The following is a 57,671-nucleotide window of genomic DNA, read 5'->3' as shown; positions in this document are numbered from 1 at the left end:
TCAATGGCGTTGAGCTTCTGACGTACCGATTTCTTGCGCGCGGCCTGGCCGGGCATGATGAAGGTACGACCGATGTAGCGGTTCTTGACGAAACCTTCGCGGAATTTCACGCCCAGATGGTTGGCCAGTTCCAGCGCGGCAGTGCGGCTGGTGTCCGGAATCGGGATGACCACGTCGATGTCGTGCTCTGGACGCTCGCGCAGGATCTTCTCCGCCAGCTTCTCACCCATGCGCAGACGGGCCTTGTAGACCGACACGCCGTCGATGATCGAATCCGGGCGCGCCAGGTAGACGTGTTCGAAGATGCACGGGGTCAGGGACGGATTGGTCGCACACTGACGAGTGTGCAGCTTGCCGTCTTCAGTGATGTAGACCGCTTCGCCTGGTGCCAGGTCGCGGATCAGGGTGAAGCCGAGCACATCCAGCGAAACACTTTCGGAGGCGATCATGTACTCGACGCCTTCGTCGGTGTGACGCTGACCGAACACGATCGGGCGGATGCCGTGCGGGTCACGGAAACCGACGATGCCGTAACCGGTCACCATCGCCACGACAGCGTAGCCACCGACGCAACGGTTATGCACGTCGGTCACGGCGGCAAACACGTCTTCTTCGGTCGGTTGCAGCTTGCCGCGCTGGGCCAGCTCGTGAGCGAACACGTTGAGCAGCACTTCCGAGTCGGAGCTGGTGTTGACGTGACGCAGATCGGATTCGTAGATCTCTTTGGCCAACTGTTCAACGTTGGTCAGGTTACCGTTGTGCGCCAGGGTGATGCCGTAAGGCGAGTTGACGTAGAACGGCTGAGCCTCGGCCGACGTCGAGCTGCCGGCAGTCGGGTAACGGACGTGGCCGATACCCATGTGGCCGACCAGGCGCTGCATGTGACGCTGTTGAAACACGTCACGCACCAGGCCATTGTCCTTGCGCAAGAACAACCGGCCATCATGGCTGGTCACGATACCGGCAGCGTCCTGGCCGCGGTGCTGGAGCACGGTTAGCGCGTCATACAGCGCCTGATTGACGTTCGACTTACCGACGATACCGACGATGCCACACATGCGACGCAACCCCTACTTAATGGATCTGAACTGAACAACACTCACTGAGGCGTTTTGGCCGACGGCAAGAGTTGCTCCTTGAACGGAATATCAGCGGGTACGCTGATTCCGCTGGCAAGCCACTGACTGCTCCACCCGAGAATCAGGTTCTTGGACCAGTCTGCGACCAATAGAAACTTTGGCACGAGCTGTGATTCTTTCCACCACCCGTCCTGCTGTACCGGCCCCAGGCTCAACAGCCCGACCGCCACGACCACCAGCAACACGCCACGCGCAGCGCCGAAGGCCATGCCGAGGAATCGATCGGTCCCGGACAACCCGGTGACGCGAACCAACTCGCCGATAAGATAATTGATCATTGCGCCCACGATCAGTGTGGCGACAAACATGATGGCACAGCCCGTGATCACACGAGCCGACGGTGTTTCGATGTATCCGGCGAGGTACTCGGACAGTGAGCCACCGAACATCCAGGCAACAGCTCCTGCGATGATCCAGGTCACCAGCGACAATGCTTCTTTGACGAAGCCGCGGCTCAAACTGATCAAAGCGGAGATGGCGATGATTGCAACGATCGCCCAGTCAACCCAGGTAAATGGCACAGTGCAGCCTACAGACGGATAAGGCGGCGCATTTTAGCAGAGCGCATGGCTGTCGGTAAGCTGCGATTTTCAGTGCATTTCTATCGAAGTGATAGATATCAGCCACGCTCAGGCTGGAAGCGCACCACAAACCCCTTGAGGTTCTGCTGGCGGCTCAACAGATCGCGCAGACGATCGGCTTCGGCGCGCTCAATCAACGGACCGACGAACACCCGGTTCTTGCCATCGGCAGAACGGATGTAAGCGTTGTAGCCCTGACTGCGCAGGGTTTTCTGCAGGCTTTCAGCGCTGGCGCGGCTCGATAGACTGGCCAGTTGCACCGACCAGCTCACCGACAGACCATTGGCATCGACGCGGCTTTGAGTGGTGTCCGGCTTGGCAGACAGCGCAGCGATCGGCTGGGCTGGGGCTGTGGTTGGCTTGACCACAGGAGCGGGAGCGGGAGCCGGCGCAACCGGTTTGGCTACCGGCGCCGGAGCCGGGGCTGGCGCGGCGGAAGCAATAGGTGCCGTTGGCACAGCCTGCTCGGCGACTTCGTCATCGCTTGGCACTGGCTCTTGCGGGAGAACCTGCGGCTCAGGTACGGCCACGGTTTCCATCTGGATCTGCGCCACGGCGGGCGCTTGCGGCGCAGCCGGCGCTTCGACAGTCACCTGACGCTGTTCATCCTGACGGGAAAATAGCATCGGCAGGAAAATCACCGCCAGCGCCACCAGCACCAGGGCACCGACCATGCGCTGCTTGTACGCTTTATCCAGCAAAGCCATTTGCCGCTTCCTCCGTGGAGCGCCGAGACAGCCATTCGAGGGCCTCGGCGACACAATAAAATGATCCGAACAGCAAGATCTCGTCGTCGCTGGTGGCCACTGCACACTGCCCTTCCAGCGCAGCCGCCACACTGTCATAAGACGTGACCGAGGCGCCAAGGTTCTGCAATGCCTGATTCAATTCATCCACCGGACGCGCACGTGGCGAATCCAGCGGCGCCACCGCCCAGTGCTGGACGCTGGCATTCAATTCACCGATGACGCCGTCCAGATCCTTGTCCGCCAGCAGGCCGAACACCGCCAGACGCTTGCCGACCGGCGGACGAGCCGCCAGACGCCGCGCCAGATACTCCGCCGCATGCGGGTTGTGTCCAACGTCCAGCAACAGGTTCAGACGTTTGCCGTTCCATTCGAACGAGCGACGATCGAGACGACCGACCACACGAGTCGCCCGCAACGCCGCAACAATCTGTTCGGCATCCCATGGCAAACCGAGCAGCAGATAAGCCTGCAACGCCAACGCGGCGTTTTCCATCGGCAGATCAAGCAGCGGCAAATCACGCAGTTCGACGACCTGACCGTCAGCATCGGTACCGCGCCACTGCCAGAATTGATCCGTGATACCCAGATCGAAATCACGCCCGCGCAGGAAGAACGGGCAAGCAAGCTCGCGCGCCTTGTCCAGCAGGGGTTGTGGAGGATTCAGATCGCCGCACAGTGCAGGTTTGCCCTGACGGAAAATCCCGGCCTTCTCGAAGGCCACGGATTCGCGGGTATTGCCCAGGTAATCGGCATGATCGACACCAATGCTGGTGACCAGCGCGATATCGGCATCGACCACGTTGACAGTGTCCAGACGCCCGCCCAGCCCGACTTCCAGCACCACCGCATCGAGCCCGGCCTGTTGAAACAGCCAGAACGCCGCCAGGGTGCCCATTTCGAAGTAAGTCAGGGAAGTGTCGCCACGCCCCGCTTCTACCGCCGCGAAGGCTTCGCACAACTGCGCGTCAGTGGCTTCGACGCCATTGAGCTGCACCCGCTCGTTGTAACGCAGCAGGTGCGGAGAATTGTAGACACCGACGTTCAGGCCCTGCGCCCGCAGCAAAGAAGCCACGAAAGCGCAGGTCGAACCCTTGCCGTTGGTGCCGGTGACCGTGATCACCCGTGGCGCCGGCTGGCCCAGTCCCATGCGGGACGCTACCTGTTGCGAACGCTCCAGCCCCATGTCGATGGCCGATGGATGCAACTGCTCAAGGTAGGCGAGCCACTCGCCAAGGGTGCGCTCGGTCATACGTTGGCAGGCACCGGCGGAACGACGATCGGCTCGATCGGCGCAGCAACGAATTTAGGCGTCGGCTTGCCGGTCAGTTGCGCCAGCAGGTTACCCAGACGCGGACGCAGTTCGCGACGGTCGATGATCATGTCGATCGCACCGTGCTCCAGGAGGAACTCGCTGCGCTGGAAGCCTTCCGGCAGCTTTTCGCGCACGGTCTGCTCGATCACGCGCGGGCCGGCGAAGCCGATCAGGGCTTTTGGCTCGCCGACGATCACGTCGCCCAGCATCGCCAGACTGGCGGAAACGCCACCGTAAACCGGGTCGGTCAGCACGGAGATGAACGGAATGCCTTCTTCGCGCAGGCGCGCCAGCACGGCCGAGGTCTTGGCCATCTGCATCAGAGAGATCAGGGCCTCCTGCATGCGCGCGCCACCGGAAGCGGAGAAACACACCATCGGGCAACGGTTTTCCAGCGCGTAGTTGGCGGCGCGTACGAAGCGCTCACCGACGATGGCGCCCATGGAACCGCCCATGAAGCTGAATTCGAACGCCGAAACCACGACCGGCATGCCCAGCAGGGTGCCGCTCATGGAAACCAGTGCGTCTTTCTCGCCGGTCTGCTTCTGGGCAGCGACCAGACGATCCTTGTACTTCTTGCCGTCACGGAATTTCAGACGGTCAACCGGCTCCAGGTCGGCGCCCAGTTCAGTACGGCCTTCGGCGTCCAGGAAGATGTCGATGCGCGCACGTGCGCCGATGCGCATGTGGTGGTTGCACTTGGGGCAAACGTCCAGGGTCTTTTCCAGCTCCGGACGATACAGCACAGCCTCGCAGGACGGGCATTTGTGCCACAGACCTTCAGGGACCGAGCTCTTCTTGACCTCGGAACGCATGATCGAAGGGATCAGCTTGTCTACCAACCAGTTGCTCATGCTTTCTTTCTCCAGTACCGGCGGCCCGAACGCTCTGGTTCGCGGCCCCGCGTATGCCCTTCAGCTAAATTCATGTGTGGCGATGATCGGCCGGACTGCCGGGTCAGCGGAACTGACCTGCGTACACCCCGAAAAGACCCTCAGCCTCTTTTCTACAGAGCTGTGGACGGCGGCAGTCTGCCAGCCGTCACATCAGCGTACGGCGTTGATGAATGCACGAATCTTTGCGTGATCCTTGATGCCCTTGCTCGCCTCTACCCCGCCGCTGACATCCACGGCATACGGCCGCACCCGGGCGACCGCATCGGCGACGTTCTCCGGCGTCAGGCCGCCGGCCAGAATCAACGGCTTGCTCAAACCCTGCGGAATCAGTGACCAGTCGAACGCCTCGCCGGTTCCGCCGGGCACGCCTTCGACATAAGTGTCGAGCAGCACGCCGCTGGCGCTCGGGTAGGCATCGCAGGCAGCGGCAATGTCATCGCCCGCCTTGACCCGCAAGGCCTTGATGTACGGCCGGTGCCAGCCTTCACACTCCGCGGCGGTCTCGTCGCCATGGAACTGCAGCAGATCCAGCGGCACGGCATCGAGGATTTCCCCGAGCTCGCAACGGCTGGCATTGACGAACAGCCCGACCGTGGTCACGAACGGCGGCAATGCGGCGATGATCGCCCGCGCCTGCTGCACGGTCACGGCCCGGGGACTTTTAGCGTAGAACACAAAACCGATGGCATCGGCCCCGGCCTCGACGGCTGCCAACGCATCTTCTATGCGGGTAATCCCGCAAATCTTGCTGCGAACGGCTGACATGTCGATAAAAACCCCAAGGCAAATCCGAGAAAGTCCCGGATGGTAACAAATGCGTTCGAGGGCGTCAGCCGTCAAGTTCCGCGAAACCCGTAAGGAAATGTGGCCCGATGAAACGCTCCGGCAACGGGAACTCGTCGTGGTACTCGACCTGCACCAGATACAGGCCGAACGGATGCGCCGTAACTCCGCCGGAACGCCGCTCGCGGCTCTCCAGCACTTCTTTCATCCACTCTACCGGCCGCTCGCCGGCACCGATGGTCATCAGCACGCCGGCGATGTTGCGCACCATGTGATGCAGAAACGCGTTGGCGCGGATGTCCAGAACGATCATTTTGCCGTGACGGGTCACGCGCAGGTGATGCATCTTCTTGATCGGCGACTTGGCCTGGCACTGGCCGGCACGGAAGGCACTGAAATCATGAGTACCGATCAGGTACTGCGCGGCCTCGGCCATGCGCTCGACGTCCAGCGGACGGTGATTCCAGGTGATTTCTTCGTTGAGATGCGCCGGGCGGATCTGATCGTTGTAGATCACGTAGCGATAGCGCCGGGCAATCGCCTTGAATCGCGCATGGAAATGCGCCGGCATGACCTTCGCCCAACTGACGCTGATGTCGTGGGGCAGATTGATGTTGGCGCCCATGACCCAGGCTTTCAGCGAACGGTCGACCTGGGTATCGAAATGCACCACCTGCCCGCAGGCATGCACACCGGCGTCGGTGCGCCCCGCGCATTGCAGCGAGATCGGCGAGTCGGCGACCTTCGACAGGGCTTTTTCCAGGGTTTCCTGCACGGTGAGTACACCGGTGGACTGGCGCTGCCAGCCGCTGTAGCGCGAGCCCTTGTATTCAACGCCCAGCGCGACGCGGAAAAAGCCTTCGGGTGCCATTTCGGCGGCCGGGTTATCTATGTTTGCCAAGTCGGTACAGCCTGCTGATCTACAAAGGCGGGCATTATAAGGCGGCGGGACGGGGAAACCAGACCCAAACAAAAACGGCAGCCTCATGGGCTGCCGTTTTGTTTACCGCTGAATGCCGACTCAGGCCAGATGCGACAGCATTTCGCTCGCTTCGCTCTTCTGCTTGTCGTTCCCCTCACTGATGACCTCATTGAGGATGTCGCGCGCGCCGTCGTTGTCGCCCATGTCGATGTAGGCCTGAGCCAGATCGAGCTTGGTCGCGGCTTCGTCAGTACCGGACAGGAAGTCGAAGTCATCCTCGCCCAGATCATTGCCCAACGCTGCGTCAGCCTCGGTGAAGCTTGGCTCGTTGATGCTGCTCGACAGGCGATCCAGCTCGGCGTTGACGTCGTCCAGTTCGGCGGCAAATGCATCCGGCTCGGCTGGCGTCGCGTCCATTTCGTCAGCCAGGGACAGGTCGAAATCGGCTGGCAGCTCCAGATCGTCCTGCGGCACGTCGGCCACGGTTGGAGTTTCGACCAGCGGCAGATCCTTCACGCCTTCGTCCAGATCCAGCAGGAAATCATCGTCTGCCAGCTCGACCGGCGCAGGCGCAGGGTCGGCACCGAGATCCATATCCAGGTCGAAATCCGACAGGTCGTCGAGGTTTTCCTTGATGTCGGTCTGCTGTTGCAGCACGGACTCGAAGCTCAGGTCGTCGTCAGTCGGGAACGCATCCAGCTCGACCGGCGCTTCCGGCTCGACAGTCGCCAGAGGCTCTACTGGCGTGATGTTATCCAGATCGTCGAGGCTCAGGTCGAAAGCGCTGTCCAGTTCGGCATCTGCCGCGGCAGGCGCTTCAGGCTCGTCGAGCAGCAGCTCCTTGACGTATTCCGCGTCCAGCTCGGCGGCCATGGCAGCAGCCGCCAGGCCGCTGGCCGCGACGACCGCCATAGCCGGGAAGCGGCTTTTCAGCTCCTCGACCTTGGCGAAGTTGTCGCCATTGGCGACCAGTTGGCGCTCCTGGCCGACGAACGCATCGCGATCACCCTGACGACCGTAGACTTCCATCAGTTTCAGACGCAGATCGCTGCGCTGCGGCTCCAGGCTCACGCCCTCCTCAAGCAACGCGGCGGCTTGATTCAGACGACCGCCGTCGATGTGCGACTGCGCCTTGTCCAGCACGTCGTCGGAACGCTCGGCGGCCGGCGCCACCAACGGCGCGGCGATCGGCTCGGCCATCACGACTGGCGCCACTACAGCAGCAGCAGCGGCTGGGGCTGGGGCTGGGTTCAGCTTGACGCTGGCGGCTGGCACTTCCAGACCTTCGAAGCTGCTTTCCGGCAGATCGAGGTCCTGGGAGAAGGATTGCTCCTCCAGGGCACGGGCCATGCGCAAGTGTTTTTCGGCTTCCTGCTGCGCCTTGCGGCGGCGGGCCAGCAGCAACAGCAGGAGCAGCAGAACCACTGCACCGCCACCGACCAGACCCAGCAGGATTGGATTGGTCAGCAGTTCGTTGAAGGTTTTTTCGTCATTGGCTGCGGGCGTGGTTTCAACCACAGGCTCGACAACCGGCTCGACCGGTGCCGGGGCGGCGGCTTCAGGCGCAGGTGCGCCCGGAGCAGCCTCTGCCGGAGTGGCCGGCGGCGTGGCCGCCAGTTCCGCGGTGATCGCCGGCACCACTGGCGCAGTGGCGGCGGTCGCGGGAGCAGCACCCGAACCTTCGGCCTGCATCTTCGCCAGTTGATTGTTTTTCAGTTCGATCAGGCGTTGCAGCTTGTCCAGCTGGCTTTGCAGATCGGCCATGCGGCTTTTCAGTTCTTCGTTGTCACGACGGGTGGTGTCGAGACTTTCCTGAGTGACCGCCAGTTTGTTGCTCAGGGCCTTGGCATCGCTGGCGGGCCCCTTACCACGCGCCTTGGCGCTTTCGGCGGACACCAGGCTCAGGTTGTCCTTGGCGTTTTGCGCAGCACCGGTATTGGCGCGGCCACGATTGGTCGCATCGAGTTGCTGCTGACCGGTACCCGGTTTGGCCACATAACGACGGCCCTGACGCCAGGCTTCGTTCTGCGCGGCCACTTCGGCAATCGCTTTGGACTGCGGCAGTGCGGTGCTTTGCACCTGATCGGGCAGACGCAGCACCTGACCGGTTTTCAGGCGGTTGATGTTGCCGCCGATGAACGCGTCCGGGTTCAGGGCCTGGATCGCCAGCATGGTCTGCTGCACCGAACCGCCAGTGCGCGCCTTGGCGGCGATTTCCCACAGGGTGTCGCGCGGCGTGGTGGTGTGGGTCGAATGGGTGGCGCCGGTGGTCGGTGCGGTGATGGTTTGCGCTGGCGCGGGTTGAGCGGCGGCATCGGCGGTCTGCGGCGAGAACTTCGACGGATCCAGCAGCACGCTGTAATCACGCAGCAGGCGGCCGTTCGGCCACATTACCTGCACGAGAAATTTCACCATCGGTTCCGACAGCGGTTTGCTCGAGGTAACGCGCAGCACACTTTTGCCGCTGGCGTTGAGCACCGGGGTGAACGTCAGATCATTGAGGAAGGCCTGGCGATCGACGCCGGCCTTGGCGAAATCTTCCGGCGAGGCCAGGCTCGGCACCACTTCGGCAGCGGTCAGATCCTTGACATCGAGCAGCTCGATTTCCGCTACCAGCGGCTGGTTCAGGGTCGACTTCAGGGTCAGCTCCCCGAGCCCGAGGGCATGCGCCATACCGGAGGACAGCGCCGAGGCGGCCGCTATTGCTAACACCAGTTTGCGAACTTGAACCATAGCCTCTTCCTTTGTTTGAACGTTCCTCGGCCAGCGAGAAGATGTTGATAGTCGCTGCCGTAAGGCATTGCGCGCGACGACGACAGCATGCCGCGCGCGATCATTTCTTTGATGCCCCGGAAAGTCCCGGAGGGTGACACGTTGCCAACTGCTCCGGCCAAGCATAGCGCCCGGCTAGAATCAGTCGACAAATTGTTGCCAAGTATCTTTTACAGCAGGTCTTTTATCAACAACTCGGCGACCTGCACGGCGTTGAGGGCCGCACCTTTGCGTACGTTATCTGACGTCAGCCACAGATTAAGTTCCGACGGTTCGTCGACACCGGCACGCACCCGCCCGACGTAGACCACGTCCTGCCCCACCGCGTCACCGACGGCGGTCGGATAATCACCGGCCTCGACCAGCTCGATGCCCTCGGCACCTTCCAGCGCAGCATTGACCTTTTCCAGGTCGACCGCGCTCGCTGACTGCAAGGTCACGCTAAAGCTATCGCCAAAAAACACCGGGGCTTGAACGCAAGTTGCGGAAATCTTTAATAAAGGCTTGGCCAGCACCTGACGCAGCTCGCGCACCAGGCGTTTTTCCAGCAGCGTATGACCTTGCGCATCCGGTGTGCCGACCTGGGCCAGCAGGTTGAAAGCCATCTGCCGGTCGAAGAATGTCGGCTCCAGCGGACGCATGTTCAGCAGCTCGGCGGTCTGGCGCGCCAGCTCGGTCACGGCTTCGCGGCCCTGGGCGGAAACCGCCAGATTGGCGGTGACATGCACGTATTGCAGTTCGATCAGATCGAGCAGCGGCGCCAACACCACGGCCAAAGTAGTGGCCGACGGGCTTGGACTGCTGACCTGGAACGGCACTTTCAAACCGGCCAGCACATCGGCATTGGCTTCCGGCACCACTTGCGGCGCCTGATCCGTCGGCAAGGCGCCGGACAGATCGACCAGCGAGCAACCCGCCGCGTGAGCGCGGGCGGCGTAACTCAGGGTGATGGCCGGGCCGGCGGCGAAGAACGCCAGTTTGACCTTGCTGAAATCGAACTCGTCGACTTCACGCACGCGCACGTTCTTGTTGCGAAACAGCACCGAGCTGCCGGCGGATTCGCTGCTGGCCAACAGGTGCAGCGTGCCGACCGGGAAGTCGCGTTCTTCGAGAATCTGCACAAGGGTTTCGCCGACAGTACCGGTGGCGCCGATCACGGCAATATCAAGGGTCTGGGTCATGTGCTACCTCTGGCGAAACGGGGGGAGCGGCACTTTACCGGGTGAGTCGCACGCAGGCAATTCGCGCCCGCCGCGAAGAGCGGACGCGGAGCGTCCATGGCTGCATTCCCACGCAGAGCATGGGAACGATCAACAGGTACAAAAAAACCCGCGCCTCTTGCAAGGCGCGGGTTCTTTCATTGCATCAAGCGATCAACGCTCAAGCAGGATCCGCAGCATGCGACGCAGCGGTTCGGCCGCGCCCCACAGCAGTTGGTCGCCGACGGTGAAGGCACCGACGAACTGCGAACCCATGTTCAGCTTGCGCAGACGACCGACCGGTACGTTCAGGGTGCCGGTGACTTTCGTCGGGCTCAGCTCCTGCATGCTGATTTCACGGTTGTTCGGCACCAGCTTGACCCAAGGATTGTGCTGGCTGATCAGCCCTTCGATATCGGCGATCGGCACGTCTTTGTTCAGCTTGATGGTCAGCGCCTGGCTGTGGCAACGCATGGCGCCGATGCGCACGCAGATGCCGTCGACCGGGATCGGGCTCTTGAAGCGACCGAGGATCTTGTTGGTCTCGGCCTGGGCCTTCCACTCTTCGCGGCTCTGGCCGTTCGGCAGTTCCTTGTCGATCCACGGGATCAGGCTGCCGGCCAGCGGTACGCCGAAGTTTTCGGTCGGGTATGCGTCGCTGCGCATGGCTTCAGCCACACGACGGTCGATGTCGAGGATCGCGCTGGCAGGATCGGCCAGTTGATCGGCGACAGCGGCGTGGGTCGCGCCCATCTGCTTGATCAGTTCACGCATATTCTGCGCACCGGCACCGGACGCCGCCTGATAGGTCATGGCGCTCATCCACTCGACCAGACCGGCTTCGAACAGACCGCCCAGGCCCATCAGCATCAGGCTGACGGTGCAGTTGCCGCCGATGTAGTTCTTGGTGCCTGCGTCGAGCTGCTGGTCGATGACCTTGCGGTTGACCGGATCAAGGATGATAACGGCGTCGTCGTTCATCCGCAGGCTCGAGGCCGCGTCGATCCAGTAACCCTGCCAGCCGGCTTCGCGCAGCTTCGGGAATACTTCGCTGGTGTAGTCGCCGCCCTGGCAGGTCAGGATCACGTCGAGGGTTTTCAGCTCTTCAATGCTGTAAGCGTCCTTGAGCGGAGCAATGTCCTTGCCCACGGACGGGCCTTGGCCACCGACATTGGAAGTGGTGAAAAACACCGGCTCGATAAGATCGAAATCCTGCTCTTCCAGCATCCGCTGCATGAGCACGGAACCGACCATGCCGCGCCAACCGATCAGACCTACACGTTTCATCGCAACTACACCTTCTTGAAAAGTGGGCCGCTGCTTTGTATTGAATTTCGCAGCGGGCCCGAGAGATTACAGATTCCGCAGCGCGGCGACTACTGCGTCACCCATTTCCTGCGTACCGACTTTAGTGCAACCGGTCGAAAAGATGTCGCCGGTGCGCAGACCCTGATCCAGCACCACGCTGACCGCTTTTTCGATGGCATCGGCCGCTTCGTGCAGATTGAAGCTGTAACGCAGCATCATCGACACCGACAGGATGGTCGCCAGCGGGTTGGCAATGCCTTTGCCGGCGATGTCCGGTGCCGAGCCGTGGCAAGGCTCGTACATGCCCTTGTTGTTGGCATCCAGCGAGGCCGACGGCAGCATGCCGATGGAGCCGGTGAGCATCGACGCTTCGTCGGACAGGATGTCGCCGAACATGTTGTCGGTGACGATCACGTCGAACTGCTTCGGTGCACGCACCAGCTGCATGGCGGCGTTGTCGACGTACATGTGGCTCAGTTCAACGTCCGGGTAATCCTTGGCCACCTGCTCGACCACTTCACGCCACAGTTGGCTGGACGCCAGCACGTTGGCCTTGTCCACCGAGCACAGCTTCTTGCCACGCACGCGGGCCATGTCGAAACCGACACGGGCGATACGGCGGATTTCGCTTTCGCTGTACGGCAGGGTGTCGTAGGACTGGCGCTCGCCGTTTTCCAGGGTGCGGGTGCCGCGCGGTGCGCCGAAGTAGATGCCGCCGGTCAGCTCACGGACGATCAGGATGTCCAGGCCGGCAACGATTTCCGGCTTCAGGCTCGAAGCCTCGGCCAGTTGCGGGTACAGGATCGCCGGACGCAGGTTGCCGAACAGGCCCAGTTGCGCACGGATTTTCAGCAGACCGCGCTCAGGGCGGATGTCACGCTCGATGGTGTCCCATTTCGGGCCGCCGACGGCACCCAGCAGCACGGCGTCGGCGGCACGGGCGCGATCGAGGGTTTCGTCGGCCAGCGGCACGCCGTGCTTGTCGATGGCGGCGCCACCGATCACGTCATGGCTCAGTTCGAAGCCCAGGCTGTACTTGTCGTTGGCCAGCTCCAGCACCTTGACCGCTTCGGCCATGATTTCCGGACCAATACCGTCGCCTGGGAGAATCAGAATCTGCTTGCTCATGCTTTCCTCGTGTCTTCAGTCGGTGCGCCATCGACGGGCGCGCCCGGAAAAATACTTATCGTTTCAGGATTACTTTTCAGCCCAGAGCACCAGTACGTCTGTACTGAACGAACCATCGGCCTCAATCTCAAAATATTCGCGCACTTCGTTGCCCATCGACTGCTGCAACTGGCGGATCGCGGCACGCATCACTTCGGGTGTGCGCATGCGCTCGACCCAGCTGTTGTACTCCAGACGCAGGCGCTGACGCGTGGTGCTGCGGGTGTGCAGACCGGCCTCGCTGACCTGGCGCAACCACTCACCGGCCGAATAATCGCGTACATGGCTGGTATCGCGCAGCACTTCGACGCTCTGCAAATAGGTGTCGAACAGCGGACTGCCCGGCGACAGCACATCGATGAACGCCGCCACGCCACCCGGCTTCAGCACCCGACGCACTTCGCGCAAGGCCACACCGAGATCGCTCCAATGGTGCGCCGAATAACGGCTGAACACGAAGTCGAACTCGCCATCGGCGAACGGCAGACGCTCGGCGGCGCCGTTGACCGTGGACACATTGCTCAAACCGCGATCAACAGCAGCGGCGGCCACCACGTCGAGCATCTGCTGCGACAGGTCGTAGGCCACCACTTCTTTCACCAACGGGGCAACGTGAAAACTCACGTGCCCGGCGCCGCAACCCAGGTCCAGCACCCGCGCCTCGCCCTGCCCCGCCAACTCAGCCTGCAGCAGCGCAAATTCAGTGCCTTGAGCGTGAACGGCGCTGCTCAGGTAGGCGGCGGCCTGTTCACCGAATTGCTTTTGTACAACCTGACTGTGGGCGGTGCTGGTCATGGGTACGTCCTTTTCTGGGTTTCAACCTTTCAGATTCACGCGTCGCGGAACAACCACGGCTGGCTAGCGCGATGTTTGGCTTCGAACGCGGCAATCGCATCGCCGTCCTGCAAGGTCAGGCCGATGTCGTCCAGGCCGTTGAGCAGGCAGTGTTTGCGGAAGGCGTCGATCTCGAAGCGGTAGACCTTGCCGTTCGGGCTGGTGACGGTCTGCTCGTGCAGATCGATCTGCAACTGATAGCCCGGTTCGGCCTCGACCTGCTTGAACAGCTCGTCGACTTCGGCGTCGCTCAGGATGATTGGCAGCAAACCGTTCTTGAAGCTGTTGTTGAAGAAGATGTCGGCATAGCTCGGCGCGATGATGCTGCGGAAACCGTACTCTTCCAGCGCCCATGGCGCGTGTTCACGGCTGGAGCCGCAACCGAAGTTCTCGCGGGCCAACAATACGCTGGCGCCTTGATAACGCTCGGCGTTGAGCACGAATTCCTTGTTCAACGGACGTTTGGAGTTGTCCTGATACGGCTGACCCACATCGAGGTAACGCCACTCGTCGAACAGGTTCGGGCCGAAACCGGTGCGCTTGATCGACTTCAGAAACTGCTTCGGAATGATCTGGTCGGTGTCGACGTTGGCACGATCCAGAGGCGCGACGAGACCAGTGTGCTGGGTAAAAGCTTTCATGCTGCGCTCCTTTAGATCAATTCACGAACGTCGATGAAACGACCGTTCACCGCCGCCGCAGCGGCCATGGCCGGGCTGACGAGGTGGGTACGGCCACCGGCGCCCTGACGGCCTTCGAAGTTACGGTTGGAGGTCGAGGCGCAATGTTCGCCGGACTCCAAACGGTCCGGGTTCATCGCCAGACACATCGAGCAACCCGGCTCGCGCCATTCGAAACCGGCTTCGAGGAAGATCTTGTCCAGACCTTCGGCCTCGGCCTGGGCCTTCACCAGACCCGAGCCCGGCACGACGATGGCCTGCTTGATGGTCGACGCAACCTTGCGACCCTTGGCGATCACCGCCGCAGCGCGCAAGTCTTCGATCCGCGAGTTGGTGCAGGAGCCGATGAATACGCGGTCGAGCTGAATGTCAGTGATCGCCTGATTGGCGGTCAAACCCATGTATTTCAAGGCGCGGACGATCGAGTCGCGTTTGACCAGATCCATCTCTTTAGCCGGGTCCGGCACGTTCTGATCAACGGCCAGCACCATTTCCGGCGAAGTGCCCCAGCTGACTTGCGGCTTGATCTGCGCGGCGTCGAGCTCGACCACGGTGTCGAAATGCGCGTCGGCGTCGGACACCAGGTCTTTCCAGGACTCGACCGCCAGATCCCACTCGGCGCCTTTCGGTGCGAACGGACGACCCTTGACGTAATCCACGGTCTTCTGGTCCGCCGCCACCAGGCCCACACGGGCGCCGGCTTCGATGGACATGTTGCAGATGGTCATGCGGCCTTCGATGGACAGGTCGCGAATCGCGCTGCCGGCGAATTCGATGGCATGGCCGTTACCGCCGGCGGTGCCGATCTTGCCGATCACCGCGAGGACGATGTCCTTGGCGGTCACGCCGAACGGCAATTGGCCTTCGACGCGCACCAGCATGTTCTTCATTTTCTTGGCGACCAGGCACTGGGTGGCGAGCACGTGCTCGACCTCTGAAGTGCCGATCCCGTGAGCCAGGGCGCCGAACGCGCCGTGGGTCGAGGTGTGCGAGTCGCCGCAGACCACGGTCATGCCCGGCAAGGTCGCGCCCTGCTCCGGGCTGATCACATGAACGATGCCCTGGCGCACGTCGTTCATCTTGAATTCGACGATGCCGTATTCATCGCAGTTGTCGTCGAGGGTCTGAACCTGCAAACGCGAGACTTGGTCGGCAATGGCTTCGATGCCGCCCTTGCGCTCCGGGGTGGTCGGTACGTTGTGGTCCGGGGTGGCGATGTTGGCATCGATGCGCCACGGCTTGCGTCCGGCCAGACGCAGGCCTTCAAAGGCTTGCGGCGAGGTCACTTCGTGGATGATGTGACGATCGATATAGATCAGCGCCGAGCCATCGTCGCGCTGCTTGACCAAATGCGAATCCCAGAGCTTGTCGTAGAGCGTTTTGCCGGCCATCAGACGGTTCCTCATCAGCTTGTTTCTATGCCCTGGGCTTATCAATAACCCTTTGGCTTGTGAGGCCGATCCTATGGGGTTAGATTAAATAACTCAAATTCATATTTTTTATGCTTTGGATAACCAACTGGAATACGAACATGGACCTGGCCAACCTCAATGCTTTTATCGCGATTGCCGAGACCGGAAGCTTCTCCGGTGCCGGCGAACGGCTGCACCTGACGCAACCGGCGATCAGCAAACGCATCGCCGGCCTGGAGCAGCAATTGAATGTGCGGCTGTTCGACCGGCTCGGTCGCGAAGTGGGCCTGACTGAGGCCGGCCGGGCCCTGCTGCCACGGGCTTACCAGATTCTCAACGTGCTCGACGACACGCGCCGCGCCCTGACCAACCTGACCGGCGAAGTGACCGGCCGCCTGACCCTGGCCACCAGTCACCACATCGGTCTGCACCGTCTGCCGCCCTTATTGAGGGAATACACCCGCCGCTACCCACAGGTGGCGCTGGATATTCAGTTTCTCGATTCGGAAGTGGCCTACGAGGAAATTCTCCACGGCCGGGCGGAACTGGCGGTCATCACCCTCGCGCCGGAGCCGCATACGCTGGTCAAGGCCACGCCCGTCTGGGACGACCCGCTGGATTTCGTGGTGGCCCCGGAACATTCATTGATCAGCAACGGCGCCGTCACGTTGGCGGACATTGCCGGCCATCCGGCGGTTTTCCCCGGCGGCAACACCTTTACCCACCATATTGTCCAACGGCTGTTCGAGGCTCAGGGCCTGACGCCGAACATCGCCATGAGCACCAACTACCTGGAAACCATCAAGATGATGGTGTCGATCGGCCTGGCCTGGAGCGTTTTGCCGCGCACGATGCTCGATGAACAGGTGGCGCGCATACCTTTGCCGGGCATACAGCTCAGTCGCCAGCTAGGCTATATCCTGCACACTGAAAGGACGCTGTCGAATGCTGCACGGGCGTTTATGGCCCTGCTGGACGCTCAAATCGATCTGCCAGGGACTCTCGGCTAACTTGTGCTACTCCTATAGAGCTGCCGCCCCTGTGCCAAACGCCCAAATCAGCTCAAGGCCCCTTAACAATGCCGAAATCTGTTGACCGTATTCCGCCGATGCCGCGTATTCAGGCCATTGATCCACGGCGATCCGAGCAGAGCTGGGAGAGCGCGCCGCAATTGCTCGCGGCGCTCAACGGTGCCCGGCTCGGCGCCTGGTATTGGGACATCGAGCGCGGGCAGATCAGCTGGTCACGCGGCACTCAGGCCTTGTTCGGCTTTGATCCTCGGCAACCGCTGCCCGAAGACCTGGAATACCTCGATCTGCTGCCGCCGGAAGACCGGGCGAAAACCATCCGCGCCTTTCACGCGGTGATTGCCGGCGCACCGCTGGAGCAGGCAATGCACCACCGCATTCGCTGGCCCGACGGCAGCCTGCACTGGCTGGAAATCAACGGCAGCCTGCTCCCCGACAAACACGGTCGCCCCCGAATGATCGGGGTGATCCGCGAAATCACCCACCAGCGGCAACGGGAACAGGCGCTCAGCAGTTCGGAGAAACGTTTTGCGACACTGTTTCATCTGTGCCCGAACATGGTGCTGCTGACCCGCCAGGAAGACGGCCTGATCAGCGAGGCCAACCAGTATTTCGAAAGTCTGTTCGGCTGGCCGGTACAAAGCGCCATCGGGCGCACCACCCTGGAACTGGGCCTGTGGGTGCATCCCGAGCAACGGGCGGAGCTGGTCAAGAAAACCAAGGCCAAGGGTGAACTGGTCAGCATGGAGGTGCAGTTCCGCGCCAGCAACGGCCAGATCCACGACGGCATCCTCAGCGCGCAAAAGGTCGAACTCGAAGGCCAGCCTTACCTGCTCAGCACCTTTCTCGACACTACCGAACGAAAAGCCGCCGAACATGCCCTGAAAGACAGCCAGGAACGCCTCGACCTGGCGCTGGATTCGGCGCAACTCGGCACCTGGGACTGGCACATTCCCAGCGGCATGCTCTACGGCTCGGCCCGCGCTGCGCAATTACACGGCCTGGAGCCGAAACCGTTCCATGAATCCTTCGAAGAGTTTTTCGAGGGCGTCCCCGGCGAAGAACGCGACAGCATGCGCGACGCCTATCGCAGTCTGCGCGAAGGCCCGGCCGGCAATTATCAACTGACTTACCGCGTGCAACTGCCGGACGGCAGCTCGCGTTATCTGGAAAGCCGCGCCCGCCTCTATCGCGACGACAACGGCGTACCGCTGCGGATGGCCGGCACCCTGCTGGACATCACCGATCAGGTCGAGCGCGAACAACGGTTGGTGGCTTCGGAAGAGAAATTCGCCACGCTGTTCCAGGTCAGCCCCGACCCGATCTGCGTCACGCGCCAGGAAACCGGGGAATTCATCGAGATCAACTCCAGTTTCTCCCAAACCTTCGGCTGGAGCGCCAGCGATGTGATCGGCCACACCGCCGAAGAAATCGGCTTGTGGGACGCCTCGGCGAAAAGCCTGCAACGCATCGAACGGGTGATCCGCGAACAGGGCCTGAGCAATGTTGCGATCATCGTCCAGCACAAGGACGGCCAGTCGCTGACCTGCGTGATTTCCAGCCGTCAGATCAGCGTCGGTAACCAGCCGTGCATCGTCACCACGTTGCGCGACATCACCCAGCAACAGCGCTCGGAAGCGGCGCTCAAGGCCAGCGAAGAGAAATTCGCCAAGGCGTTCCACTCCAGTCCCGACGCCATCACCATCACCGAGCGCGACACCGGACGTTATCTTGAGGTCAACGACGGTTTCTGCCGCCTCACCGGCTACCGCGCCGACGAAGTGGTGGGCAAAACCGTGTATCAGGTCGGCATCTGGGCCGAAGAAAAACAGCGCTCGGCACTGCTCGCCGAGCTACAGATCAAGGGCCGCGTGCACCATCAGGAAATGCTCGGGCGCAACAAGCGTGGCGAGATCCTGACAGTGGAAGTCTCGGTCGAACCGATCACTCTCAACGAAACCGCCTGTCTGCTGTTGACCGCCCGGGACGTCAGCCTGCTGAAGAACGCCGAAGCGCAGATCCGCCATCTGGCCTATCACGATCCGCTGACCAACCTGCCTAACCGCGCACTGCTGATGGATCGCCTGAGCCAGCAGATCGCCCTGCTCAAGCGCCACAACCTGCGCGGGGCGCTGCTGTTTCTCGACCTGGATCACTTCAAGCACATCAACGACTCGCTGGGGCACCCGGTCGGCGACACGGTGCTGAAAATCATCACCGCACGGCTTGAAGCCAGCGTGCGCATGGAAGACACCGTGGCGCGGCTCGGTGGCGATGAATTCGTGGTGCTGCTCAGTGGCCTGGAAGGCACGCGCAACGAAGTCAGCGCTCAGGTGCGCGAGTTGGCCGACACCATTCGCGAGTTGCTGTCGGAGCCGATGTTCCTCGACGGCCAGCGCCTGCAAGTGACGCCGAGCATCGGCGTGGCACTGATTCCCGATCACGGCTCGACCCCGACCGATCTGCTCAAACGCGCCGATATCGCGCTATACCGCGCCAAGGATTCCGGGCGCAACACCACGCAGATGTATCACAACACCATGCAGAAAGCGGCCAGCGAACGGCTGCGCATGGAGACCGACCTGCGTCTGGCGCTGGCCCGGGGGGAATTCGACGTGCATTACCAACCGCAGATCGACGCCCAGGACAACCGCATCATCGGCGCCGAAGCCCTGGTACGCTGGAATCACCCGGAACTCGGCGCGCAATCGCCTACCGAATTCATCAAGGTGCTGGAGGACAGCGGGCTGATTCTAGAGGTCGGCACCTGGATCCTCGACGAGGCGTGCGAAGCCTTCAAACAATTGATCGCCGAAAAACTGATCGACCCTCTGGCCTTCAGCCTGTGCGTGAACATCAGCCCCCGGCAGTTCCGCCAGAACGACTTCGTCGAGCGCATCGAACACAGCATGAGCAGCCACGGTCTGCCCTGCTCGCTGCTGAAACTGGAAATCACCGAAGGCATCGTCATCCAGAACCTGGAAGACACCATCAGCAAAATGCGCCGCCTGAAAAAACTCGGCGTGAGTTTTGCCATGGACGATTTCGGCACCGGCTATTCATCGCTGACGTACCTGAAACGACTGCCGGTGGACACGCTGAAGATCGATCAGTCATTCATCCGCGACGCCACCACCGACCCCAACGACGCCGAAATCATCCGCGCCATCGTCGCCATGGCCCGCAGCCTGGAACTGGAAGTGATCGCCGAAGGCGTGGAAACCCCGGAACAGCTGGCCTTCCTTCAGGGGTTGGGCTGCCATTTGTATCAGGGTTATCTGCACAGTCGGCCGTTGCCGCTGGAGGGATTGAAGGGATTGCTGGAATGACCCGACACCTGCGATTGCTTGTCGCAAGTATTGACCCAGGCCGGTAATTGCCAGGGTTGGCGGCAACCTGTAGGGTCGCGTTTTTTCGCGCTGTTTCGAGACCGATCATGCAGGATGCATCCCTCCCCCGCCCGGCCCTGCTGGGCATTGACCTTGGCACCACCAACAGTTTGATCGCCGTCTGGCAGGACGGTCAGGCCCGATTGATCCCCAACGCCCTCGGCGAGGTGCTGACCCCGTCGGTGGTCAGCCTCGATGAAGACGGGACCATTCTGGTCGGCAAGGCTGCACGCGCACGCCTGACAACCCACCCGGAACGTACAGCCGCCGCGTTCAAGCGCTTCATGGGCAGCGACCGGCAGATCGACCTCGGCACACAAACCTTCAGCCCGGAAGAGTTATCGGCATTGGTACTTGGCTCACTCAAGCAGGACGCCGAGGCTTTTCTCGGCCACCCGGTGGCTGAAGCGGTGATTTCCGTGCCGGCGTATTTCAGTGACGAACAACGCAAACGCACCCTGTTTGCCGCCGAACTGGCAGGCCTGAAGGTTTCCCGACTGATCAACGAGCCGACCGCCGCCGCGATGGCGTATGGGCTGCACGAGCAGAAATTCGAACGCACGCTGATCTTCGATCTGGGCGGCGGGACGTTCGATGTCACGGTGCTGGAATATGCATTGCCGCTGATTGAAGTGCATGCGTCCACCGGTGACAACTTTTTGGGTGGGGAGGACTTTACCGAGGCCTTGCTGCAGGCATGCCTCAAGGCGTGGCAGCTCACCCCGGCGCACATTGAAGCCCAGAATCTCGCCAGCCTTTGCGACAACCTTGAACAGCTCAAGTGCAAGCTCTCCGAAGGTACTCAAAGCCTGAACTGGCGCAATGGGGACAGTTCGTATGAATGGTCGCTGGACGAAAGCGGCGCCGTAAAGATCTGGGAACCACTTCTGGCCCGTTTGCGCGCACCGATCGAGCAAGCCCTGCGTGATGCCCGCCTCAAACCCCGAGACCTCGACAGCCTGGTGTTGGTAGGCGGTGCCACCCGGATGCCAGCGGTGCAGCAAATGGTGGCCACGCTGTTCGGACGCCTGCCTTATCGACACCTCGATCCGGACACGATTGTCGCACTGGGTGCGGCGACGCAAGCGGCGTGCAAGGCGCGGGACGGTGCGGTTGAAGAACTGATCCTGACCGATGTCTGCCCTTACACACTGGGAATTTCGACCAACCGTGGTGAAGGTATCAGCGGCGCTTTTTCACCGATCATCGAGCGTAATACCATTATTCCAACATCCAGGGTGCAACGCTTTTACACCACGCATCCACAGCAGGAGACCATTCGCATCGCGGTCTACCAGGGCGAACGCCCTTGGGTGCGCGATAACATTTTCATTGATGCTTTCGACGTACCGGTAACGGCGAGCGAACAGATCCAGGCTCTGGATGTGCGTTTCAGCTACGACATCAACGGATTGCTCGAGGTTGACGTCAACTTGCTGGACAGCGGTGAACGTCACAGCCACAGCATTGATCGAAGCCCGACCGGGCTCGACGAACAATCGCGACAAAACAGTCACGAGCGACTCGCCACCCTGAAAATCCACCCCCGAGACGCCCTTCCAAACCGGACGCTACTGGCCCGGCTGGAGCGTGCGTGGACGCAAAGCCTGGGGGACGAACGCGAACGCATTGCCGACTGGCTGGACACGTTCACCACCGTGCTCGGCAGCCAGCAATCGGAAGAGATTGCCAGCCACCGGTCACAACTCAACAAGGCTCTGGATCAACTTCGCCTCTAACCGTTCAGCCGTCGCAGCGTGGCCTGCAAACCGCCGGGCAGTGTGTCTTCACCGACGCTGTCCGGTGGCACGCCGTACCGATTGGGCAAAGTGTCACCGGGAAATCCGAACAATATCAGCGGCAAGAAAGGCAGTACCGGCGACAACACTGCGATGATCAGCAAGGTGGGAATCCCTCGCCCCATATCATGCAGACGACGCAAAATCGCGCCGAGCAGGAACGTTGCGCCCAACAACATCACGATGATTCCGGCCAGCGGCGTACCGCTGAGCAACGCCGCCAAAGGTGTGATCAACACAGCGCCAATGACCTGCCAGATGAATGCGCCTCGCCCCAACCGCGAGCCCAAACGCCAGAACGCTGAAGCCGGCGTCGGGCGGGTGTCGCTTTTGGCCTGCAACAAACGCTCACTCCACGACAACAGTGCGCTGAAGGCAAAACGCAGACCGAGGCCATTCTCGGGATTGTCCTTGGCTCGTTGCATGCGCAGCAGCATTTTCTGCCGCGGCACACCGGCACTGCCGTAACGCACCAATCCCTTGAGCACATCCACAGCCAGGCCGAAGGCATCACTGCTGATCCCTTCTTCCTCCAGAAGCGCTGAAGGTGGATGCGGCGGCTCACCCTTGATCAAACCGTGGCGGAAACCATCGAACCAGTCCTGTGGATTGACGACCTCGGTAATCCTGTCGAGCAGGTATTTTCGCTGCTGGGCATCCAGCAGAGGATCGTGATACAGCACGCCCCCCAGCAGCATGCGCCCGAGCAAATCGTCATCGAACGCCTTGATATCGCTGCGCATGCACTCGAACAAGCGGTCGTTGCTCAGCAACCGCGCACTGTCGAGCGCCTCTTGAGCGCTCAACAGCTGACGGGCAAGCATGGCATGCACCGGATCTGCCGCTTGCAACCACCCGAGCAGACCGCTGGCACTGCCCTGTTCGCGATTCAACCGGCAGAGCAACGGTTGCAAACGCGCCAGAGGATGCTCCCGCTCTATATTCATCGAGTCGACGCAATGCGCCGACTGCGCGCCCAGCCAGCGCACCGGCTGGTCGAGCGTCGCCAGCAGATACAGGGCCTGACGATGCCATTCCCACACATCGCAACGACCATCGATAGCGGGAAGCAACATGCCCTGCCCGGCGAGTTGTGCCTGCAACTTCAGTCCGTCGAGCAGCGCCCCTTGCTTGCCGAGGCCGAATGCCTCATCCAGTCGGGCCAACGAACGAGCGTCGTAGGCTCGCAGGCGACGCATCCACAGCAGACAAAGCGCCAGCGGTTCGCCCTTCTGCAACACCGGCTCAAGTACCGGTTGCGCTGAATTGCTCGCCAGAAATGCTTTCAGTGCCAGCGGAATCGGTGCCTGGGTCAACCAGCAGATTTGCTGGTCGGCCTGATACTTGAAGCCTTCCAACACCAGTTGCTCAAGAATGTCCGAAGCCTGCGGCGCCTCCATGATTTGTTGCAGCAATGGAACGTCACCCCGGTGCAGCGCCCAGGCGTACTGGTACAGCGTCTGCAGTCGCGGGTCATCGCTGGCGACGATCAGAGATGCCAGTAACGTTAATTCATCACCACTGATGCGCCATTCGACGAAGGCATCGGCAATGTCATGCAGCTCAAGCTGTCGGGCGCGAAACCAGCGACCCAGTGTTTCCGGACGCTGCGAAGGGCTGCCGTATTCCTGGGTGACATCACCCAGGTCATCGGACCAGTCGCGGAAATTCTCGAGGCGATCAAAGGCCTGAATCAACAACGGCAAACGCTGGGGTTGATGACGCGCGCACAGGGCCAGGAGCCAGTCTGCGGCTTTCGGGTGCTGATGCTCTCGCCAGAGACGCACCCAAGCCTGCAGCGCCAATTCTTCCATGCCCAAGGCGCTGCGCTGGCACGCCAGCAGATAGAGCCAGTCAACATCCATCGGCGCAAGCCGATGCTGCTCGTTGATGATTTCGAGAAAGCCTTTGCTGGCAATGCCGGCCTGACTGAACTGGATGGCCAGACGCTGCAGCAAACCGTCGTCCGGCGGTAGCGGTACGCAGGTGTGAAGGTTGGCGAAATAACGGTAATCATCCAGTGACGCATTACGGTGCAGATGATTCAGCGTACGCAAAAACCATAGCGTTTCCAGTTGCGCGACGACTGGCCATTCGCTCATCAACGATGTATCGAAAGGATCCGCCGCCTCGATACGCTGCAAAAATTCGTCGACATGCCGGGCATTTTTGAAATCCAGATCGAGCATCCGACTCGCCCAGCCCATGCGTTGGGCGAGCAAGCGTGCGCAGACGTGGGAAATAGGCCCTGCATCGAGCAACTCGCGCAGCAAAGGCCAGCAAACCTCATCCAAAACCTCAAGCGGCACTTGATCCAGCTCAAAAATGAAGACCTGCCACGCCGCAGGAGCGAATCGGCGCGCAGAATCATTGAGCAACGCATCAAAGCCGCTCAACAGCTGATCGCCGGCAGTCAGCTCGGCGGCAGCCGGTGCATCTGCCTCGGGCTCATCTTCTCGGGCAAAGCGCAAGGCGATTTCATAGGCCTCGCGCAATGCCTGGAAACCTTCAGGGTCCGTTTCCGGATGGTGCTGTGGCAAACGCGCGCGATAGGCGCCACGAATGGCTTCATTGTCTTTGGTGGGCTCGATACCCAAGCGAATCCAGCAGCTCATGACCAGTCGAACTCCCCTAGAGACTCAGGGCGTTCCGGCAGATGCAGGGGCATGTCCCAAGGCAATTGTGCAAAAAAATCGCGAGCGTCGCGATCCAGCTTCCTGATCACCACCGTCGTGCCGATGTAATCACCCTGCCGGTCGTACTCGTGAGCCAGTTCCTCATCCTTGTTGCCGAGGCAATGCCAAAAGGCTTTGCCGATGACAAAACCGTTCAGATAACTGGTCCAACTGTCGTAGTAATACCGCGCACGCGCCGCCATGCGACCGTGCAACCAGAGGCTTTCGGTCAGGTCGATCCAGCCGTGCAGCACTGCGGAGCGCAGCAGAAACCCCATACGCCCGATATCCCAGGCGCGAATGCCGCCGGAGCCGCACTCTCCGAACGTACGGCTGGCCAATTCGTAAAAAGCCCGTTGCCGACTGTCGAGTGTTTCGATCAGCGCTTGCCACTCGGAAGGCAGGCAGCGTTCCCATTGACGATAGGCTTCGTTCAACTGTGTGGCGTGCCCGTTGTCAGCCGTGCGCAACATGTCCAACAGTTGCGGGCGCGTGGTAATGCCCCACCCGCCTTCGACATCGACGTGCTTGAGGTCGAAGCAATAGGTGGGCGCGGTGTAATCGGCATCGGGATTCAGGGCGACCAAAGGCGCAGAAAGCGCATACAACCAGCGCTGTTCTATTTCGTCCATGAAGAAAGGCTCCGGGGCCGGTGGAAGATAGGAAGTGCCGGCCTTGTCGGCGCGGATTGTAAAGAGCCGGGAAACCAGCGGCAAACCCCGCGACGATTTTCCTGCGCCCACAAAAAAAGGCCCCGACGTATCGGGGCCTTCATTCAGCGGCTTATCGCCCGTTCAGACGATTTGTTTCTGCAAGTGACTCAGTGTTGCAGAGCCGGCTGCGCCCCGTTGATCGGGATGCGCTTGGCTTTCGCCTCTTCCGGAATCACGCGCAACAGGTCGATGCTCAACAGGCCGTTGCTCAGACCGGCAGCCTTGATCTCGATGTGATCGGCCAGGCGGAAGGACAGCTTGAATGCACGCTGGGCAATGCCCTGGTGCAGGAACGTGACGCCTTCGTTGGCATCGCGCTTGCCGCCACTGATGGTCAGCACGCCTTTTTCGACTTGCAGTTCCAAGTCTTCTTCCTGGAAACCGGCCGCCGCCACGACGATGCGGTATTGATCGTCACCGTGTTTTTCCACGTTGTAAGGCGGATAGGTGCTGCCTGGCTCGTTGCGCAGGGCAGTTTCGAACAGGTCGTTGAAACGGTCGAAACCCACCGAGGAACGGAACAGTGGAGCGAGGGAAAATGCAGTACTCATGATTCAAATCTCCTGAAAACAATCAGCAAGTTTTTTTGTCTCCGCGACCCGAATTCGGCATCGCGTAACCCTTAGATAGGGACCTGCGTTTTGTTTTCAAGAGATCGTTTGAAGATTTTTTTCAGGCGGCTTCGGCGACCGGCAAACCCAGTAAACGCGAGACCTGATCCGGCTCGGTCTCCCGGCGCAGCACGGTAAACAGCTCGACGGCCTCGGGGTAATTGCGGGTCAGCATGGCCAGCCACTGTTTCAAACGGCCCGGTGATTGACGAGCGGTCATTTGCGCTTTGGCTTGCAGCCAGAAGTCCTGGATCAGTGGCATCAGTTCGGCCCAGGTCATTTCGACGACTTCCACGCCGGCACGGGCGGCGGCGATCTGACGGGCCAGATCCGGACGCGACACCAGGCCGCGACCGAGCATGATGTCTTCGACGCCGCTGATTTCCCGGCAGCGGCGCCAGTCGTCGACGCTCCAGATATCGCCGTTGGCGAACACCGGCACCTTGACCACGTCCTGCACGCGCGGAATCCACTCCCAATGCGCCGGCGGCTTATAGCCGTCGACCTTGGTGCGGGCGTGAACCACGATGTGCTCGGCGCCGCCCTCGGCCAGCGCCGTGGCGCACACCAGCGAGCCGTCCGGGCTGTCGAACCCCAGGCGCATCTTGGCGGTGACGGGAATGTGTGCGGGCACGGCGCGACGCACGTGTTCGACGATCTGATTGAGCAGCTCCGGCTCCTTGAGCAGTACCGCACCGCCACGGGACTTGTTGACGGTCTTGGCCGGGCAGCCGAAGTTCAGGTCGATCACTTCAGAGCCCAGCTCGCAGGCCAGCGCCGCGTTTTCCGCCAGGCATACCGGATCGGAACCCAGTAACTGCACGCGCAGTGGCACGCCGGAAGCGGTGCGCGCACCGTTGAGCAGTTCAGGGCCGAATTTGTGGAAATAGGCCGGGGTCAGCAACTGGTCGTTGACCCGAATGAACTCGGTCACGCACCAGTCAATACCGCCGACACGGGTCAGGACATCGCGCAGAATGTCGTCGACCAACCCTTCCATCGGCGCCAGAGCAATTTGCATGGGGAACACACACTCAAGGAAAAACGTGCGGCAGTTTACTGGGTTTCGCGAGCTAAACCCATGTCCGCCGTCTGTATGACCGGGCCGTAGCCCTCGATGAACTCGGCAGGCATGCGCTTGGGCCTGCCGGTGGACAGCTCGATGCAGACGAAGGTGGTCTGGGCGCGCAGCAGCGTGGCGTTGTCGCTGGGGCGGATCAGCTGGAAGTGACGGGTCATTTTCAGGCGCTGATCCCAATCGACGATCCAGGTCGCCAGTTGCAGTTCATCGCCTTCGTAGGCAGCGGCCAGGTAATCGATTTCGTGTCGCACCACGGCCATCGCCCGATCCAGCCGCCGGTACTCGACCAGATCCAGACCCAGACGCTGTGAGTGGCGCCAGGCGCAGCGCTCGAGCCAGGTCACATAGACCGCGTTGTTGGCGTGGCCCAACCCGTCGATGTCCTCGGCGCCCACTTGCAGATCAATGGTAAACGGCGTTGCCCGATCCCAGCCCATGCCCTACTCCCGGTCAAATGATTCAACCGGGGCAGTGTAACGGATGACTACGCCGATTGCCGCGCCTGAAGGCTGCGCCCGGCCAGCAGTGATAACACGCCATCAATCACCCGAGGGTCGGCCAGCACGCGTTGATGGCCGCCGGCTTCCAGGCGCAGCAAGCGACTGTCGAACCAGGATTCGTGGATCAGCTGGGATTCCTTAACCGAGACGAAGGTGTCGTCCTCGGCATGCACGATCAGGCCCGGCATATCCAGTTGATAGTGGGCGACATCAAGGGTGGCGGCGCGCATGCCGACGTCCTGCTCGACTTGCCGAATGAACGCCGAGCGAGCTCTGGGTGGCATACCGACGTAACGGGCAAATCCGCGCAAAACACCAAGAATTCGCGCCGGAGCGGCAATGCTCACGAGGGTTTCGGTGCGCAATCCTAATTGCACCGCCAGCATGGCGCTGGCGCCGCCCATGGAGTGACCGATGACAGCCTGCAACGGAGGCAATTCGGCAGCGGCTTCAAGCATCGCCCGAGCGAACAGCACCACGTTGGCTTCACGCCCCGGCGAGCGACCGTGGGCCGGGCCATCCAGCGCGACAACGGTGTAGCCCGCTTCGACCAGCGCCGTGATCAACGCGGCAAACTGGGTGGGCCGCCCTTCCCAGCCGTGCATCAGCAAAACAGTCGGGCCTTGCCCCCAGCGCAGGGCCGAAAGACCGAAACGCAAGGTAATGCGCTCGGATTTCGCCAGCAGCGGCAATTCCCAGTCCCTCGGTTTATTCACGCGCGGCGTCATGAACGCCAACCGCATTTTGCTCGCCACCAGTTTCGGTGCGAACCAGCCCAAGGTGCCATTAACGCCGCGAACCCACTTCAACGTGCTCATCGCTCTCTCCCCGGGCTTGCAGCCTTCAGGTCAACGCACCGCCGACTTGGCGGCGCGCAGCAATCGATCGGATAAATCCCCAGGACCCAACGCCCTCGCGAGCGCCAGGCCACCCACCATCAAGGCCACGTCGGCTAACGCTTTGTCGGTGTCTTCCGGCGCTGCGGCCAACTGCGCAATCATCAATTCCAAGTGTTCGTTCAACGCAATCCGAAAGGCCTCCGGCAGACGGCCCAACTCGCCAATAGAGGCCGGAATCGGGCAGGCCGAATCGCTGGAATCGCGGTGCTTGCGCGACAGGTAAAACGCAGCCACCAGGGCGCGGCGCTCTTCACCGGTCAGCTCGCTGTCCATGTCGGCAATCAGGTCGCGACGGCGACCGAGCAATTGCTTGAACGCCTCAAGCATCATGGCGTCCTTGCTTTCGAAGTGGGCATAGAAGCCGCCGACGGTCAGGCCGGCCGCCCCCATCACTTCGCCCACGCTCGGTTCAGCCGGACCGCGCTGGATCAGTGCAGCACTGGCGGCCTTGAGAATGCGTTCGCGGGTTTGAGCTTTCTTGTCGTTCATCGTCGCCTCCGAATATTACGATAGCAATATTATTCTCATAATAATATTCCGCAAGTCACACGCGTGACCGCTGGTCTGAAGCACAGTGTTAAGGAAAAAGAGGATTTGGCCAAACGCCAGACAAACAAAAGGGCCATTCAATAATTGAATGACCCTTATAAAATCCCGCAGAGCGGGTAATCGTGGCGTCCCCTAGGGGACTCGAACCCCTGTTACCGCCGTGAAAGGGCGGTGTCCTAGGCCACTAGACGAAGGGGACACAAACCTTCTGTACAACTGATCAGCGCTGAGTACTGATCGATTCAAGGCCGGTGTGGCCAGACCTTGAACTGTAAATTGGTGGAGCTAAGCGGGATCGAACCGCTGACCTCCTGCATGCCATGCAGGCGCTCTCCCAGCTGAGCTATAGCCCCGGATTTTTCGCCTCTCGGCGGAGCGACATCTTGCAACATCGCTTCTGTAAAACTGGCGTCCCCTAGGGGACTCGAACCCCTGTTACCGCCGTGAAAGGGCGGTGTCCTAGGCCACTAGACGAAGGGGACGCAAACCCTTCTATACAACTGATCAACGCTGAGTGTTGATCGCTTCGAAGCCGGTGTGGCCAGGCTTCGAAGTGTAAATTGGTGGAGCTAGACGGGATCGAACCGTCGACCTCTTGCATGCCATGCAAGCGCTCTCCCAGCTGAGCTATAGCCCCTCATCGTTGATGTCATCGTTGATGTCATCGCTGAGGACGGGGCGAATCTTAAGGGCGTATCGAAAGGCTGTCAAACTTATTTTTGAAAAATTTCAAAATTTTTTGTCGGCATAACAATCACTTACCGCCCTCCCCCCGTAAATTCGGGGGAAAACACCGAAGGACAGGATCAAAAGATCCTGACCTTCGGCGCGTCCCGCAGAGTCAAACGCAATCAGGCGATGGCGCCCAACAGCTTTTCCCACTCTTTGTTTTCTTTCTTCGACACGCCGCCCAGCAGGTCAATCGCCTGGCGCAGACGGAAACGGGTCAGGTCCGGCCCGAGGATTTCCATTGCATCGAGCACCGACACCGAACTCGCCTGCCCGGTAATCGCGGCAAACATCAGCGGCATCGCGTCACGCAGCTTCAGCTCGAGGGATTCAACCACCGCCTGAATCGTCGCGGTGATGCTGTCCTTCTCCCACTGACGCAGGCTTTCCAGCTTCCACAGGATCAGTTGCATCAGTTGACGCACCTGATCGCCCGACAGCTTTTTCGATTCGAACAGCTTGGCATCCGGGTTCACGCCACCGGCGAAGAAGAACCCGGCCAGCGGTGCAACCTGACTGAAGGTTTCGACGCGGCCCTGAACGTGCGGCGCGATCTTCATCATGTATTCGGAATTGAACGCCCACTTCTGTACGCGAGCGGCGAACTCTTCCACCGGCAGATCACGCAGCCACTGGCCGTTGAGCCACGACAGCTTCTCGATATCGAAAATCGGCCCGCCCAGCGACACACGCTTGAGATCGAAGTTGTCGACCATTTCCTGCAGCGAGAACTTCTCGCGCTCGTCCGGCATCGACCAGCCCATGCGGCCCAGGTAGTTGAGCATCGCCTCAGGCATGAAGCCCATGCGCTCGTAGAACGTCACCGAAGTCGGGTTCTTGCGCTTGGACAACTTGCTCTTGTCCGGGTTACGCAGCAGCGGCATATAGCACAGCTCCGGTTGTTCCCAGCCGAAGTACTCGTAGAGCAGGATCAGTTTCGGCGCCGACGGCAGCCATTCTTCGCCACGCAGCACGTGGGTGATGCCCATCAGGTGGTCGTCGACTACGTTGGCCAGGAAATATGTCGGCAGGCCGTCGGTCTTCATCAGCACTTGCATGTCCATGCGATCCCACGGGATCTCGACATCGCCACGCAGCATGTCCGGGACCACGCAGACGCCTTCGCTCGGCACCTTCATGCGGATCACGTGCGGCTCGCCGGCAGCCAGGCGACGGGCGACTTCTTCCTTGGACAGCAGCAGCGCGCGGCCGTCGTAACGCGGGGTTTCGCCGCGAGCCATTTGCTCGGCGCGCATCTGGTCCAGCTCTTCGGCGGTGCAGAAGCACGGGAAGGCGTGGCCCATGTCGACCAGTTGCTGGCAGTACTTCTGGTAGATGTCGCCGCGCTCGCTCTGACGGTAAGGACCGTGCGGGCCGCCGACGTCCGGGCCTTCGCTCCAGTCGATACCCAGCCAGCGCAGGGCGTCGAAGATCTGCTGTTCGGACTCGCGGGTCGAACGCAATTGATCGGTGTCTTCGATCCGCAGGATGAACTCACCGCCGTGCTGCTTGGCAAAGCAGTAGTTGAACAGTGCGATGTAAGCGGTACCTACGTGGGGATCCCCGGTAGGCGATGGCGCGATGCGAGTGCGGACGGTGGTCATGGCATGTCTCGAAAAGAATGAAAAGCAAAGAACGATCAAGCGGCGAATGGTAACAGGCGACACCCGCCCCGCTCCAGCGGGCAGGGCATTTAAGCCAAGGTTGCGTCTGGAACGCCCGTTGGCCGTGGTGAATGGCCGAATATCAACAGACGGCATTTACCGCTCATCGGCTGTGTGCCAGATTCGCCTGCTGATAACTTTCCTTACAATTCCTCGACTACAGTTTGCCCATGCCTGCCCAACTCAAGCGTCGCCTGTTCATTTTCCTGTTGCTGGTCCTGCTGATTGCCGGGGGCTTTTTCGCCCATTGGTTTTTCAAGGGACGCTTTTATGAAAGCACCGACAACGCCTATGTCCAGGGTGAAATCACCCGGGTATCGAGCCAGTTGAGCGCACGCATCGAGGAAGTGCTGGTGCAGGACAACCAGCATGTGGAAAAAGGCCAGTTGCTGATCCGTCTCGAACCGAATGATTTCCGCCTCGCTGTCGATCGCGCCAATGCCGCCCTCGCCACCCGCGAAGCCGAACGCCTGCAGGCCCAGAGCAAATTGACTCAGCAATCGAGCCTGATCGCCGCCAGCGATGCACAAGTGGCAACCACGCAAGCCACCCTCGGGCGCTCGCAGATGGATTTGTCGCGGGCAGAAACCCTGCGTAAACCCGGCTACGTCTCCGAGGAGCGGGTCACCACCCTTTCCGCCGACGCCCACATCGCTCGCTCGCAAGTGGCCAAGGCCCAGGCCGATGCCCAGAGCCAGCGCCAGCAAGTCAATGCACTTACGGCCGAAATCAAACGCCTCGACGCGCAGATCGCCAACGCCCGCGCCGACCTCGCCCAGGCCGAACTGAACCTGACGCGCAGTGAAATCCACGCACCGATCAGCGGCCTGATCGGCCAGCGCGCGGCGCGCAATGGTCAGGTGGTGCAGGCCGGCGCCTATCTGCTTTCAATCGTTCCGGACGAAGACATTTGGGTGCAGGCCAATTTCAAGGAAACCCAAATCGGTCACATGCAGCCGGGCCAGAAAGCCGAGCTGCTTTTCGATGCCTACGGCGATACGCCGATCGAGGCCCGGGTCGACAGCCTGTTCGCCGCCTCCGGCGCGCAGTTCAGCCTGTTGCCGCCGGACAACGCCACCGGCAACTTCACCAAGGTCGTACAGCGGATTCCGGTCAAGCTGACCTTCAAGGCCGATAACCCGCTGCACGGCAAGATCCGTCCGGGCATGTCCGTCACCGCCACCGTGAACATCAAAGACGCCCCTGACAATGGCCGGTGATTCACTGATCCGCCCGGTCGGCGAACCGACCCGGCGGGACTGGATTGCGGTGATGAGCGTGATGCTCGGCGCCTTCATGGCGGTGCTCGACATCCAGATCACCAACTCCTCGCTCAAGGATATTCAGGGCGCCCTGTCGGCGACGCTTGAAGAAGGCTCGTGGATTTCGACGTCTTATCTGGTGGCGGAAATCATCATGATCCCGCTGACCGCCTGGCTGGTGCAGTTGCTGTCGGCACGGCGGCTGGCAGTGTGGGTGTCGCTGGGGTTTCTGATTTCGTCGCTGCTGTGCTCAATGGCCTGGAGCCTGGAGAGCATGATCGTGTTTCGTGCCATGCAGGGCTTCACCGGTGGCGCGCTGATCCCGCTGGCCTTCACCCTGACCCTGATCAAACTCCCCGAACACCACCGGGCCAAAGGCATGGCGATGTTCGCCATGACCGCTACCTTCGCCCCATCCATCGGACCGACCCTCGGCGGCTGGCTCACGGAGAACTGGGGCTGGGAATACATCTTCTATATCAACATCCCGCCGGGCCTGATCATGATCGCCGGGCTGATGTACGGCCTGGAGAAAAAAGAAGCGCATTGGGAGCTGCTGAAAAGCACCGATTACACCGGCATTCTCACGCTGGGCGTCGGCCTCGGTTGCTTGCAGGTTTTTCTCGAGGAAGGCCATCGCAAGGACTGGCTGGAATCGAGCCTGATCGTGACGCTGGGCAGCATCGCCCTGCTGAGTTTGATCACCTTTGTGATCGTGCAGATTTCCAAGCCCAATCCGCTGATCAACCTCGGGATCCTGCGCAACCGCAATTTCGGCCTGTCGAGCATTTCCAGCCTCGGCATGGGCGTCGGGCTGTACGGTTCGATCTATCTGCTGCCGCTGTATCTGGCGCAGATCCAGAACTACAACGCCTTGCAGATCGGCGAAGTGATCATGTGGATGGGCGTGCCGCAGCTGTTTCTGATTCCGCTGGTGCCGAAACTGATGAAATTCGTCTCGCCGAAATGGCTGTGCACGATCGGTTTCGGCCTGTTCGGGCTGGCGAGTTTTTCCTCCGGGGTGCTCAATCCGGATTTCGCCGGGCCGCAGTTCAACCAGATTCAGATCATCCGGGCGCTGGGCCAGCCGCTGATCATGGTGACCATTTCGCTGATCGCCACGGCATATATCCTGCCGCAGGACGCGGGTTCGGCGTCGAGCCTGTTCAACATCCTGCGCAACCTCGGCGGTGCCATCGGCATCGCCCTGCTCGCCACCCTGCTGGATGCGCGCACCAAGACCTACTTCGATTACCTGCGTGAAGCGGTGGTGCCGACCAATCCGCAGGTTGCCGAACGCCTGGCGTCGATGAGCGATCGCTTTGGCAGTGACACGGCGGCGCTGGGAAAATTGAGCGAAATCGTCCATCAGCAGGCGCTGATCATGGCCTACAACGATGCGTTTCATTTTGTCGGGATTGCGCTGGGGATCAGCATGTTGGCGATTTTGCTGACCAAGAAATTGCCCGCCGGACTGAAGGCCGGCGAGGCACATTAACCTTGAGCGGACGCAGAGCGTCCAGGGCTGCATTCCCACGCGGAGCGTGGGAATGCTCCGTTAAACGGCCAACAAACGCTCACGAAGCTTGGCGATTTCGTCGCGCATCTGCGCGGCCGCTTCGAATTCCAGGTCGCGGGCCAACTGGTACATCTTCTCTTCCAGTTGGCGGATGCGCTTGGTGATCTCGCTCGGCGAGCGCAGTTCGGCTTCGTACTTGGCGTTTTCTTCGGCGGCCTTGGCCATGCCCTTGCGCTTCTTGCTGCGCGAACCGGGCACGGTGGCGCCTTCCATGATGTCGGCGACGTCCTTGAACACGCCCTTCGGCGTGATGCCGTTGGCCAGGTTGAAGGCGATCTGCTTGTCACGACGGCGCTCGGTTTCGCCAATCGCCCGCTCCATCGAACCGGTGATGCGATCCGCGTAGAGAATCGCCCGGCCATTGAGGTTACGCGCCGCCCGGCCGATGGTCTGGATCAGCGACCGCTCGGAACGCAGGAAACCTTCCTTGTCCGCGTCGAGAATCGCCACCAGCGACACTTCCGGCATGTCCAGGCCTTCACGCAGCAGGTTGATCCCCACCAGCACATCAAAGGTGCCGAGGCGCAGGTCGCGGATGATTTCGACCCGCTCGACGGTGTCGATGTCCGAGTGCAGATAACGCACGCGCACGCCGTGATCGGCCAGGTAATCGGTCAGATCTTCGGCCATGCGCTTGGTCAGCGTGGTGACCAGCACTCGCTCCTCTACCGCGACGCGCTTGGTGATTTCCGAGAGCAGATCGTCGACCTGGGTCAGCGCCGGACGCACTTCAACCTGCGGGTCGACCAGACCGGTCGGGCGCACAACCTGTTCGATCACCCGGCCGGCGTGTTCGGCTTCGTAGTTGCCGGGCGTGGCCGAGACGAAAATCGTCTGCGGGCTGACCCCTTCCCACTCGTCGAAGCGCATCGGCCGGTTGTCCAGCGCCGATGGCAGGCGGAAGCCGTATTCCACCAGGGTCTCTTTACGCGAGCGGTCGCCCTTATACATCGCGCCGACCTGCGGCACGCTGACGTGGGATTCGTCGATCACCAGCAAGGCGTCGGCCGGCAGGTAATCGTAAAGCGTCGGCGGCGGTGCCCCGGCCGGACGCCCGGACAGGTAGCGCGAGTAGTTTTCGATGCCGTTGCAATAACCGAGTTCGAGGATCATCTCCAGGTCGAACCGGGTGCGCTGCTCCAGACGCTGGGCTTCCACCAGTTTGTTGTTGTTGCGCAGGTATTCCAGGCGTTCCTGCAACTCGACCTTGATCCCCTCGATGGCATCGAGCAGGGTTTCCCGCGGCGTCACGTAGTGGCTTTTCGGATAGAAGGTGAAGCGCGGCAGCTTGCGGATGACCTCGCCGGTCAGCGGGTCGAACGCGGAAATGCTCTCCACTTCGTCATCGAACAACTCGATGCGGATCGCTTCGAGGTCGGATTCCGCCGGGTAGATGTCGATCACATCGCCGCGCACCCGGAAGGTCGCTCGGGCGAAATCCATGTCGTTGCGGGTGTATTGCAGGTCGGCCAGGCGCCGCACCAGCGCACGCTGGTCGAGCTTGTCGCCGCGATCGACGTGCAAGACCATTTTCAAATAGGTTTCCGGGCTGCCCAGACCGTAGATGCACGACACCGTGGTGACGATGATCGCATCCTTGCGCTCCAGCAACGCCTTGGTCGCTGACAGGCGCATCTGCTCGATGTGGTCGTTGATCGACGCATCCTTCTCGATAAAGGTGTCGGACGATGGCACGTAGGCTTCGGGCTGGTAGTAGTCGTAGTAGGAAACGAAGTACTCGACGGCGTTGTTCGGAAAGAACGACTTGAACTCGCCGTACAACTGCGCGGCCAGGGTCTTGTTCGGCGCCAGCACCAGGGTCGGGCGCTGCACCTGGGCGATCACATTGGCGATGCTGAAGGTCTTGCCCGACCCGGTCACCCCGAGCAGCGTCTGGTGCGACAAACCGGCTTCGATGCCTTCGACCATCAGGCGAATGGCTTCAGGCTGATCGCCGGCAGGGTCGAATCGGGTGACGAGCTGGAATTCAGACATAAACACCTCTGGAATCGCGACGCGGCGGGCAACCGCAGCACCACGAGAAAGACCGCAAACGACCGATGTCGCGCAAGGAAAAACGAAGATTGTGCTGAATGTGGAGCCGATTGCCTCGCCTTTCAAGGCAAACGTCCTACATCCGGTAAAGTCTCCGACAAGTCCATTCGACTAACGGTCGAGAAATAATCGGAAAAACTTACCTTAAAAGCCGAATCGCCTGTCGCCATTGATCGATGATGGCCTCTATACTAGCTCCCCGTTTGTGCACCGCTCTAGTGCATTCGGCTGGAGCGCGACACGTCCCTCCACTCTCCATTCAGAGCTGCCGTAAAAATGAGCCTGTTCTCCGCTGTCGAAATGGCACCCCGCGATCCAATCCTGGGCCTCAACGAAGCATTCAACGCCGATACCCGGACCAATAAGGTCAACCTCGGGGTGGGTGTGTACTGCAACGAAGAGGGGCGAATTCCACTCCTGCGCGCCGTCATCGAAGCCGAAACCCTTCGCGCCGCTCAGCATGCCTCCCGTGGCTACCTGCCGATCGACGGCATCGCGGCCTACGACCAGGCCGTGCAAAAGCTGCTGTTCGGCAATGATTCGCCACTGCTGGCGGCTGGCCGCGTTGTCACTACTCAGGCCGTCGGCGGTACCGGCGCACTGAAAATCGGTGCCGACTTCCTCAAGCAACTGCTGCCCAATGCCGTAGTGGCGATCAGCGACCCGAGCTGGGAAAACCACCGCGCGCTGTTCGAAACCGCCGGTTTCCCGGTGCAGAACTACCGCTACTACGACGCCGCCACCCACGACGTGAACCGTGCCGGCCTGCTCGAAGACCTGAACGCCCTGCCGAACGGCTCGATCGTCGTGCTGCACGCCTGCTGCCACAACCCAACCGGCGTCGACCTGAGCCCGGCGGACTGGAACAACGTGCTGGAAGCGGTCAAGGCCAAAGGGCACGTGCCGTTCCTCGACATGGCTTACCAGGGCTTCGGTGACGGCATCGCCGAAGACGCCGCTGCCGTGCGTCTGTTTGCCGAATCCGGCCTGACCTTCTTCGTATCGAGCTCGTTCTCCAAGTCGTTCTCGCTGTACGGCGAGCGCGTCGGTGCGCTGTCGATCATCAGCGAATCGAAAGAAGAAAGCGCCCGCGTCCTGTCGCAAGTCAAACGCGTGATCCGCACCAACTACTCCAACCCGCCGACCCACGGTGCAAGCATCGTTGCTGCGGTATTGAACAGCCCGGAACTGCGCGCCCAGTGGGAAGCCGAACTGGCTGAAATGCGCCTGCGCATTCGCGGCATGCGCGAGCAGATGGTTGCTCTGCTGGCCAAGAAAGCCCCGCAGCGTGACTTCAGCTTCGTCGGTCGTCAGCGCGGCATGTTCTCCTACTCCGGCCTGACCACCGAACAGGTTCACCGCCTGCGCAACGAGTTCGGCATCTACGCCCTGGACACCGGCCGCATCTGCGTCGCCGCGCTGAACCAGAGCAACATCGAAGCCGTGACGGACGCCATCGTTCAGGTCATCTGATCCGGCGCCGCACTGAAAACGGGAAGTCTTCGGGCTTCCCGTTTTTTATTTGTCTGAAGAAAAACCGCTACACCCTCTAGACTGCACCCAAACGATATTTCAGAGAGACGACATGAAAAACGATGACCTGCGCGCCGACCGCGACGATCTGGATGACTTCATCCCCCGCGCCCCGGCCAAACGCGGCAACAACCTGGTGCTGCAAGTCGCGGCCGGGGTGTTTCTCGGCGGGCTGGCGCTGTGGCTGGTGCAACTGGGTGCGACGATGCTGTACGCCAAACTGATGCTCGGCACCTTCACCTTCGGCGGTTAAGCCAGTTCCGCTGCACGCTGAGTCGCCGCATCGTCATAAACGACGTAGAGCGATTCGGCGATCTGGCTCTTGATGGCCTTGGTGCTTTCCAGGCCGAGGACAAAACCTTCGGCCTTGCCGCCTGCGCGGTTCAGCTCTTCAGCCGTACCGGCCTGAGTGATCGCGTCGTAAAGCTTTTCGGCATGTGGGCCAACGCCTTTGGGCAGGCTGATTTGCGCGGTGCTCATGCGAACACCTCGACAGGACGACGGGTTAGGATGGGACTATTCATGGCGCGTACCTTTTCGGCGAATGGCCGGCAGCGCGTGTGACCACTTCCGGGGCGGCCATGGTAGACCTCTGGTGGAGTTCTGGTAACCGCCAATCGCCGATAAACCGCCGCCCGTCCTGACCTTTCCAACAAATTTACATCTCGCGCTTGACTAGTCTTTTTAAATCAGTAACATACGCACCAATTCCGCAATAGCTCAGTTGGTAGAGCAAGTGACTGTTAATCACTGGGTCCCTGGTTCGAGTCCAGGTTGTGGAGCCAAATACAGAGCCCCTGAATCGAAAGATTCAGGGGCTTTTTTGTGGGCGCTGAAAAAAAGGCGACATAGAAAAAGGGCCGATCAGTTTTCCAGCTGATCGGCCCTTTTCGTTCAACGACAACGGTCAGACGTGCTCGCTGCTCTTGGCATGTGCCTTCGGTACGCCATGACCGTGATCTGCATCCGGATCGATCACCGGTACTTCGTTGCCGTCGCAGTCATGCAGCTTGCCGTCGCTGAAGTAGTCGCCTTCACGCAACGCTGCCAGATCGCGATAACGCAGGGTCCGCTCTTCTGCTGCCGCGAACACCGACTGCTGATCCGAGTTACCCGCCGTGAAGTGGTTGAACGCCAGGTTCAGCAGGATCGCCATGATCGCCGACGAGCTGATGCCCGAATGGAAAATGGTCGCGAACCAGCTCGGGAAGTGATCGTAGAAGTTCGGCGCGGCAATCGGGATCATGCCGAAGCCGATCGAGGTGGCGACGATGATCAGGTTGACGTTGTTGCGGTAATCAACCTTGGACAAGGTGCGGATACCACTCGCCGCCACGGTGCCGAACAGCACGATACCGGCGCCGCCGAGTACCGAGGTCGGCACGGCTGCGATGACCCGGCCCATGAACGGCAGCAGGCCGAGGATCACCAGGAAGATACCGCCGGTCGCCACCACATAGCGGCTCTTGATCCCGGTCACCGCCACCAGCCCGACGTTCTGGGCGAAGGCACTTTGGGTGAACGAGCCGAAGATCGGCGCAAACATGCTCGACAGCATGTCCGCCCGCAGGCCGTTGCCCAGACGCTTGGAGTCGACCTTGGTGCCGATGATTTCACCGACCGCCAGGATGTCCGCCGAGGTTTCCACCAGGGTCACCATGACCACGATGCACATCGACAGGATCGCGGCGAAGTGGAAGGTCGGCATGCCGAAATGGAACGGCGTCGGGAAGCCGAACATCGGGCCCTGGGTGACGCTGGAGAAATCCGCCATGCCGAGGAACACCGCCAGCACCGTGCCGATCACCATGGCCAACAGGATCGACAGACGCGAGATGGTGGAGCTGCCGACCTTGCTCAGCAACAACACCAGTACCAGCGTGACCGCCGCCAGACCGATGTTCTGCATGCTGCCGAAATCAGGCGCATGACTGTTGCCGCCCATGGCCCAGCGTGCGGCCACCGGCATCAGCGTCAGGCCGATGGTGGTGATCACAATGCCGGTTACCAGCGGCGGGAAGAACTTGGTGATTCGCGAGAACACCGGGGTGATCAGCAAGCCAATCAACGACGCGGCTATCACTGCGCCGAGCACCGACTGGAAGCCGCCCTCCCCGCCGCTGCTGACAATCGCCACCATGGTCGCGACACCGGAAAACGACACGCCCTGCACTAGCGGCAACTGACAGCCGAAAAACGGTAAACCCAGGGTTTGCAGCAACGTGGCCAGCCCCCCCGCAAACAATGAAGCAGCAATCAACAGACCGATGTCCGCCGGCGATAGCCCGGCGGCCTGACCGATGATCAGTGGCACCGCGACGATACCGCCATACATGGTCAGAACGTGTTGCAGGCCGTAAGCCATATTCGCGCCGACCCCGAGATTCTCGTCCTCGGGCCGTTGGTGTGAAACATGGGGCGTTTTCATGGTGGGGGAGTTCCCTGGTTTTTGTTATGCGCACACTGTATGCAAGAGTCAGGACAAATGTCCATAGACTTGTATACAACTTATCAGTCACATAATGGTTAGCTAGCCACCCAACCTTCTATCTCGCAGCTTTCATCCCACAAATTCGGCAACACATCCCCAATCGAGTCCACGTTTTATCCGCCTAGGCTGAAGTGTTCATGGCGACCGACGGCGCGGCCGCACTCTTTTATACATATAAAGTATGCATAATGAAGTCATTCAAGATTCAGTTCGACAAAAGCAAGAATGCTGCCAACGCATTCGAGCCCAGCGAACGATGGCAACTTTGCGCAGAGGTGATCAATGAAGGATGAGTACGATTTCAGCCAGGGTAAACGCGGCGCCATCGCGCCGATCAAGGGCAAGACCCGCATCACCATCATGCTCGATGACGCGGTGATCGAAGCCGCGCGCGAGGTCGCTGAAAGCGAGGGGTTTGGCTATCAGACGGTCATCAACAACACCCTGCGCCACGCATTGCTTAACAGCCGTGGCGCAACCGAGGAACTCGAGCATTCCAGCGGGCAATTCAAGCAAGGCATCACCGCCACCGACCTCAAAAGCCTTGAGAAAAAACTGTCGGCGGCCGTGAACGAGATCCGGCGGGTACTGGAACCGGACGTCAAACCGTAGCATTCAACTTGGCTGAATCAAGCGCGCCAGAGCCTCTCGTGCACCGGGCTGGTGCGGCAAGCGCAGGCCAAATTCCCGTTCCAGCAATTCGATCAGTTCATCAACATCTGTCACTTCGCGCCGCTCGCTCTCGGCGCCGATGCGGTGAATGGCGAAACTGCCGTTGTTCAGCGTACGCCGCCAGCCGTCGCCGGTACGCGCCACCATCAGGCGCTGGGCGAATGGTGAGTCCGGGTGGGTCGAGACGTACCAGTTGCCGAGGGTGTAATCGATGTCTTCCTGGCGCTGCAGGTCGAACAGGTACATCGGCCGCCATTCGCCAGCAACCTTGGCCCGCAACATGTAGCCATCGGCCTGCACTTCGATGCGATACGGTTCGTGCGGGGTGGATTGCTCGGCTTCGGTATCCAGCACCAGCGGCGCGGTCGGGACCATGCCGCCGAAGCCGACGTCGGTGATGTAGCGCACGCCATCGATGGTCACCAGGCTCAAGCGGTGGGTGCGCGCCGTCCAACTGCCTTCGGGCTGATTCATGACCACGCGCCCGCTGATGCCCCGCGCATCGAACCCCAGCTCCAGCAACAAGGCCAGAAACAGGTTGTTCAGCTCGTAGCAGTAACCGCCACGGGCGTCGTTCAGGACCTTGCGTTCAATGGAGGGCAGATCGATCAGCACAGGTTCGCCACTCAGCGTCGACAGGTTTTCGAAAGCAAAGGCGCCGGTATGGCGCAGCTGCAGCAGGCGCAAGGTTTCAAGGATCGGTGCCGGGGGCGCATCGAATCCCAGGCGTTGCAGATACTGTTTCAGATTCGTCAGGCGTGGCTCGCTCATGGCTGGGTCCTTTCGCATGGGGGCGCGGATCGTTCCGCCGATGGTCGCCATGTATACGGGATCCGGGCCTCGAATCGACAATTGAATTAACCAATCACCGGCTAGCGTCTTTTACGCGAATCGATACGAATCCACGTTGGCGCGTGATCACTGGCATGCGGTTCATTACGCACCCAGGCATCCACCCCCGCCTCGTGCAAATAAGGCGTCAGCTTCGGATTGAGCAGCAGATGGTCGATCCGCAGCCCGGAGTTCTTCTGCCAGTGTTGGCGGAAATAATCCCAGAAGGTGTACAGCCGATCCTCGGGATACAGATGCCGCAACGAATCCGTCCAGCCCTGATCCAGCAGACGCTGATAGCACTCGCGGCTTTGCGGTTGCAACAGCGCGTCCTTGAGCCAGGAACGGGTGTTGTAGATATCCAGATCGGTAGGCACCACGTTGTAATCGCCAGCCAGCACCACCGGATGATCGCTGCTTTGCAGATCCTTGGCGTATTTGATCAGACGCTCGAACCAGGCCAGTTTGTAGTCGAACTTCGGCCCCGGTTGCGGGTTGCCATTGGGCAGGTACAGGCATCCCACCAACACCCCGTGCACCGCTGCTTCGAGGTAGCGGCTGTGTTTATCGTCGGGATCGCCGGGCAAACCGCGCCGGCTCTCCAGCGGTTGCGCATCGCGGGCAAGAATCGCCACGCCGTTCCATGACGCCTGACCGTGCCAGATGGCGCCGTAACCGGCAGCCTCCAGCTCGGCGGCGGGAAACGCGCTGTCCACCAGTTTCAGCTCCTGCAAACAGGCGATGTCCGGCTGCTCGCGCCTGAGCCATTCCAGCAGGTTTGGCAGTCGGGCCCGCAGGCCGTTGACGTTGAACGTGGCAATGCGCATTTTTTTCATCGTCCGGGTTCCTGCCAATGACCGATAAAAACTCTGACATCCGCCCACCGCGACGGTTGCGTCGGATCCTTCCCGTACGGCGTAATAAGCCCTCGCCCGATCGCCGAGAATCCCCACATGCAAACCACGCTGCAAGGCCAGGGCATCATCCTGCGCCCGCTTCAATACGCCGACGCCGATGCCCTGCTCCGCGCTGCCGCCGACGGTGAACTGTGGAACCTCACGGTCACCGTGGTGCCGTCGGCGACCACCGTCGACGCTTACCTGAAGAAGGCCCTCGACGGCCGTGAGGCGGGAACGGTCATGCCGTTTGTCATCGTACTGAAGGAAACCGGCGAGGTGATCGGCTCGACCCGGTTCTGGAAGATCGACCCGCTCAACCGCAAGCTGGAGATCGGCAGCAGCTGGATTTCGGCACGATTTCAGAAGACCTTCGTCAACACCGAGGCCAAGTACCTGATGCTGCGCCACGCGTTCGAGGTGCTCGATTGCGTGCGGGTGCAGTTCACCACCGACGAAAACAACCAGAAGTCGCGTAACGCGATTCTGCGGCTCGGCGCGCAACAGGAAGGCATCGTCCGCCACGAACGCATCATGCCGGACGGCCGCAAGCGCAACTCGGTGCGCTTCAGCATCATCGATGACGAATGGCCGCAGGTGCGCCTGAACCTGGAACGCAAACTGGCGGATTACGGCCTGCGCTGAACAGTCAGACGCGATTGCGCAGCCATTGCAGGAAACCTTTCTTCGGCAGCGCCACCGGCGTTTCTTCCGTCAGGGATTGCGCCTTGTGCAGGCGGAAATCGAGCAGCGCCTGCATCGCGTCGTTGATGTCGTGACGAGCGTCCAGGCACGGCTTGAGATAAGACTTTTCAATGCGATACAGCGCGCAGAAGGTCTTGGCGGAGAAGTCGGCCGGCAATGACGTATCGGACAGAATCCCCGCCTCGCCGATCACTTCACCCGGCCCCATCCGTCCTGACTCGAACGGCGCGCCATGGCGCTTGAGCGTCACCGAGACCACGCCGGACTCGATGATGAACAGGTGATCGCTGACCTCGCCGCCCGCGAGGATCGTCTCGCCGGCCCGGAAAGTTTGCAGGGTCATGTTCTGGCTGAAGGTTTCTTTCTCCTCCTGACGCAGGGTGGAGAAAATCGGCGAGCTGTCGAGCAACGCCCGAGGGCGCGAGAGATTGCTCGGCACGCCAGGCTCATCGCTCGACAGCAGATTGACCCCGGACGCTTGCAGGTGCCGGTACGCCAGGTCGAACAGCTGATTGCGCACCACGCGCTTTTCGCTCATCGAGGCGACGAACCCGCTGATTTCATATTCGGCACCCGCACTGTTGGAGCTCTTCAGCGCGACACTCGGCGCGGGGCTCTCCAATAACTGGCGGCAGCCCTGCATCGCCCGCTCCAGGGCATCAATCACCGAGCTGGGCCGCGCATGGGGACTGACCTGCACGCTGACGGCCACCCCGAACATATTGCTCGGCCGGCTGAAGTTGATGATCTTCGCCTTGGCCGCCAGCGAGTTGGGAATCACCGCCATGCTGCCCTGACTGGTTTGCAGGCGCGTGGCGCGCCAGTCGATGTCGGTGACCCGGCCTTCGGTGCCGTCGATGGAAATCCAGTCATCCAGTTGATAAGGCTTGGTGGTGTTGAGCACGATCCCGGAAAACACGTCACTCAAGGTGCTCTGCAACGCCAGACCGACGATGATCGCCAGCGCCCCGGAGGTTGCCAGCACGCCCTTGACCGGCAGATCCAGCACATAGGCCAGTGCCGCGATGATTGCGATCAGGAAAATCACCGCACCGAGCAGATCCTGCAACAACCGCCCGGTGTGCCCGACCCGTTGCATCATCACCGCACCGATCAACACCGTCAGAGTGCGCGCGCCGAACAGCCACCAGCCGATCTGCAACCCGGTCGCCGCCAGGTGCAACGGCACATTGTCGGCCCACGGCGCAGGCTCCATCGGGTTGAGCCCTTCGTTGAACAGCAGAATGCTGAACAGGGCAAAAATCAGCACCCGCACCAACAGTTTCCATGCGCTGCCGTGGGCGCTGATCAGGCGCCACAGACCGAGATCGACCAGGATCAGGATCAAGGCGCAAAACAACGGATGATCGGTGAGCAGAGACAGCATCAAACAACTCCGACAGGGGCCAATCGCGAGAAGATCGCACAGATTGGGCTCAGTGTAGGAGTAATTGATTTGGCGGGATGAGCGCTAATGCGCGTGCGCAAAAAAAACCGGCAGGCGCACGTGGCGCCTGCCGGGATTTTCAGCCGTGCATCTGGCCGAAGCGGCCGGACTGGAAGTCGGCGAAAGCCTGATGGATTTCCTGCTCGGTGTTCATCACGAACGGGCCGTGGCCGACAATCGGCTCGTCGATCGGCTCGCCGCTGAGCAGCAGCACCACCGCGTCCGCGCTGGCTTCAAGGGTGATGCGATCGCCATCACGCTCGAACAGCGCCAACTGGCCTTCGCGCATCGACTCCCCACCGTTGATCTGAACCGACCCCTTCAACACCACCAGCGCCGTGTTGCGGCCTTCGTGCAAGTCCAGCGTGAGCAACTTGCCGGTGTTCAGCCGCAGATCCCACACATCGATAGGCGTGAACGTGCGGGATGGACCTTTGTGGCCGTCGAACTCACCGGCGATCAGCCGCAGGCTGCCGGCACCGTCCTTGAGCGCGATTTGCGGAATATCACTGTCCAGAATGGTCTGGTAACCCGGCGCGGCCATTTTGTCCTTCGCCGGCAGGTTGACCCACAGCTGCACCATTTCCAGATTGCCGCCGGTTTTGGCGAAGTTTTCCGAGTGGAACTCTTCATGCAGGATGCCGGAAGCCGCCGTCATCCATTGCACATCCCCCGGACCGATGGTGCCGCCGCTGCCGGTGGAGTCGCGGTGCTGCACTTCGCCTTCGTAAACGATGGTCACGGTTTCGAAGCCACGGTGCGGATGCTGCCCCACGCCGCGGCGTTCAGTAGTCGGGGTGAAATGCGCAGGACCGGCGTGATCCAACAGCAGGAACGGGCTGATGTGCTGGCCCAGGTTGTCGTAGGAAAACAGGGTGCGCACCGGAAACCCATCGCCGACCCAGTGGCCGCGAGGGCTGGTGTAGATACCGATCAGGTTTTTCATGGTGGACTCCGTCATCAGGTTGATCATGGAGCGATCATAAATTCGTCATGTATTTAGTACTAGTCAGCCAAAACCGTCCTCATCGTTCTACTGGTGGAACGATATCGATCGCGGTGATTCTTGACTTTCAGTCAACAGTACTTTGCCCCGACAGCGGTTTTTCCCAAGGAATCAGACGCGGATACTCCTGCCCATTCCCACTGCAACCCTGGAGTCCTGCATGTCTGTTCCCGCTTTCGGTCTTGGTACGTTTCGCCTGCAAGGTCAGGTGGTCATCGATTCGGTGAGCACTGCCCTTGAACTTGGTTACCGAGTCATCGACACCGCACAGATCTACGAAAACGAGGCCGACGTTGGCGCAGCCATCGCTGCCAGCGGCATTGCCCGTGAAGAGCTGTTCATCACCAGCAAGATCTGGATCGCCAACTTCGCCAAGGATCGTCTGATCGAAAGCCTCAAGGAAAGCCTGCAAAAGCTGCAGACCGACTACCTCGACCTGACGCTGATCCACTGGCCATCGCCGGAAGATCAAGTGCCGGTCGAAGAGTTCATGGGCGCGTTGCTGGAAGCCAAACGCCTGGGCCTGACCCGGCAGATCGGCGTGTCCAACTTCACCATCGACCTGATGAAACAGGCGATTGCTGCGGTCGGTGCGCAAAACATCGCCACCAACCAGATCGAGCTGCACCCGTACCTGCAAAACCGTAAGGTCGTGGAATTCGCCCAGAGTCAGGGCATTCAGATCACCTCGTACATGACCCTCGCCTACGGCGAAGTGCTGAAGGATCCGCTGATCGTGCAGATCGCCGAGCGTCTGCAAGCCACCCCGGCGCAGGTCACTCTGGCGTGGGCGATGCAGTCGGGTTACGCGGTGATTCCGTCGTCGACCAAACGCGCCAACCTGCAAGGCAACCTCGGCGCCACGGCGCTGACCCTGAGCGATGCCGACATGGCGCTGATCGCCACACTGGAGCGCGGCCATCGCCTGACCAGCCCCAAAGGCATCGCGCCGCAGTGGGACTGACCGATCAGGCCTGAAGCTGCTGCGCGAGGTCGTGCATGGCCACGCGCAGCGAATCGATGGCAGCCGTCAATGCCGCTTCGGGCTCATCGTCACGACAGGCTTGCTCGAGTAACCGACACGCCGAGACCACGCGCTCGGCACCGATCATGTGCGCCCCGCCCGTGACGTGATGCGCCAGATCACGTAAATCTGCGCGATCACTTTTGCGGCCCGATTCATCCAGACGCTTCAGGTCGACGCGCAGGCTGCTCAAAACCTCCTCACGCAATTGGTCGATCAGCGGGTTGTCCGCGCCCGCCAGTTGCAACAGCGCGCTCAGATCGAACTCGGCCGGTGCCGGATCGTCCGCGCTGTCGGCCTGCGAGCCCCCGGAGACGGCGGCCATCAAGGCCAGGCTCAATTCGCGCAGCAGAACCGGTTTGAACAGGCAATCGTCCATCCCGGCCGCGCGGCATCGCTCCTTTTCTTCCATCTGCGCATTGGCGGTAAATCCGAGGATCAGACAGGGCGTCCTGCCCATGGCAGCCTCTTCCCGACGCACCGCCCCTGTCAGTTCATATCCGTTGAATTCCGGCATGTTGCAGTCGGTGATCAGTGCATCGAAAGATTGCTCGCGCCACAGCGCGAGCCCTTCCTCACCGCCACCGGCGTCAACAGCGCGATGCCCGAGTTCACTCAACTGCCGGCACAACAGCAGGCGATTCACCGGATGGTCATCCACCACCAGCACGTTCAGCGACTTGACCGTCGCCGCCACTGGCGCCGGCACAGCCTCTTGCACAAGCGGCGCCAGCACCGGCAGCTCCAGTCGCAGCATGACCTGAGTGCCGCGGTTCAACTCGCTGTTCATCCACAAATCGCCGCCCATCAACCGGCACAGGTTGCGGCTGATCACCAGCCCCAGGCCGGAGCCACGCTGCGCCGTTGATGAGTGGTTGCCGACCTGCACAAACGGTCTGAATAATCGCTGCTGATCTTCCGCGCTGATCCCCCGGCCACTGTCTTCAATGGCTACGCCCACTTCAATCAGCCCGCCCTGTTCGCCGAACACGCGCAAGCGCAGGCTGACCTCGCCATCGTCGGTGAACTTGATCGCGTTGCTCAACAGATTCGACAATATCTGCTTGAAGCGTAGGGGGTCGAGCATCACCTCAACGTCGCTGCGCTTATCCAGTTCTGCGTTCCACAATAAAGGCTTCTGCCGCGCCAGGCCTTCGAAAATCCGACACACCGACTCCACCACCTCGCGCAAATTGACACGCTCGGGGGCCAGCGACAAATGCCCAGCCTCGATGCGCGCGATGTCGAGAATATCGCCGATCAAAGCCAGCAGTTGCTGCCCGGCGCTGGACGCCACTTCGATCGCCTGGCGATCGGTCACGCCTTCATCGGCACGCTTGAGGGCCAGTTCGAGCATGCCGATCAGGGCATTCATCGGTGTGCGGATTTCATGACTCATGGTTGCAAGAAACGTACTTTTGGCACGATTGGCTTCGTCGGCCGCGTCCTTGGCCTCCTGCAACTGCTGAACCCATCGCTGGCGCTGACGGATCTGCCGACGCTGAAAACCGATCCAGCCCAATGCCAGCAACAGCAAACCCGCGGCAACGGCAAACCCACGCAAAATTTGCTCTCGATGACGCTGCCAATAGCTGTCTTGCAGGACCACATTACGACTCCAGCGCGCGACCAGAGCGTCGATTTCCTGGGGTGCGATGCTCAGCAGTGCCTTGTTCAGAATCGATTGCAACTGCGGGGCATCGAGCGCCGTGGCCATGGCGACCCGGGCCGGCTGATCACCCAGCGTGGAAACAATGCGCAAGCGATCACGGTACTGGTGATCGATCTGGTAGCGCGCCACCAGCAACGAGCTCAATGTCGCGTCAGCCTTGCCGTCGAGCAGCGCCTGCGTGCCGTCGGCCGGGCTTGGCAATTCGATCAGGTTGATCTGCGGCACGTGCTCCAACAGATAATCGCGCAGTGGATTACCGCGGTAGAGCGCCAGGCGCCTACCTGCCATCTCTTCGAGGCTGCGCGGCGCCTGTGACTTCAAATCGGTGATCAAGACAAAGGGGCTATTGGCGTACGAGCGGGTAAGCAGCATTTGCGTTTCGCGCTGGCGGCTCGGTGTCATCACCGGCAGCAGATCCAGTTGCCCGCTCCTGAGTTGCTCGACCTGACGATCCAGCGACTGACCGCGCACCACCTCGAATGTCAGGCCACTGCGCTGACTGATCAGGTTGAGCAGTTGTGCAGTCAGGCCGCTGAACCGGCCATCGGCATCAAAGAATGCCAGCGGCGCAAAATCATCGATGGCGCCGACCCGCACCACCGGATGCTGATCCAGCCATTGTTGCTCGCTGTCGCTCAGGCTGACCCTCGACTGCGCTGCCATGTCGGCGCGACCGGCGCTCCAGCGCAGCTCCATTGCCAGGCGCTGTTCCATGGGAATCGCCAGCAAGGCCTTGTCGACCAGACGTTTCAAGCGTGTGTTGCTGCGGGCCAGGGCGAAGCCGAACGGGTTGGCGTCAAGGCCCGACGGCCCCGCCAGTTGCAGGTCGTTGTGAAAGTGAGTGTTGATCAGATAGCTGGCGCTGATGAAGTCGCCGAGGTACAGATCATCCCGACCGAACGCCACGGCGCCGAGTGCATCGAGAATCGATCGATAGCGTTGCAGGGATGCTTGCGGGTACGCCTCCTCAATGGTCGAGGCTGGCAGGTAGTCGTCCACCATGGCGATCCGCTTGCCGGCCAGATCGCCCGGCAACGCATTGTTAAGCCGGGTCACCCACATCGGCTGATCCTCGGCGTAGGCGCGAGACAGCATCAGTTCGGGATCAGCGATCTCGAAGTTGTTCGACGTGCCCAGCAGGTCTACCTCACCGGCCTTGAGCGCGGCCATGGCGCTTGCGCGGTCGGCATAGCACCAGACTTCGACGTCGATGTTCAAAATCTTCGCAATCGTATCAGCGTAATCGGCCGTAAGGCCTTCCAGCTCATGGCGCTTGCGGGTCAGTTCAAAGGGCGGGTAATCCGGCCAGGAGGCACCGATGCGCAATACCGGGTGCGTGCTCAGCCACTGCCGATCCTGCTTGTCCAGTTGAATCTGTACGCCTTCCAGGCGGGTGCGGGAGACGATTTCGAGCCGCTGCGCCGGCCCGGTCGCGTGCGCTGCGCTTGCAAGCATCAGTATCGACAGAAGTACGGCCCGCAGAGGACATATCATGAGGCTACCGATCAAGACAGGCCGTTGCGTTTGACAAACGCTCCCAACGCCACCAGCGAGCTCACTCCGAGTTTCAGCATCAAACGGCTCTTGTAGGTGCTGACGGTTTTGTGACTGAGGTTCATCGTCAGAGCGATGTGCTTGTTGGACTCACCTCTGGCCAGCTTCAGCATGATTTCCATTTCGCGGGTGGACAGAAGTGCGATCAGCTCTCGCTCATCGCGGTGCGCTTCGGATTGCACGGCATTGACAGGCACTTCAGGAAAGTAGCTATAGCCCAAACGGACGGCCTTGATAGCATTCTGCAAATGCTGCATCGAGGCGGACTTGGAGACAAAAGCCATCGCCCCCGCACGTCGACAGCGCACCACATAGTGTTCAGGTTCGGCCGAGGTGAAAATCACCACCTTGCAGACCAGCCCGATGGCCCTGATGCGCGCCAACACTTCCAGGCCGCCGAAGCCATCGAGTTTCAGGTCGAGCACGACCAGATCCGGCGTGTGCTCACGGAGCATTGGCACCACATCGACGCCTTTGGAAGTTACATAAATCGGTTTGTAGCCCGCAGACTCCAGAACCAGACGCAGGGCTCCAACCACCACCGGATGATCATCAACGATCAATGCTGAACCCATGACCACTCCCGGGGCGAATACCTGACATGACGCCACCGATCCAGCATGAACGGGACTATTGGTAGCTGCGCTACAACTGTTGCACGGTGTGCACGCTGAATCACCTGTCAGATCTGACAGGTGCGCGCCAGACCGATGTGTGATAGTGGACGCGATGATCGCCCAAGCGATGCCTCGACCGAGGTCATCAACTGTTCGATTTCGTCGAATGAAGGCAGCGCTGCAGGGCAGGTGATGATCTTTGCCTCGAAATGCCCGGGAACCCCTGTGGAATCCGCCGGCGTACCATAGACCAGGGCCCGTCGGACTTGTGGGTGATCGAACAGAACACCGGGCAGATCCGCGATCCCGCTCGCCAGTTCGGCATTGACCACCAGGACATCGAACGGCTGACAGCCGTAATCGACCAGGGTCAACAGTTCGGCAAGGTTTTGTACCGGCGCGATGCGGTGGTAATTCAGGCCGTTGAACAGGCGCTCGATCTTCATCCGATGAAAGTGCTGCAAGTCGGCGATCAGGATGCGCAGGGTTTTGTCGGTCAATGTGGAAGTCCGGGTAGTCGCTTCAAGTGGCGGCAAGACTACCCAAGCATCGGGATACACTCTGTAGGACTTTTCCGAAAAACACGGTCACTCATCGGGATTGAAAAAGTTACTCCGTGGTGCTCGGACTCCAGAACGCCTGCACCACCAGCGTCGACGTCGAGATTCGCGCCACCAGCGCATCCAGTTCATCACCGTCCACCGAGGTGGTGGCCAGCGTCGCTTCGATCTCGATTTCATCGGCACCGAAGGCATGTATATCGACATCGCTGGCCGGGTAATTGCTGCGTTCCAGCTCGGCCTCGAGCAAGGCGAACACGGCTTTCTGCTGCGAACGCCGGGCGATGACATAAACAATGTTGGTGACTTCCGCCGAGACCACGTCCAGCGGCTGACGGTTGATGTTGTTGACGATCGGCCGCAACAAGGTATTGGCGGCGAGCACGAACAAGGTGCCCAGGACCGCTTCGGCCAGTAGGTCGGCACCGGCGCAGGCACCAACCGCCGCCGAGGTCCAGAGCGTGGCGGCGGTATTGAGCCCGCGCACGTTGCCCTCTTCGCGCATGATCACCCCGGCACCGAGAAAGCCGATGCCGGAGACCACATACGCGACCACCCGCACCGCGCCTTCGGCCCCGGCGAGACGGTTGGCCATGTCGACGAAAATCGCCGCGCCGACCGCCACCAGCACATTGGTGCGCAAGCCCGCCGTGCGTTGCCGGTACTGGCGTTCGAAGCCGATCAGGCCGCCTAGGATGAACGCCGCGCTGAGGCTGACCAAAGTGTCGAGCAATGAGCTGAGGTTGAGATTGTTGATCGCTTGCATGTCGAACTCCTTGAAACCGCCCCCCCTCGCTCCCACAAGGGGGGAATCTTGCCTGTTACTGCCAGCCGAACCGGCGGATGTAGAAGCCTTTGACGGCCTGGGTCAGCGCCATGTACGCCAGCAGGATCACCGGCAGAAACACGAAGTACATCGACGGCAGCGCCTGCAATTTGAAGTAGTGCGCCAGCGGCCCCATCGGCAGGAAGATGCCCACGGCCATGATGATTGCGGTCATCACCAGCAGCGGCATCGCCGCGCGGCTTTGCAGGAACGGAATCTTCGGCGTGCGGATCATGTGCACGATCAGCGTCTGGGTCAGCAGCCCGACCACGAACCAGCCGGACTGGAACAGGGTCTGGTGATCCGGGGTGTTGGCATCGAACACGTACCACATCAAGGCGAACGTTGTGATGTCGAAGATCGAACTGATCGGACCGAAGAACAGCATGAAGCGCCCGACATCCCCCGGCTGCCAGCGTTGTGGCTGTTTCAGCATCTCGTCGTCGACGTTGTCGAACGGGATCGCGATCTGCGAAATGTCATACAGCAGGTTCTGCACCAGCAGGTGCATCGGCAGCATCGGCAGGAACGGAATGAACGCACTGGCGACCAGCACCGAGAAGACGTTGCCGAAGTTCGAGCTGGCGGTCATCTTGATGTACTTGAGCATGTTGGCGAAGGTCCGACGCCCTTCCAGCACGCCCTCCTCCAGCACCATCAGGCTCTTTTCCAGCAGGATGATGTCGGCCGCTTCCTTGGCGATGTCCACCGCGCTGTCCACCGAAATCCCGATGTCTGCGGTGCGTAGCGCCGGGGCGTCGTTGATGCCGTCGCCCATGAACCCGACCACGTGGCCGTTGCCCTTGAGGATGCGCACGACGCGTTCCTTGTGCGACGGCGTCAGCTTGGCAAACACGTTGGTGGTTTCCACCGCCACCGCCAGTTCGGCGTCGCTCATGCGTTCGATGTCGTTGCCCATCAACAGGCCTTGCTGGGCCAGGCCCACTTCGCGGCAGATCTTGGCGGTCACCAGTTCGTTGTCGCCGGTCAGCACTTTCACGGCCACGCCGTGTTCGGCCAGGGCCTTCAGCGCTGGTGCGGTGCTTTCCTTCGGCGGATCGAGAAACGCCACGTAACCGATCAGCGTCAGTTCCTGCTCGTCGCTCAGGCTGTAAGTGTCGCGCCCCTGCGGCATCGACCGTGCCGCCACCGCGACCACACGCAAGCCTTCAGCGTTGAATGCTGCGGTGACCTGACGAATTTTCGCCAGCAATTCATCGCTCAAGGCTTCGTCGACTTCACCGTGACGAACCCGGCTGCACACCGCCAGCACTTCTTCCACCGCGCCCTTGCAGATCAGCTGATGCGGCTGGCCGCGCCCTTCCACCACCACCGACATCCGCCGGCGATTGAAATCGAACGGGATCTCGTCGACCTTGCGAAACGCCGTGCCGACCTTCAGCTCACGGTGGATTTCCACGTGTTCCAGCACCGCCACGTCGAGCAGGTTTTTCAGACCGGTCTGGTAATAGCTGTTGAGGTAGGCCATTTCGAGCACGTCATCGGAGTCTTCGCCCCAGACGTCGACGTTACGCGCCAGGAAAATCTTGTCCTGGGTCAGTGTGCCGGTCTTGTCGGTGCACAGCACGTCCATGGCGCCGAAGTTCTGGATCGCATCCAGGCGTTTGACGATGACTTTCTTGCGCGACAGGAACACCGCGCCCTTGGCCAGCGTCGAGGTGACGATCATCGGCAGCATTTCCGGGGTCAGGCCCACGGCAATCGACAGCGCGAACAGCAGCGCTTCGGTCCAGTCGCCCTTGGTGAAACCGTTGATGAACAACACCAGCGGCGCCATGACGAACATGAAGCGGATCAGCAGCCAGCTGACTTTGTTCACCCCTTGCTGGAACGAAGTCACCGCGCGATCCGTCGCCCCGACCCGCTGCGCCAGTGCACCGAAATAGGTGCTGTTGCCGGTAGTGAGAATCACCGCCACCGCCGTGCCGGACACCACGTTGGTGCCCATGAACAGGATGTTGTCGAGCTCCAGCGGATTGCGCGTGTCGCGATCGGCCTGACGCGGGAATTTTTCCACCGGCATCGATTCACCGGTCATTGCCGCCTGGCTGACGAACAGATCCTTGGCGCTGAGCACCCGGCAATCGGCAGGAATCATGTCGCCGGCCGACAGCACGATCAGATCGCCGGGCACCAGTTGCTTGATCGGCAACTCAGCACGCGGCGCATCCCGGCGCAGCACGGTGGCGGTGTTGCTGACCATCGCCTTGAGCGCGTCGGCGGCCTGGTTGGATTTGCTCTCCTGCCAGAAGCGCAGCAGCGTCGAGAGCACCACCATCGAGAAAATCACGATCGCGGCCTTGAGGTCTTCGGTCAGCCACGAGATCACCGCCAACAGGGTCAGCAGCAGGTTGAAAGGGTTCTTGTAGCAGTGCCACAGGTGGGTCCACCACGGCAGCGGTTGCTCGTGTTCGACTTCGTTGAGGCCGTGCTGCGCACGCAGCACATCGACTTCGAAATCGGTGAGGCCATCAGTGTGGGTGCCGAGTTTCGACAACAGCACGCCGCTGTCGCAATGGGCGGCGTCCACCAGCGTGTTGGCGAGGGTGGGCGGCACTTCACGGCTGACCGTGGTGTCGCTGAGGGTTTCCAGCAAGGCCAGGCGACGGAAGTGCCGGGCGATGTGGCGGGTCCGCAGGAAGCCTGCGAAAAATTCCTTGAGCGTAAGTTTCATGGCTGTTGCCCCTATGGTCAGCCGGGAAACCGTCGAGCAGGTACGTCCTCGTCCTGGGCACCGGAAAACCGGCACGGCAAGGCGTGGCGCGCCGGTCAGAAAAGACAGGCGTGTCGATAGGGCTGCAATGACGACGATGAAGTCGACTTCACAGGCTTTTCAGTGTCGATGAGAAGGACGTCGGGACATGACCGGGACCGGTCATGATCGGGATGCCGCTGCTCGCTGTTCGGCGAGACAACGGCACAAAGAAATGCGCGTTATCTTGCCGAGAATCCGCCGGTTACAAGGACCGGCCGACAACTGTCACTCGAACAAGTACCCACTGTGGGTCTCCGCTATTGATGAAAACGCGCGAAGCTTACGCCCCGATTTCAGGAGAGTAAACCCGCAAAAGGAAGTGTGTCGGGGAATGTGGCGGGTGTTCAGGAAGGGTTCAGGATTGCCCCCGAGATCGTTCCCACGCTCTGCGTGGGAATTCAGCCGGGCACGCTCTGCGTCCCATTGGAACGCGGAGCGTCCCTTGAGGCATTCCCACGCAGAGCGTGGGAACGATCAGTGTGGAGGCTGAAAGGATACTTAGCTGGCAGTCGCCAGCAACAAGTCCATCACCGAACGGCTGTGCCCGCGGTTTTTGCCATGCTCATACAGCGAGCCGGCAATCTCGTCCGCGCGGATCGGCAGGATCGACAGCAGCGTATCGCTCAGACCATGACTGGCCTGGCAGAAGCCCTGCATGTACAGACCGGCCTTGCAGCGCTCGTCGGTGATCAACCGGTAATTGCGATCGACCTCGAAGTCGCCCAGGTATTCTTCCAGCGGCGCCAGCAGTTTGCGGTGCATCTGACGCTCGTAACCGGTGGCCAGCACGACTGCATCGTAGGCACGCACGGTGACTTCGCCGGTGGCATTGTTGCGCACGGTCAGTTCAATGCCGTGTTCGGTGGCAGTGGCTTTCTCGACCGTAGTCAGGGTGCGGAACGCATGGCGCGCGACGCCGGAGACTTTCTGACGATAGAAGATGCCGTAGATGCGCTCGATCAGGTCGATGTCGACCACCGAGTAGTTGGTGTTGTGGTACTCGTTGACCAGACGCTCACGCTCGCTGCTCTTCTGCTGGAAGATCAGGTCGGTGAATTCCGGCGAGAACACTTCGTTGACGAACGGGCTGTCGTCCGCCGGTTTCAGGGCCGAGCCGCGCAGGATCATGTCGACCTGCACCGACGGGAACGAATCGTTCAGGTCGATGAAGGCTTCCGCCGCGCTCTGGCCGCCACCGATGATCGCAATGCTCATTGGCTGGTTGTTGATGCACGGCTGCTTGGCCATCTCGGCCAGGTATTGCGAGTGATGGAACACCCGACCGTCGCCCTTCAACGCCTTGAACGCTTCGGGAATGCGTGGCGTGCCGCCGGCGCTGACCACCACCGAACGCGCAGTACGCACAAACTGCTGGCCTTCGGTATCACGGGAAATCACCCGCAGGGCTTCGACCTGATGGTTGTGCAGCACCGGCTCGATGGTCAGCACTTCTTCACCGTAGCGGCTCTGTTCGGTGAACTGCCCGGCCACCCAGCGCAGGTAGTCGTTGTACTCCATGCGGCACGGATAGAAGGTGCCGAGGTTGATGAAGTCCACCAGACGGCCGTGGTGCTTGAGGTAGTTGACGAACGAGTACGGGCTGGTCGGATTGCGCAGGGTGACCAGATCCTTGAGAAAGGAAATCTGCAACTCGCTCTGGGTCGACAGGGTGTTGCCGTGCCAGCTGTAGTGGGGTTGTTTGTCGAGGAACAGCACATCCAGCTCGCCCTGGGTCGGGCCGCGCTCTTGCAGAGCGATGGCCAGCGCCAGGTTCGAAGGGCCGAAACCGACGCCGATCAGGTCGTGAACGATGGGCGATGCAATTGCCTGTGTCATTTCCAGTGTCCTCTGGAGGAACCCCGAACCAGCGGGGACGAAAAGCCTGAGTGACCTGACCGGCCTTGAGCAGGACAGCAGATCGTCTGTTGAGTAGGAACGAGGACAGTGAAAAAAAATTTAACGCCGGTGGCTCAATGGACATCCCATTGCTTGATGCGCAGGCGGCAATGTTTCATGGCGTTGACGATGTGCTTTTCCACCAGAGCCTTGGAAATCCCGAGGTGCTGCGCGATTTCGGGATGCGACAGACCTTCGATCTTGCGCAACAGAAAACTTTCGCGGCACAGCGGCGAAAGTTCTGCCAGGGCACGCTGGAGCATCTCCAGTCGCTGACCGTGATCGAACGTGTTGTGGGGGGACGGCGTGAAATAGCGCTCTTCGCTGTCGAGCACTTCCAGCGATTCGACCTGACGCAGGGCATTGCGCCGATGGTCGTCGATTACCAGATTGAGCGCGGTGCGGTAGAGGAAAGCCCGGGGTTGCTCGATCGGCGTGTCGCTGGAACGCTCCAGAACCCGTACATAAGCGTCATGCACCACATCTTCGGCGACCTGGCGGTTGCCGAGCTTGGCGTTCAGGAAACACACCAATTCGCGATAGTAGTTTTCCAACATGACTCCCGGCCGCAAGGGGTGCGGTTTCTGTCCTTGAGCCCGATCCTGACTGCACTGGAGGCAGTAGCATGATAGTGGCAACTTGAAGGGCGTAATTTATAGTAATTCTCATATAGATTTAAAGTAGTGATTCTCTTCACCAGACAAATAGTCCTGCCGGGCAACCTGTAACTTCGTGTGTGAGCACTTAAATTCCCTTGCGCATTCATCGTTTACAGGACAGCTCCCCGTGTCTGTCGTGCCTTGCGACAGCGTTCAGCGACCGACCGAACCTGTTCACCTGCTGAACGACGGGCCGAATTCCACTGGCCGGAACCCTGC

General features: G+C 60.8%; 46 protein-coding genes and 5 tRNA genes (1 of these 51 running past the window's edge). 11 read left to right on the top strand and 40 right to left on the bottom strand.

Annotated features, from left to right (window positions below; all coding sequences use genetic code 11):
• The 14 genes from purF to leuC form a co-directional block, all read right to left on the bottom strand.
• Nucleotides 1-1,058: the 5' portion of an amidophosphoribosyltransferase gene (purF, locus tag AC07Y2_RS18965; protein ID WP_007956466.1), read on the bottom strand. Its footprint begins 448 nt before the window's first position; the window shows 1,058 of its 1,506 coding nt (coding positions 1-1,058); its start codon is at nucleotides 1,056-1,058; the stop codon falls past the left edge of the window.
• A 41-nt stretch (nucleotides 1,059-1,099) separates the two neighbouring features.
• Nucleotides 1,100-1,660, bottom strand: coding sequence for a CvpA family protein (locus tag AC07Y2_RS18960; RefSeq protein ID WP_103386621.1), 561 nt, complete (start codon nucleotides 1,658-1,660; stop codon nucleotides 1,100-1,102).
• Nucleotides 1,661-1,758: 98 nt separating this feature from the next.
• On the bottom strand, nucleotides 1,759-2,427 hold the full coding sequence (locus AC07Y2_RS18955) for an SPOR domain-containing protein (protein WP_039771591.1): 669 nt from the start codon (nucleotides 2,425-2,427) through the stop codon (nucleotides 1,759-1,761).
• Complete coding sequence (gene folC, locus AC07Y2_RS18950; RefSeq protein WP_103386620.1) at nucleotides 2,411-3,718, bottom strand: bifunctional tetrahydrofolate synthase/dihydrofolate synthase; 1,308 nt, start codon at nucleotides 3,716-3,718, stop codon at nucleotides 2,411-2,413. Before folC ends, AC07Y2_RS18955 begins: the two co-directional genes overlap by 17 nt.
• Nucleotides 3,715-4,635, bottom strand: coding sequence for an acetyl-CoA carboxylase, carboxyltransferase subunit beta (gene accD, locus AC07Y2_RS18945; protein ID WP_039771593.1), 921 nt, complete (start codon nucleotides 4,633-4,635; stop codon nucleotides 3,715-3,717). The genes folC and accD overlap by 4 nt, the downstream gene beginning before the upstream one ends.
• A gap of 192 nt (nucleotides 4,636-4,827) precedes the next feature.
• The gene (locus AC07Y2_RS18940; RefSeq protein ID WP_039771595.1) at nucleotides 4,828-5,442 is read right to left on the bottom strand and encodes a phosphoribosylanthranilate isomerase; all 615 of its coding nucleotides are present in this window, start codon (nucleotides 5,440-5,442) and stop codon (nucleotides 4,828-4,830) included.
• Between the two features lie 64 nt (nucleotides 5,443-5,506).
• A complete protein-coding gene (truA, locus tag AC07Y2_RS18935; protein WP_039771597.1) occupies nucleotides 5,507-6,331 on the bottom strand; it encodes a tRNA pseudouridine(38-40) synthase TruA in 825 nt (274 codons plus the stop codon).
• A gap of 150 nt (nucleotides 6,332-6,481) precedes the next feature.
• Nucleotides 6,482-9,115, bottom strand: coding sequence for a motility hub landmark protein FimV (locus AC07Y2_RS18930; protein WP_103386619.1), 2,634 nt, complete (start codon nucleotides 9,113-9,115; stop codon nucleotides 6,482-6,484).
• A 209-nt stretch (nucleotides 9,116-9,324) separates the two neighbouring features.
• Nucleotides 9,325-10,335: an aspartate-semialdehyde dehydrogenase gene (locus AC07Y2_RS18925; RefSeq protein ID WP_103386618.1), complete on the bottom strand. Its 1,011-nt coding sequence runs from the start codon at nucleotides 10,333-10,335 to the stop codon at nucleotides 9,325-9,327.
• Nucleotides 10,336-10,527: 192 nt separating this feature from the next.
• Entirely contained in the window at nucleotides 10,528-11,640 is a 1,113-nt protein-coding gene (gene asd / locus AC07Y2_RS18920) for an aspartate-semialdehyde dehydrogenase (protein WP_011333354.1), read from the bottom strand.
• Nucleotides 11,641-11,706: 66 nt separating this feature from the next.
• Nucleotides 11,707-12,789, bottom strand: coding sequence for a 3-isopropylmalate dehydrogenase (gene leuB / locus AC07Y2_RS18915; RefSeq protein ID WP_039770158.1), 1,083 nt, complete (start codon nucleotides 12,787-12,789; stop codon nucleotides 11,707-11,709).
• A gap of 69 nt (nucleotides 12,790-12,858) precedes the next feature.
• Nucleotides 12,859-13,623 (bottom strand): class I SAM-dependent methyltransferase, encoded by a 765-nt coding sequence (locus tag AC07Y2_RS18910; RefSeq protein ID WP_007956447.1) that lies wholly within the window; start codon nucleotides 13,621-13,623, stop codon nucleotides 12,859-12,861.
• Nucleotides 13,624-13,658: 35 nt separating this feature from the next.
• Nucleotides 13,659-14,303 carry a 3-isopropylmalate dehydratase small subunit gene (leuD, locus tag AC07Y2_RS18905; RefSeq protein WP_064594825.1) on the bottom strand — a complete coding sequence of 215 codons (645 nt, stop codon included), beginning with the start codon at nucleotides 14,301-14,303 and terminating at the stop codon, nucleotides 13,659-13,661.
• A gap of 11 nt (nucleotides 14,304-14,314) precedes the next feature.
• Nucleotides 14,315-15,733 carry a 3-isopropylmalate dehydratase large subunit gene (gene leuC, locus AC07Y2_RS18900; RefSeq protein WP_074687686.1) on the bottom strand — a complete coding sequence of 473 codons (1,419 nt, stop codon included), beginning with the start codon at nucleotides 15,731-15,733 and terminating at the stop codon, nucleotides 14,315-14,317.
• Nucleotides 15,734-15,873: 140 nt separating this feature from the next.
• Between leuC and AC07Y2_RS18895 the strand changes: the two genes are divergently transcribed.
• From AC07Y2_RS18895 to AC07Y2_RS18885, 3 genes are all read left to right on the top strand, one after another.
• Nucleotides 15,874-16,764, top strand: coding sequence for a LysR family transcriptional regulator (locus AC07Y2_RS18895; protein WP_007956444.1), 891 nt, complete (start codon nucleotides 15,874-15,876; stop codon nucleotides 16,762-16,764).
• Between the two features lie 68 nt (nucleotides 16,765-16,832).
• Nucleotides 16,833-20,111: a bifunctional diguanylate cyclase/phosphodiesterase gene (locus AC07Y2_RS18890; RefSeq protein ID WP_039770156.1), complete on the top strand. Its 3,279-nt coding sequence runs from the start codon at nucleotides 16,833-16,835 to the stop codon at nucleotides 20,109-20,111.
• A gap of 107 nt (nucleotides 20,112-20,218) precedes the next feature.
• Complete coding sequence (locus tag AC07Y2_RS18885) at nucleotides 20,219-21,910, top strand: molecular chaperone HscC (RefSeq protein WP_103386617.1); 1,692 nt, start codon at nucleotides 20,219-20,221, stop codon at nucleotides 21,908-21,910.
• On the opposite strand, the gene AC07Y2_RS18880 is transcribed toward AC07Y2_RS18885, so the two are convergent.
• The 12 genes from AC07Y2_RS18880 to gltX all read right to left on the bottom strand — a co-directional run bounded on the left by AC07Y2_RS18880 (nucleotide 21,907) and on the right by gltX (nucleotide 31,331).
• Entirely contained in the window at nucleotides 21,907-24,585 is a 2,679-nt protein-coding gene (locus tag AC07Y2_RS18880; RefSeq protein ID WP_103386616.1) for a DUF805 domain-containing protein, read from the bottom strand. The genes AC07Y2_RS18885 and AC07Y2_RS18880 overlap by 4 nt on opposite strands.
• Nucleotides 24,582-25,361 carry a DUF1266 domain-containing protein gene (locus AC07Y2_RS18875; protein ID WP_309475020.1) on the bottom strand — a complete coding sequence of 260 codons (780 nt, stop codon included), beginning with the start codon at nucleotides 25,359-25,361 and terminating at the stop codon, nucleotides 24,582-24,584. Before AC07Y2_RS18875 ends, AC07Y2_RS18880 begins: the two co-directional genes overlap by 4 nt.
• 104 nt (nucleotides 25,362-25,465) lie before the next feature.
• Nucleotides 25,466-25,909 (bottom strand): Hsp20 family protein, encoded by a 444-nt coding sequence (locus AC07Y2_RS18870; protein WP_011333344.1) that lies wholly within the window; start codon nucleotides 25,907-25,909, stop codon nucleotides 25,466-25,468.
• A gap of 121 nt (nucleotides 25,910-26,030) precedes the next feature.
• Nucleotides 26,031-26,990 carry a tRNA dihydrouridine synthase gene (locus AC07Y2_RS18865; RefSeq protein WP_103386615.1) on the bottom strand — a complete coding sequence of 320 codons (960 nt, stop codon included), beginning with the start codon at nucleotides 26,988-26,990 and terminating at the stop codon, nucleotides 26,031-26,033.
• Between the two features lie 35 nt (nucleotides 26,991-27,025).
• Entirely contained in the window at nucleotides 27,026-27,487 is a 462-nt protein-coding gene (locus tag AC07Y2_RS18860) for an acyl-CoA thioesterase (RefSeq protein ID WP_103386614.1), read from the bottom strand.
• A gap of 47 nt (nucleotides 27,488-27,534) precedes the next feature.
• Entirely contained in the window at nucleotides 27,535-28,368 is an 834-nt protein-coding gene (locus AC07Y2_RS18855; protein WP_085612829.1) for an alpha/beta fold hydrolase, read from the bottom strand.
• 30 nt (nucleotides 28,369-28,398) lie between these two features.
• On the bottom strand, nucleotides 28,399-28,938 hold the full coding sequence (locus AC07Y2_RS18850) for a TetR/AcrR family transcriptional regulator (protein WP_039770145.1): 540 nt from the start codon (nucleotides 28,936-28,938) through the stop codon (nucleotides 28,399-28,401).
• A 183-nt stretch (nucleotides 28,939-29,121) separates the two neighbouring features.
• Nucleotides 29,122-29,197 (bottom strand) — tRNA-Glu (locus AC07Y2_RS18845).
• A gap of 78 nt (nucleotides 29,198-29,275) precedes the next feature.
• Nucleotides 29,276-29,351 (bottom strand) — tRNA-Ala (locus AC07Y2_RS18840).
• A gap of 53 nt (nucleotides 29,352-29,404) precedes the next feature.
• A tRNA-Glu gene (locus AC07Y2_RS18835) sits at nucleotides 29,405-29,480 on the bottom strand.
• A 79-nt stretch (nucleotides 29,481-29,559) separates the two neighbouring features.
• Nucleotides 29,560-29,635: transfer RNA gene (locus AC07Y2_RS18830), tRNA-Ala, on the bottom strand.
• Nucleotides 29,636-29,849: 214 nt separating this feature from the next.
• Nucleotides 29,850-31,331, bottom strand: a complete 1,482-nt coding sequence (gltX, locus tag AC07Y2_RS18825; protein WP_007956429.1) for a glutamate--tRNA ligase — start codon at nucleotides 31,329-31,331, stop codon at nucleotides 29,850-29,852.
• A 230-nt stretch (nucleotides 31,332-31,561) separates the two neighbouring features.
• Here gltX and AC07Y2_RS18820 point away from each other — a divergent pair, with 230 nt between their 5' ends.
• Both AC07Y2_RS18820 and AC07Y2_RS18815 read left to right on the top strand, forming a co-directional pair.
• Nucleotides 31,562-32,611, top strand: a complete 1,050-nt coding sequence (locus AC07Y2_RS18820; RefSeq protein ID WP_064594815.1) for an HlyD family secretion protein — start codon at nucleotides 31,562-31,564, stop codon at nucleotides 32,609-32,611.
• On the top strand, nucleotides 32,601-34,151 hold the full coding sequence (locus tag AC07Y2_RS18815; protein WP_103386613.1) for an MDR family MFS transporter: 1,551 nt from the start codon (nucleotides 32,601-32,603) through the stop codon (nucleotides 34,149-34,151). Before AC07Y2_RS18820 ends, AC07Y2_RS18815 begins: the two co-directional genes overlap by 11 nt.
• Before the next feature lie 60 nt (nucleotides 34,152-34,211).
• Here AC07Y2_RS18815 and uvrB read toward each other — a convergent pair whose 3' ends face one another.
• Nucleotides 34,212-36,227 (bottom strand): excinuclease ABC subunit UvrB, encoded by a 2,016-nt coding sequence (uvrB, locus tag AC07Y2_RS18810; protein ID WP_039770141.1) that lies wholly within the window; start codon nucleotides 36,225-36,227, stop codon nucleotides 34,212-34,214.
• A 336-nt stretch (nucleotides 36,228-36,563) separates the two neighbouring features.
• On the opposite strand from uvrB, the gene AC07Y2_RS18805 reads away from it, so the two are divergent.
• Both AC07Y2_RS18805 and AC07Y2_RS18800 read left to right on the top strand, forming a co-directional pair.
• On the top strand, nucleotides 36,564-37,760 hold the full coding sequence (locus tag AC07Y2_RS18805; RefSeq protein ID WP_039770139.1) for an amino acid aminotransferase: 1,197 nt from the start codon (nucleotides 36,564-36,566) through the stop codon (nucleotides 37,758-37,760).
• 112 nt (nucleotides 37,761-37,872) lie between these two features.
• Nucleotides 37,873-38,073 (top strand): hypothetical protein, encoded by a 201-nt coding sequence (locus tag AC07Y2_RS18800; RefSeq protein ID WP_007956421.1) that lies wholly within the window; start codon nucleotides 37,873-37,875, stop codon nucleotides 38,071-38,073.
• Here the strand turns inward: AC07Y2_RS18800 and AC07Y2_RS18795 are convergent.
• Nucleotides 38,070-38,300, bottom strand: coding sequence for a hypothetical protein (locus AC07Y2_RS18795; RefSeq protein WP_039770137.1), 231 nt, complete (start codon nucleotides 38,298-38,300; stop codon nucleotides 38,070-38,072). The genes AC07Y2_RS18800 and AC07Y2_RS18795 overlap by 4 nt on opposite strands.
• Before the next feature lie 229 nt (nucleotides 38,301-38,529).
• Between AC07Y2_RS18795 and AC07Y2_RS18790 the strand changes: the two genes are divergently transcribed.
• Nucleotides 38,530-38,605, top strand: a tRNA-Asn gene (locus tag AC07Y2_RS18790).
• 122 nt (nucleotides 38,606-38,727) lie between these two features.
• On the opposite strand, the gene AC07Y2_RS18785 is transcribed toward AC07Y2_RS18790, so the two are convergent.
• Nucleotides 38,728-40,248 carry a nucleobase:cation symporter-2 family protein gene (locus AC07Y2_RS18785; protein WP_039770135.1) on the bottom strand — a complete coding sequence of 507 codons (1,521 nt, stop codon included), beginning with the start codon at nucleotides 40,246-40,248 and terminating at the stop codon, nucleotides 38,728-38,730.
• A gap of 345 nt (nucleotides 40,249-40,593) precedes the next feature.
• On the opposite strand from AC07Y2_RS18785, the gene AC07Y2_RS18780 reads away from it, so the two are divergent.
• Nucleotides 40,594-40,923: a BrnA antitoxin family protein gene (locus tag AC07Y2_RS18780; protein ID WP_039770133.1), complete on the top strand. Its 330-nt coding sequence runs from the start codon at nucleotides 40,594-40,596 to the stop codon at nucleotides 40,921-40,923.
• A 3-nt stretch (nucleotides 40,924-40,926) separates the two neighbouring features.
• On the opposite strand, the gene AC07Y2_RS18775 is transcribed toward AC07Y2_RS18780, so the two are convergent.
• Complete coding sequence (locus AC07Y2_RS18775; RefSeq protein ID WP_103386612.1) at nucleotides 40,927-41,754, bottom strand: arylamine N-acetyltransferase family protein; 828 nt, start codon at nucleotides 41,752-41,754, stop codon at nucleotides 40,927-40,929.
• 101 nt (nucleotides 41,755-41,855) lie between these two features.
• Complete coding sequence (gene xth, locus AC07Y2_RS18770; protein ID WP_103386611.1) at nucleotides 41,856-42,650, bottom strand: exodeoxyribonuclease III; 795 nt, start codon at nucleotides 42,648-42,650, stop codon at nucleotides 41,856-41,858.
• Between the two features lie 117 nt (nucleotides 42,651-42,767).
• On the opposite strand from xth, the gene AC07Y2_RS18765 reads away from it, so the two are divergent.
• A complete protein-coding gene (locus AC07Y2_RS18765; protein ID WP_074687678.1) occupies nucleotides 42,768-43,355 on the top strand; it encodes a GNAT family N-acetyltransferase in 588 nt (195 codons plus the stop codon).
• A 4-nt stretch (nucleotides 43,356-43,359) separates the two neighbouring features.
• Here the strand turns inward: AC07Y2_RS18765 and AC07Y2_RS18760 are convergent, their stop codons facing one another.
• Complete coding sequence (locus tag AC07Y2_RS18760) at nucleotides 43,360-44,802, bottom strand: mechanosensitive ion channel family protein (protein ID WP_103386610.1); 1,443 nt, start codon at nucleotides 44,800-44,802, stop codon at nucleotides 43,360-43,362.
• A 139-nt stretch (nucleotides 44,803-44,941) separates the two neighbouring features.
• Entirely contained in the window at nucleotides 44,942-45,808 is an 867-nt protein-coding gene (locus AC07Y2_RS18755; protein ID WP_103386640.1) for a pirin family protein, read from the bottom strand.
• A 220-nt stretch (nucleotides 45,809-46,028) separates the two neighbouring features.
• Here AC07Y2_RS18755 and dkgB point away from each other — a divergent pair, with 220 nt between their 5' ends.
• Nucleotides 46,029-46,832, top strand: a complete 804-nt coding sequence (gene dkgB / locus AC07Y2_RS18750; protein WP_074687676.1) for a 2,5-didehydrogluconate reductase DkgB — start codon at nucleotides 46,029-46,031, stop codon at nucleotides 46,830-46,832.
• A gap of 4 nt (nucleotides 46,833-46,836) precedes the next feature.
• Here the strand turns inward: dkgB and AC07Y2_RS18745 are convergent, their stop codons facing one another.
• The 7 genes from AC07Y2_RS18745 to AC07Y2_RS18715 form a co-directional block, all read right to left on the bottom strand.
• Nucleotides 46,837-50,058: an ATP-binding protein gene (locus AC07Y2_RS18745; RefSeq protein WP_103386609.1), complete on the bottom strand. Its 3,222-nt coding sequence runs from the start codon at nucleotides 50,056-50,058 to the stop codon at nucleotides 46,837-46,839.
• 11 nt (nucleotides 50,059-50,069) lie between these two features.
• The gene (locus AC07Y2_RS18740; protein WP_103386608.1) at nucleotides 50,070-50,693 is read right to left on the bottom strand and encodes a response regulator transcription factor; all 624 of its coding nucleotides are present in this window, start codon (nucleotides 50,691-50,693) and stop codon (nucleotides 50,070-50,072) included.
• A 107-nt stretch (nucleotides 50,694-50,800) separates the two neighbouring features.
• On the bottom strand, nucleotides 50,801-51,235 hold the full coding sequence (locus tag AC07Y2_RS18735; protein WP_103386607.1) for a chemotaxis protein CheY: 435 nt from the start codon (nucleotides 51,233-51,235) through the stop codon (nucleotides 50,801-50,803).
• 109 nt (nucleotides 51,236-51,344) lie between these two features.
• Nucleotides 51,345-52,061: an MgtC/SapB family protein gene (locus AC07Y2_RS18730; protein WP_103386606.1), complete on the bottom strand. Its 717-nt coding sequence runs from the start codon at nucleotides 52,059-52,061 to the stop codon at nucleotides 51,345-51,347.
• A gap of 55 nt (nucleotides 52,062-52,116) precedes the next feature.
• Nucleotides 52,117-54,816 carry a magnesium-translocating P-type ATPase gene (gene mgtA / locus AC07Y2_RS18725; RefSeq protein ID WP_103386605.1) on the bottom strand — a complete coding sequence of 900 codons (2,700 nt, stop codon included), beginning with the start codon at nucleotides 54,814-54,816 and terminating at the stop codon, nucleotides 52,117-52,119.
• Between the two features lie 579 nt (nucleotides 54,817-55,395).
• Nucleotides 55,396-56,733 (bottom strand): lysine N(6)-hydroxylase/L-ornithine N(5)-oxygenase family protein, encoded by a 1,338-nt coding sequence (locus AC07Y2_RS18720; protein WP_074687670.1) that lies wholly within the window; start codon nucleotides 56,731-56,733, stop codon nucleotides 55,396-55,398.
• A 134-nt stretch (nucleotides 56,734-56,867) separates the two neighbouring features.
• Nucleotides 56,868-57,350, bottom strand: a complete 483-nt coding sequence (locus tag AC07Y2_RS18715; RefSeq protein ID WP_039770110.1) for a sigma-70 family RNA polymerase sigma factor — start codon at nucleotides 57,348-57,350, stop codon at nucleotides 56,868-56,870.
• Between the last annotated feature and the right edge of the window lie 321 nt (nucleotides 57,351-57,671).

It is taken from the genome of Pseudomonas sp. GW456-12-1-14-TSB6 (assembly GCF_059424205.1).
Note: the sequence above shows the minus strand (reverse complement) of the source record. Positions and strands in the feature narration are given on the sequence as shown.

What these genes read in the sequence shown, in the direction of transcription:
- AC07Y2_RS18955 (WP_039771591.1), bottom strand. Translation starts at nt 2,427, where the DNA reads ATGGCTTTGCTGGATAAAGCGTACAAGCAGCGCATGGTCGGTGCCCTG.
- folC (WP_103386620.1), bottom strand. Translation starts at nt 3,718, where the DNA reads ATGACCGAGCGCACCCTTGGCGAGTGGCTCGCCTACCTTGAGCAGTTG.
- accD (WP_039771593.1), bottom strand. Translation starts at nt 4,635, where the DNA reads ATGAGCAACTGGTTGGTAGACAAGCTGATCCCTTCGATCATGCGTTCC.
- AC07Y2_RS18940 (WP_039771595.1), bottom strand. Translation starts at nt 5,442, where the DNA reads ATGTCAGCCGTTCGCAGCAAGATTTGCGGGATTACCCGCATAGAAGAT.
- truA (WP_039771597.1), bottom strand. Translation starts at nt 6,331, where the DNA reads ATGGCACCCGAAGGCTTTTTCCGCGTCGCGCTGGGCGTTGAATACAAG.
- AC07Y2_RS18930 (WP_103386619.1), bottom strand. Translation starts at nt 9,115, where the DNA reads ATGGTTCAAGTTCGCAAACTGGTGTTAGCAATAGCGGCCGCCTCGGCG.
- AC07Y2_RS18925 (WP_103386618.1), bottom strand. Translation starts at nt 10,335, where the DNA reads ATGACCCAGACCCTTGATATTGCCGTGATCGGCGCCACCGGTACTGTC.
- asd (WP_011333354.1), bottom strand. Translation starts at nt 11,640, where the DNA reads ATGAAACGTGTAGGTCTGATCGGTTGGCGCGGCATGGTCGGTTCCGTG.
- leuB (WP_039770158.1), bottom strand. Translation starts at nt 12,789, where the DNA reads ATGAGCAAGCAGATTCTGATTCTCCCAGGCGACGGTATTGGTCCGGAA.
- AC07Y2_RS18910 (WP_007956447.1), bottom strand. Translation starts at nt 13,623, where the DNA reads ATGACCAGCACCGCCCACAGTCAGGTTGTACAAAAGCAATTCGGTGAA.
- leuD (WP_064594825.1), bottom strand. Translation starts at nt 14,303, where the DNA reads ATGAAAGCTTTTACCCAGCACACTGGTCTCGTCGCGCCTCTGGATCGT.
- leuC (WP_074687686.1), bottom strand. Translation starts at nt 15,733, where the DNA reads ATGGCCGGCAAAACGCTCTACGACAAGCTCTGGGATTCGCATTTGGTC.
- AC07Y2_RS18895 (WP_007956444.1), top strand. Translation starts at nt 15,874, where the DNA reads ATGGACCTGGCCAACCTCAATGCTTTTATCGCGATTGCCGAGACCGGA.
- AC07Y2_RS18890 (WP_039770156.1), top strand. Translation starts at nt 16,833, where the DNA reads ATGCCGAAATCTGTTGACCGTATTCCGCCGATGCCGCGTATTCAGGCC.
- AC07Y2_RS18885 (WP_103386617.1), top strand. Translation starts at nt 20,219, where the DNA reads ATGCAGGATGCATCCCTCCCCCGCCCGGCCCTGCTGGGCATTGACCTT.
- AC07Y2_RS18880 (WP_103386616.1), bottom strand. Translation starts at nt 24,585, where the DNA reads ATGAGCTGCTGGATTCGCTTGGGTATCGAGCCCACCAAAGACAATGAA.
- AC07Y2_RS18870 (WP_011333344.1), bottom strand. Translation starts at nt 25,909, where the DNA reads ATGAGTACTGCATTTTCCCTCGCTCCACTGTTCCGTTCCTCGGTGGGT.
- AC07Y2_RS18865 (WP_103386615.1), bottom strand. Translation starts at nt 26,990, where the DNA reads ATGCAAATTGCTCTGGCGCCGATGGAAGGGTTGGTCGACGACATTCTG.
- AC07Y2_RS18860 (WP_103386614.1), bottom strand. Translation starts at nt 27,487, where the DNA reads ATGGGCTGGGATCGGGCAACGCCGTTTACCATTGATCTGCAAGTGGGC.
- AC07Y2_RS18855 (WP_085612829.1), bottom strand. Translation starts at nt 28,368, where the DNA reads ATGAGCACGTTGAAGTGGGTTCGCGGCGTTAATGGCACCTTGGGCTGG.
- AC07Y2_RS18850 (WP_039770145.1), bottom strand. Translation starts at nt 28,938, where the DNA reads ATGAACGACAAGAAAGCTCAAACCCGCGAACGCATTCTCAAGGCCGCC.
- gltX (WP_007956429.1), bottom strand. Translation starts at nt 31,331, where the DNA reads ATGACCACCGTCCGCACTCGCATCGCGCCATCGCCTACCGGGGATCCC.
- AC07Y2_RS18820 (WP_064594815.1), top strand. Translation starts at nt 31,562, where the DNA reads ATGCCTGCCCAACTCAAGCGTCGCCTGTTCATTTTCCTGTTGCTGGTC.
- AC07Y2_RS18815 (WP_103386613.1), top strand. Translation starts at nt 32,601, where the DNA reads ATGGCCGGTGATTCACTGATCCGCCCGGTCGGCGAACCGACCCGGCGG.
- uvrB (WP_039770141.1), bottom strand. Translation starts at nt 36,227, where the DNA reads ATGTCTGAATTCCAGCTCGTCACCCGATTCGACCCTGCCGGCGATCAG.
- AC07Y2_RS18805 (WP_039770139.1), top strand. Translation starts at nt 36,564, where the DNA reads ATGAGCCTGTTCTCCGCTGTCGAAATGGCACCCCGCGATCCAATCCTG.
- AC07Y2_RS18800 (WP_007956421.1), top strand. Translation starts at nt 37,873, where the DNA reads ATGAAAAACGATGACCTGCGCGCCGACCGCGACGATCTGGATGACTTC.
- AC07Y2_RS18795 (WP_039770137.1), bottom strand. Translation starts at nt 38,300, where the DNA reads ATGAGCACCGCGCAAATCAGCCTGCCCAAAGGCGTTGGCCCACATGCC.
- AC07Y2_RS18785 (WP_039770135.1), bottom strand. Translation starts at nt 40,248, where the DNA reads ATGAAAACGCCCCATGTTTCACACCAACGGCCCGAGGACGAGAATCTC.
- AC07Y2_RS18780 (WP_039770133.1), top strand. Translation starts at nt 40,594, where the DNA reads ATGAAGGATGAGTACGATTTCAGCCAGGGTAAACGCGGCGCCATCGCG.
- AC07Y2_RS18775 (WP_103386612.1), bottom strand. Translation starts at nt 41,754, where the DNA reads ATGAGCGAGCCACGCCTGACGAATCTGAAACAGTATCTGCAACGCCTG.
- xth (WP_103386611.1), bottom strand. Translation starts at nt 42,650, where the DNA reads ATGAAAAAAATGCGCATTGCCACGTTCAACGTCAACGGCCTGCGGGCC.
- AC07Y2_RS18765 (WP_074687678.1), top strand. Translation starts at nt 42,768, where the DNA reads ATGCAAACCACGCTGCAAGGCCAGGGCATCATCCTGCGCCCGCTTCAA.
- AC07Y2_RS18760 (WP_103386610.1), bottom strand. Translation starts at nt 44,802, where the DNA reads ATGCTGTCTCTGCTCACCGATCATCCGTTGTTTTGCGCCTTGATCCTG.
- AC07Y2_RS18755 (WP_103386640.1), bottom strand. Translation starts at nt 45,808, where the DNA reads ATGAAAAACCTGATCGGTATCTACACCAGCCCTCGCGGCCACTGGGTC.
- dkgB (WP_074687676.1), top strand. Translation starts at nt 46,029, where the DNA reads ATGTCTGTTCCCGCTTTCGGTCTTGGTACGTTTCGCCTGCAAGGTCAG.
- AC07Y2_RS18745 (WP_103386609.1), bottom strand. Translation starts at nt 50,058, where the DNA reads ATGATATGTCCTCTGCGGGCCGTACTTCTGTCGATACTGATGCTTGCA.
- AC07Y2_RS18740 (WP_103386608.1), bottom strand. Translation starts at nt 50,693, where the DNA reads ATGGGTTCAGCATTGATCGTTGATGATCATCCGGTGGTGGTTGGAGCC.
- AC07Y2_RS18730 (WP_103386606.1), bottom strand. Translation starts at nt 52,061, where the DNA reads ATGCAAGCGATCAACAATCTCAACCTCAGCTCATTGCTCGACACTTTG.
- mgtA (WP_103386605.1), bottom strand. Translation starts at nt 54,816, where the DNA reads ATGAAACTTACGCTCAAGGAATTTTTCGCAGGCTTCCTGCGGACCCGC.
- AC07Y2_RS18720 (WP_074687670.1), bottom strand. Translation starts at nt 56,733, where the DNA reads ATGACACAGGCAATTGCATCGCCCATCGTTCACGACCTGATCGGCGTC.
- AC07Y2_RS18715 (WP_039770110.1), bottom strand. Translation starts at nt 57,350, where the DNA reads ATGTTGGAAAACTACTATCGCGAATTGGTGTGTTTCCTGAACGCCAAG.